The organism is Streptomyces sp. NPDC015220 (assembly GCF_043079345.1).
GTDB lineage: Bacteria > Actinomycetota > Actinomycetes > Streptomycetales > Streptomycetaceae > Streptomyces.
The window spans coordinates 1-55,986 of record NZ_JBIBUK010000036.1 but is presented as its reverse complement, the minus strand read 5'-3'; the positions used below and the strand labels follow the sequence as shown (position 1 = coordinate 55,986).

The window sequence follows — 55,986 nt, the reverse complement described above, 5'->3', positions numbered from 1 at the left end:
CGCCACTGCCCTGGGAGCAGTTCGGAGCGGGTCAGGGTGCGGCGGGTGGGCGCCACCCGGTCGTCGCCGGGGTGGACTAGCTGGACGAGCAGGGCGCGGGCGGCCAGGCGCTCCTCCTCGGTCAGGGCACCGCTCCAGATCTGCTCCGCGTGGGTGACCAGCGCGTCGTTGACTCGACCCAGGGACTCGTAAGCGGCGTGCCCGATGACGCCTCGCTGCTGACGCTCCCAGAGTTTGGTGAGGGTGAACTCCAACAACGGCAACCGGCCTGGATCGCTTCCGAGATCCCCCAGAATCCGTTCCACCAGACCCGGTTCGTAGCGGACGCCGGTGTGGTCCAGCGGACGCTCGACGGCAGCGCGCAGCTCCTCGTCCGACATCGCGCCCACGGTGAACAGCCGCTCGCCGCCGAACAGCGGAGCGAGCCCCGGGTGGTTGAGGGCCGGCGTGAGGAAGTCAGCGCGCAGGGTCGTCGCGACCTGCAGCCTGGAGCCGGGGCGCAGAGCATCGCCGAGTGCGGCCGCCAGTGCGTCCAGCTCTGCCTTGTCCGTACCGATGAGCGCCTCTTCGAACTGGTCGGCGACCACCAGCAGCCTGTCCCTGCCCTGGCGGGCGAGCAGCCGGTCGACGACCTCGGGCATCCGGCCCTCGCGCAGCAGGTCCGTCAGTCCCGGCAGCTCGTTGAGACGCGCGGTCTCGGTCAGGCCTGGTTCCAGACGCGGCAGCAGTGCCAGGGCCAGGGCGGCGAGCGGACTCCGGCCGAGCTGCCCGGGCCGGAAGAGCACGATCTCCCGGTCCCGCCGGGTGCGCAGCCCGGGCAGCGCTCCGGCATGCAGCAAGGAGGATTTCCCGCATCCGGACGGGCCGACCAGGCTGATCGCCGGTGCGTAGCCGAGCAGGTCGACGATGCGTCGGGCCGGCTCCTCGCGGCCGTGGAACAGCCGGGTGTCGCGCTCCTGGAAGGGTTCCAAGGCCCGGAAGGGGCAGGCCGGCAGTGCCGTATCGCCCAGGGCCACCGAATTCTCGCGCAACGTCTGCGTCGGGATGAGGTAGGCCGTGCGGACGTCCGGCCTGCCGTCCGCGGCGACGACCATGCCGACCACACCGCCCTCGGCCACGTCCCAGACCGGTGCGCCGGAGAAGCCGGTCTGCACGTGGTGCTCGCTGGACGGATCGGTGTCGTACTGCAGCCAGCCGGCACCGGTCCGTCCGCGCAGCCAGCCAACGCTCCAGGCGCCGTCGTCGTAGGCGGCAGGAAAGCCGAAGGTGCGCACCCGACGATCCGGACCGGCCACGTCCTCCACCAACCGGGCCACCGTCGCCTTGACGGGCGGGTCGGTGAGCAGTCGCAGGACGGCGACGTCACCGGACCCGTCGCCCCGGACCGGGGTCCACGACCCGATCCGCACCTCTGTCCGCCGACCGGGCTCCGCCAGGGGGAAATCAATCCATAAGCGTCCGGCGGGCGGCTCCGTGAGCATGTCGGACGGTGCGCCCATCGCTCTGGCCACCACATGGGCACAGGTGATCACTTCACGGTAGCCGGTGAGGAACCCGGCCCCCTCCGGTCTGCCGTCCGCGTTGAGGATTCTCACCACCGCCGCGTCACTCGGCGCAGCACCGCCCTGCTTCATGATGTCCCCCGATCATCCGATCAACAGCTCGGCCGCCACCGAGTGGTTGACGGGACCAGTGTGACTTCCGCCATCCGGCACGGCAATCACTTACGACGCCACGGGCGGAAAGCGGACAGCACTGTCCGGAACTCCCGATGGACGGCGGGCAGTGCCTACACCAGGACGGCGGGGACGGCGTCCTCGGCCGTCCGGTCCCCGTCCAACAGAGCGGCGACCATGCCTACGTGCTGGTCGGGGAGCTGGCCGGAGCGGTGCCGGTGGCGGACCTCGGCCAGCCAGGAGCCGATCTTGAGGACGTCGCCGTCGACGCGGATCGTCTCGTGGGCGGCAAGATCGCGGCCTTCCCGGTGCAGGAAGAGCTCCAGGGGCTGGACGGCTGCGCGAAGGCGCGGTGGGCGGGGGCGAGCGGCCTGTGGGGCTGTCAGCATGGCAGAGGGCCGGGCGTGCGGGCACTGGGCCGGTGGGATGTCCCACGGGACGGGAATTCAGCGCCGAGTGATGTCCGCGCCGTGAGAACGGTCAGCAGAGCGCCCGGACGCGTACCCGCGTAGCCGCGCGGCGTGGCTCGGTCGAAACCATGCACGGAAGCGGCAAGCGGCCGACCGCGCACACTCGCGGGACGAAACAGCCCAGCTCGGGTGCCGTTCGGCTCGCGTACCGCTGATTGGTGGCATCCTGCTCGGCTGTAGCGCGGGCCGGCAGCATCGACAGCCGACTTCGAGGAGTCTCCATGGCGAAGCGAGGACGTGCGTCACGACGGCAGCGCGCTGCGGGCGAGCTGCCCGCCGGGCTGCGGCCTCTAGCCGGCTCGCCGCCGGGAGGCCGCCGCAGCGCTCGCAGGCGGCAGCCGTGCGGGCCGCTGTGCGCGGTGCCGGCCAGGCGCGGCGGCGGACCTCGTCGGGCTGCGAGCAGGTGCCGGCAGCGAGCAGGCGGCGGGCGACGGCCATGAGCACGTCCGCTCAGGGCCGCCGGAGGCCGGGGTGGTGCGGCTCGAAACGGGTTCGGGCAGTCGGCCGGTAATCGGGTTGAGCTGGTGCCGGTGAGCGGAAGAGACTTGCGCGGTGATCATGGAGCTGTCCCCCCGTAGTCTGACCTGGGACGAGGTGGATCCGGCCCGTCATCCGTTCGACAGCGGGTCGGCGGCGCGGGTGGTGAGGTCGCTCGGGCCGGCCGGGCGGGTGCCGCGGCGCCCCGACGTTGCGCCGGGTGACCTGACGACCCTCAACGAGTGGGGCTGGGAGGAGGCCGGACCCTGGGCCGACGCCATGACGTGCGCCCTGGCCGAGCACTACGGCCGTTGGGTCATCGGCTGGCGGTGGGCGCACGACGAGGGGGATTTCGACGGAGGGCCCGTCGGCAGCTGGTCCCGCGCCCGGTACTCGGTCACCACTGCTGACGAGACCCTGGACCGTGTGACCGCGGCGCTGTGCGAGTGGCGCGAGTGGCTGGAGAGTCTGGCCGCATGGTTCGACGCCTACCCACTGGACGTGGCCGGCATCGACGACCAGCGGATCCTGTGGGACCGCACCGCCCGCAACCTGATCCTGCACGTCACCGACCGCACCGGCTGCGGCAGCGCCTGGTACGGACACTGCCACCAGGTCCTCGCGTGGTTCCTCAACAGCCGGGGCGTCGCGGACGACGAGGCCTGGCACCTGGTGGAGCATGCGGTCGGCGGCCGGTTCAAGAGCTGGACCGGCCCCGACCCGGTCCTGGTCGAGGACATCGCCGAACGGCTCGCAGGCTCCGTCCACCCGGACACGGCCGCCCAGGCCGCCGAACCGCCGCTGCCCGACCACCTGGAACGCTGGCTCGCGGTGCGGGAAACCGTGCCGTGGCACAAGGCCCGGAACAGCAGCGGGGAAGGACCGGTGACGCCGGTCCGTGACGGAGCGACGCAGGAGATCCGCACCTTCGACGCCGTCCTCGACCCGGCCCGCGGACAGGGCCTGCTCACCGCCCTTCAGCTGATGCGGGCCGACGCCACGCGCGGCGCCCGGCTCGACTTCGGTCTGCTCCAGAGCTGGCAGCGGCACGTCCTGGCCACGCCCGGGCCGCCGCCGTTCCGTAGCCTGCCCGCCTTCGCCAAGGGCGGCCTGGAACGGTACGGCATCGGCCCCGACACCCGCGCCCGCCTCGATGTCTGCCTCGCCCACAGCACGCAGGACGCCGCCCGGCGCCTGCCGCTGACCGTCCGGGCCGCGCGCGCCTTCCTCGACGTCTGCTTCTTCCACCCCTTCGACGACGGCAACGCCCGCTCCGCCCTCCTCACCTGCCTCTTCGTCCTGGCCCGGGAAGGCGTCGCACTCGACAACGTGCGACTGCTTCGCCGGGTCTCCTTCCAGGCCGACGAACCACGGGACGCACTGACCCTCGCCGGGCACCTCGACCTGGCCCTGAGCGAGACCCGGCGAAGTGCCGCCGAATCGGCCTGCTGGGACCGGGCGCACCGTCGGCTCGCCGACTGAGCGGGCAGAGCCACGCGGGGGCTCGCGTGGAAAGCACTGGGCCATGACCTGGACGCTGCCGGAGCCCATGCTCGCCCCCACCCACGCCGGATGCGGCGCTGCCCGAGAACTGGGCGGCGGAGCCGAGATGGGACGGTTCTCCAAACACCTCAGATCTGTCTCATCGGACGGGCTGGCGTGTGATGGCCCTCCCCCAAGCGCTGGTCGTTCGAACGGTGATGCGTCTGCTGTCCTTCGTGACAAGCGACCGGATGTACATGTCGCACGTCATCCGTCGAATCGGCTCCACTCGATGTCAGCGCTCAGCAAGGGCTGCAAACGCTGCCGTGTGTAACGCGACCCATACGTCGATCCCGTGGTCTGCACCTCCGTCCGATGCGGACATGACGAGTCCGGGTGCTACGTAGAAGCGGGTCGGAACCGGCCGTCGTCGCCTGCCCGACGTGGCCGGTGCCCAGGTACAGCAACTCCTTTCCGACGCGGACCACCAGGTGGATGGGCAGCGCCCTCTCGTCCGCGCCCGCTCCTCCTCGTCGGCCCACGAGGCGGTCCATCACCGGTGCCGATGCTGGGCCCACCAGGCGGACCTCCTCGGCGTTCCACACGCAACTCCGGTCCAGCCAGTCGCCCGCCTCCGTGATGACTACAGTCCCCGACGGGCCTATCGCGACGGTCGCCCCGCCGACCGTGAAGCGCTCCACGGTGGCTGTGCTCCCCACCAGCGTGCCGATCTGCGCCTCATCCGCGAGCACTGCGGGAGACATCGCCGGACCTTGATCTGTCATGGCGGCATTCTCGCTGTTGATCCCGTGCGCCATCAGGGCGGCTGGAGCAGTTCGCCCCGTAACAGCGAGCAGGCCACAACGGATGCGCCCGCCGACGGTTGGAGACGGGGCAGCAGATGGAGGCGTGCAGGCGAGGACTGCTCCGCCGACCGGGCGCAGGCCGCGCCCCGGGGCCGCATCCCCAAAGACCTACATCCGCCTGGCCGATGACACGAGCCTGCCTCTCGCGCTGCAAGACCGGCTGATCCGCGAGGGCGACGAGCTGACGCCGGACAACCCGTTCGACGCCCGCACCCTGGCGGGCAGCCACCTGAAGTGGCTGGCCGACCCGGTGCCGACCGCCCGCATCCTGGGCGAACTCGCCACGCCCCCGTCCCCGTCCGCTCCGGCGTGACCGGACTGGCGTCAGCCGCGGAGAGCAGGACGATTCGCGGCCGTCATGTGGCCGGTGACTGGGTTCTCCCCTTGGGCCGCAACCCTGGGCTCGCGACCTGGTCATTGCGCTGCGAGAGCTGTCCGGCGTGAAAGTGGCCGGCATGCCGGGCTTCGGCAGGACCATGCTCGCTGTGTACCGAACCCCGCTCAACATGGCGAAGCGTCAGCGATCGGGGCAGTCGACTACGTCGAAGCCCGCCCTGACCGAAGAGGGCGCGACAGCCAGCGACTTCCGGTTCGCGCTCCCTCCAGATGTCGCCGTGGGTTGTCCGTTGATGCGTTGCCGGACCATCCGGTTGGTTTCGGCTGCACTCTTCGAGATGCACGACGAATCGATCGCCTTGCCTCGCCGCCCCCGAAGGGGATATGGGTGATATCTACCATAAACTCTCTTTAGTTCGTGAGCGCTACCCAACGCACCGAGATGCAACCGCCAGTTGATCGCCAACACCATGACGGGGGACACTACTTGGCGGATGTGTGTCCCCGACCCAGTGGCACTCGCTTCGGTATCCTCCCGTGCAGGTCGTCAGAGGCCATTTACCCAAGGATCAATGGGCAGTTGACCTCAGGGTTTCGTGGTAGCGTCCTGGTTCGGAGGGACAGTGCAACCTGAAAGGGAAATCGTGAACACGGAGAAGATCGCCGCTCGCCGCCTCTCGCTGGAAGAGGTGACGAAGCTCGGCGTGAAGGACAGGCTCTTCATTTCCGCCGACACGGCAGAACTCAAGCTTCCCGACTGCTATGTCCCTGCTTTTCTGACCAAGCCCGGTGAGGATTTCGAGGGCGGCTCGATCACGGCGAGAACCGTATTCCAGGAAGAGGTCTCCTGCCTTCCCGACGACGAGAATGAAGCCGGCGTCTACCTGGCCGATGAGAACGGCTCGGTGACCATCGAGGTCCTCCAGTCCGCCGGTGTCGTGCTGGACCTGGCACTTTTCGTCCCTGGCGGGGACAAGGGGGCCCTCACGGCCCTTTACGCTGCGGCCCGGCAGGCCTTCGGCGCCGACGTCGTGCAGATCTGGCGTCAACGCCTCAAGGAGGTTCCCGACGTGAAGGTCGACATCTTCGAAGAGCAGATTCCCCGGGGGCGCAAGGGGAACGACAGCCCCAAGCGTGACCGTCGCGCGATCGACACCTACCCCACCCGTGCGGACTTCATCGAGTTCTCCGCGGGGTGGAAGCCGGTCGTCGAGATTCACAGGCCGATCGTTGACGACACCCCGACCATCTGAGCTCGACGCTCAACCTTGATCTTTCGCGAGGGCCCGCCGACGGAGTCGGTGGGCCCGTTCGCTTTCCGGAGCTGAGGGTGGGCAGGACGGCGGCCCGGTTGCCGCGTCGGGTGGGCGCCGGGTTCCACTGGCGACTGGCCGGTGAGTGCGACATGGGGGAAGGCGGCGGTGTACTCGTGCTGCTGCGACGCACCTCAGTTCCTGATGAGAGGCTCGTAGGGGCAACCCTCCGGCGTGAGGATGAGCACGAAGTCCTTGCCCACCCGAACGGCCACCTCCCGCAAGCGGGCCAAGGCATCGGCCGCGTCCGGAAGGTCGAGGCCAAGGGCTGCGGCGGCACGGTCTCTCCGGGCGACGAGGTCCGGCATGTCCTCCAGGTATTCGGCCGCGAGCTCGCGACTTTCCTCGTCTGTGAACGCTTGGCAGTCGCGCCACCACGGAGCGACCAGCAGCAGCCGCAGGAGTTCGGGCAGGCCGATCGCGACCAGAGCGGCGCCCCCTTCGGAGTCGGCATAGAGGATAGGACGTTCTTCGCCGCCTTCACCGCAGAAGAAGAACGTTCCCCCGGCACCGTCGCCGGCGAACCCCTCAAGCGCGGCACCCGAGGCGAGGTGAACTTCCTCGACATGGTCGCCTCGGTTTAGGTCGAAGTCACCCGGCCAAGCAAGGAAACGGGAAGCTTCGTCCTGCTCGCGGACGGCATTGATCAACGATTCCATGGGCCGCAGCCTACGGCCCGCTGGTTGACAAGGATCATTGGGAATCAGTCACACCGGTCCCTCAGACAGGTTCTGGAAGCGGACCGAGGTGCTCGATGACACGCTCACGCAGAAGGAGGTACTCCTTCCAGCGTCGGGGCAGCGGGCCCGGTGGGCGCTCGACGTCACGGGCAGCCGTGACGGTCTGTCCGCGCTGGAACTGCTCGCGTGTCAGGTCGAGTTGCCAACCGCTGGGCAGCCTGTTCCACCAGTGGAAACCATGCTGGGTCCCGTCAAGGTGCACTTCACCGACCATGAGGACGCCGCCGAAGATGTCGTTGACGATCAAGGCAGTGATGTCGCAGTGTCCCCAGGCCGGGTTGTGCGACTGCCAGTCGGCCCGGTCGTCGGGCGAGCAGGTGTCGGCGGCCCAGCTGGCTCGCAGGGCCTTGTCGAGATCGAGCAGGTTCCACGGAATCATGCCGCCAGCATCGCAGCCACCACTGACACCGGCCCCGCCGAACAGGGGGCGAACAGTCACACCGGACGGGGAGATCAACTGTGGGCTTCGCCGTCTCACGGATCCGCGCGGAGATCCCGGAACAGTCCATGAGGTCGACGGTGTTGCAGACGTGCATGGCGATGACGACGACACCGCCGTCCGTCACCTTCTACGACAGCATCGGCGACGTCATCCGGGCGGACGCAGGGCAACGGCTGCTTCACCTCATCGTGGGACCGGGCACATAGCTGGACCCATGGTGACCGCACCGCAGTTCATCAGGGCCGGCAGAACGGCCGGACGCTGAGCAGTTCGGTCCTCAGCACCGGCGTGCCGTCGACAGGCGCCGGGTCCTGCGTAGTTGGCTCGATTCCGCCGCCAGCGACCTTGTCGAGCGTCTTCAGGCCGGCGGTACCGACCGTGCCGAACACCGTGTAGTTCGGTCGCAGCGCGGAGTCGCCGTAGACGACGAAGAACTGTGAACCGTTCGTGTTCGGCCCGGCGTTGGCCATCGCCAGCAGACCGCGCCCGTAAAGGCGACGGACGCCGGTCGGATCGCTCGGTGCCGGCGGCAGGTCCACCGGCAGCTCGTCCTTGTACTCGTACCCCGGCCCACCCTCGCCAGTGCCGGTCGGGTCGCCACACTGCAGGACCTTCAGCGTCGGATACGCCGTCAGCCGATGGCACACCGTACGGTCGTAGAACCGGTGCCGCGCCAGGTGCAGGAAGCTCTGGACCGTGCACGGCGCCTTCGCCCGGTCCAGACGCAGCGGAAGCGGGCCCTGGCTGGTCGGGACGGCCATGTCGACCGTGCCGTGGCTGGGGGTGTGCCGCGGATCGGGCGGCAGGGGAACCGGTCGCGCCGCCGGCTCGTTCGGTGTCTGGGTGTACTGGCAAGGACCGTGCGTGATGCGCGGCGGGGCATCGGAAGCGGAGGCGGTGGTGCTGCCCGCGGACACGACCAACGCTGCCGCCGCCAAGGCGGTCATGAGAGCTCGGTTCATCCTGCACACCCTCCAAAAGATCGTCAGACTCCGGAGCGGTCGCAGTCTAAAGCGCGGCCCGGCGGACGAGTACCCGTCCGCAAGCCACATCCGCTCCCAGCCTTGCGCCCGGCCCGCGGACCGCTTCGCTCGGACGCGGCACAGCATCGGTCGACCGATCGGGGCATCCACCCGGTGCACGACAGACGCTTCCCGAACCCGGTCGAGCCCTCCCCGGTAACGGGACCGCTACCTGCCCCGCACTTCCAAGGTGAGGGGCTCTGGTTGGGGACGAGCGCTGCCCGTATCATCCGCGCCGGAGGCTCCCGGCCGGAGGGGAAACACCAGATGGGACGAAGGAAGCTTCTGCGGGGCCTGACCCTCGCCGTGGCAGCGGTCCTGCCCCTGTGCGGGTCCTCGGTGGGGCAGGCGGTGCAGTCCGCGACCACCGCGGTCGCGGTCTGCGGGGGGCACACGAGCGCACAGCCCACGCTCGGCCGTGACTGGTGGTGGGAGAACGGCACGGTCTGAGGCCGCTCTCGGAGAAGCGGAGCCCCGGGTGCTGCCGCGGCGGCGCCCGGAGCTCCTGCGAGGCCTCGGCCACGGCGCCACCGCCATGCTCTTCGAATGCACCGTGTGCGGCACCCGCCTCCCAGAGACGGGTGTCCCCGCTCGACACCAGATAGCCAGAGCACGGATCGTCCACGCTCGGGTAGGGCGTCGCGCAGCCCAGGACCGTGAGGTGGACGCGGACAGCGGGACGCTCGGCCCGCTGCCCGCGTCATGTGCGGCTGGATGACGTCGATGCGATCTCGATCTCGCGACCTCACGCCGATCGCAGTGAGGACCTGCTCACCGCCTGCCACGGTGCCCTGTACGCGGACATTCCCCTCGCAGCACCGATCCTTCTCCACGGCTCCGACCTGGGCACACGGTGGGACCTGTCAGGGACGCTTGTCGGGATGGACGAGGTCGGCGAGTTCGCTCCCGTCGCTGAAACCCGGGGCGAGTCGGGCGAGGGTGCGGAGTCGGATCGCGTAGGCGTGACGTTGGGTGTCCGTGCCGTGCTCGGCGATGGCCTGGGCGAGCCGGCGGGCTTGGTCGGTATCGCCGTCGGCTGCGGCGATCACGGTGGCGAAGAAGGCCCCGGTGGTGTCGGTGAGCAGGTCCGGGTGGGCGTGCAGGATGTGACGCAGACGCGGGAGGGCGGCCTGATCGATGGCGGTGAAGGCCTGTTCGGCGGCGACATCCCGCTCCGTGACGATCTCGTAGACCTGATGGGGAGGGAGGTCGTCGGTGAGCTGGAGGATCGCGAGATGCAGGCGTGCGGGGGGCGCTTCTGCTGTGGCGAGCAGCGCCCGGGCTTCGGGGGTGCGCAGCTTGCCGCTGTGCTCGTCGAAGAAGCTCTTGGAGTCCGCCCAGGTGGGAGTCGCAATCCACTCCAGAAGCAGTTGGCGAACGTCGTGGTCGTGCCTTCCGCGGTCCAGGACGGTGTCGATACCGTCGGTGTCGACCTGGCCGAGGATGCTGGTGAGGCTGCCGATGGCCGGGCTCTCGGGGAAGAGGGCATCAGCCAGTTCCAAGTGATGACGGAAGCCCGGCTGCCGGAGCCGGTCGGCATGCGCGCGTAGGAAGGTTTCGGCGCTTGGCCAGTCGGCGGCCTGAACCCACTGGTTGAGAAGTGCCACCACGTCGTCGGGCAGCGGGGCGACGGCCCAGTCGGGAAGCCGCGGATCTTGGATGCCGAGGCTCGCTGCGGTCACCCGGACCTGTTGCCGCGCCCGGCCCAGCAGAGATGGGCTGCCGCCTGCGCAGGCCAGCGCCGCCCGCACGAGTTGGTCGGCTGCAGGAGCAACGGCAATGTGTGCCGCGAGGTACATGGCGTAGTGGGCGCGAAGTTCCGCCTGGGCGAGTGGCATGAGTTCCAGGTCGGTGATGGCCCCCTCCCAGGCAGCAAAGGTGACCTCAGTCTTGCTCTGCTGGTCGGAAAGGTTGTGCAGGGACGTGGCGAGGTTGGGGAGGTAGGCGGCCGGGCTGGCCTTTGCGAGGGTGCGGTAGTGGTCCACGGCTTCGGTGACCGAAGCCAGTGCCGCCTGCCGGTCCCCGGCCTCGCTCTGCTGGACGGAGAGGTTGTTCAGGGACGTGGCGAGGTTGGGAAGGTAGGCGGCCGGGCTGGCCTTTGCGAGGGTGCGGCGGATCTCGACGGCTTCGGTGATCGAAGCCAGTGCCGCCTGCCGGTCCCCGACCTCGCCTTGCCGGTTGGAGAGGTTGTTCAAGGACATGGCGAGGTCGGGGAGGTAGGCGGCCGGACTGGCCTTCACGAGGGCTCGGTAGTGGTCCACGGCTTCGGTGACCGAAACCAGCGCCGCCTGCCGGTCACCAGCCTCGCTCTGCTGGACGGAAAGGTTGTTCAAGGACATGGCGAGGTCGGGAAGGTAGGCGGCCGGACCGGCCTTCACGAGAGTGCGGTAGTGGTCCACGGCCTCGGTGACCGAAGCCAGTGCCGCCTGCCGGTCACCAGCCTCGCTCTGCTGGACGGAGAGGTTGTTCAAGGAGCCGGCCAGGACCGGGAGGTAGGCGGCCGGACCGGCCTTCACGAGGGCGCGGCGGATCTCGACGGCTTCGGTGACCGAAGCCAGTGCCGCCTGCCGGTCCCCGACCGCACCCTGCTGGACGGAGAGGTTGTTCAAGGACATGGCGAGGTCGGGGAGGTAGGCGGCCGGACTCGCCTTCACGAGGGCGCGGCGGATCTCGACGGCTTCGGTGACCGAAGCCAGTGCCGCCTGCCGGTCCCCGACCGCACCCTGCTGGACGGAGAGGTTGTTCAAGGAGCCGGCCAAATCGGGGAGGTAGGCGGCCGGACTCGCCTTCACGAGGGCGCGGCGGATCTCGACGGCTTCGGTGACCGAAGCCAGTGCCGCCTGCCGGTCCCCGACCGCACCCTGCTGGTTGGAGAGGTTGTTCAAGGACATGGCCAGGTTGGGGAGGTAGGCGGCCGGACTGGCCTGCGCGAGGGCGCGGTAGTGGTCGACGGCCTCGGTGACCGAAGCCAGTGCCGCGTACTGCTCCCCGGCCTCACCCTGCTGGTTGGAGAGGTTGTTCAAGGACATGGCCAGGTCGGGAAGGTAGGCGGCCGGACTGGCCTTCACGAGGGTGCGGTAGTGGTCCACGGCCTCGGTGACCGAAGCCAGTGCCGCCTGCCGGTCCCCCACCGCACCCTGCTGGTTGGAGAGGTTGTTCAAGGAGCCGGCGAGGTCGGGAAGGTAGACGGCCGGACTGGCCTTCACGAGGGTGCGGTAGTGATCCACGGCCTCGGTGACCGAAGCCAGTGCCGCCTGCCGGTCCCCCACCGCACCCTGCTGGTTGGAGAGGTTGTTCAAGGAGCCGGCGAGGTCGGAAAGGTAGACGGCCGGACTGGCCTTCACGAGGGTGCGGTAGTGATCCACGGCCTCGGTGACCGAAGCCAGTGCCGCCTGCCGGTCCCCGGCCTCACCTTGCCGGTTGGAGAGGTTGTTCAAGGAGCCGGCCAGGTAGGGGAGGTAGACGGCCGGGTTCGCCCCCGCCAGGGTGCGGCAGATTTCGACGGCTTCGGTGATCGAAGCCAGTGCCGTCTGCCGGTCCCCGGTCTCACCCTGATGGATGGAGAGGTTGTTCAAGGACATGGCCAGGTTGGGGAGGTAGACGGTCGGGTCGGCCTCTACGAGGGTGCGGTAGTGGTCGACGGCTTCGGTGATCGAAGCCAGTGCCGCCTGCCGGTCCCCGGTCGCGCCCTGCTGGACGGAGAGGTTGTTCAAGGAGCTGGCCAGGTCGGGGAGATAGGCGGCCGGATTCGCCCCCGCCAGGGTGCGGCGGATCTCGACGGCTTCGGTGACCGAAGCCAGTGCCGCCTGCCGGTCCCCGGTCTCACCCTGATGGATGGAGAGGTTGTTCAAGGACATGGCCAGGTCGGGGAGGTAGACGGTCGGGCCGGCCTGCGCGAGGGCGCGGTAGTGGTCGACGGCCTCGGTGACCGAAGCCAGTGCCGCCTGCCGATCCCCGACCTCGCCCTGCTCGACGGAGAGGTTGTTCAAGGAGCTGGCCAGATGGGGGAGGTAGACGGCCGGGTCGGCCTGCGCGAGGGCGCGGTAGTGGTCGACGGCCTCGGCGACCGAAGCCAGTGCCGCCTGCCGGTCCCCGGCGGCAGAGTAGCGATTGCCGGTACGTAGAAGCTGGTCCGCAAGCTTGGCCGGCTGCGTGGTGTGATCGGACCGCAGAAGTGACAGGCGTCGAAGGTCCGTGTGCAGGCCGAGCTGAGGCAGGCCGATCGCGGTGTAGGGGATGGCCCTGGAGAGGTCGTCGAGCCAGGGCACTGCCGGGTCGTCGATGAGCTGTCCGAGGGCGGCCAGCGCGGTGCCGCCCTGTTCCGCGGCGACTTGGAGGACAGGCTCCCAGCGGTCTGCTCCGGCGCTGACCCAGGCCGCCAGCATGCGTGCAGCGCTGCCGGGCGCAGCTGCAGCGGCGCGGTTGAGCTGACGCAGGGCGGCCAGGAGGCGGTCGTCCTCGAGGCCGTCCAGGATGCTGGGAAGCAGGTCCTCGTCGTCGCGGAGTTCATGGAGAGTCAGGTGGTCGGCGATGGGGTCCGGGCGTAGGACGAGGGGCTCGCCGGGTCCGGGTTGCAAGCAGGTGGTCAGGGTGGTGCGGATGGTCTCGCGCCATTGTGGATCGTCGCGAAGATCATCCACGGTGCGTAGTGCGGCGTGGACTTCTTTGCGGGTGGTGGGCGCGCGCAGGATGAGGCTGGTGACGGACCGGTTGAGGACCTCGAGAGGAGCGTCCGCGTCTTTGGGCAGGCCGGCGATTCGGTTGTACGTCTGGGCCCAGTAGGCGCGTTCGTGGCTGAGGACCTCCTCGTAGAGGTCCTCGCGTGTGGTGGGGCGCCGACCGGGGCTGCGGGCGACGAGCAGGGCCAGCAGGATGTGGTCCAGGGTGGTCCAGTCTGCGGGTGCAGCCCGCTCAGCGGCCTCAAGGTCGAGGTCGGCGTCGGGGCCGTGATGGAAGGCGCGCGCAGCGCGGCGGAAGATGGCGGCGCCGGCGGGGTGTTCGGGCGGCAGGTGCAATAGGGCGCCCTCGCGGACCAGGTGCCCGTCACGTTCCCACGCTTTGCGTAGCTTGGTGAGCCACTGGCCGTTGATGGCACGCGCAGTCAGGATGACGACGGCGGGCGCGGCACCGCGCTCCATGCGACGTTTGAGGATGGCCAGCAGGTGCTCTGCGTCGGCGGTGCGGGCGTCTGCGTAGTCCAGAACGATGAGGGTGGGGGAGACGACGGTGCCCAGCCAGTCCCGCCCGGTGGTGTGTTCGCGCAGGTAGCCGGTGTACCAGCCCTCGCGGGTGGCCAGTTGGTGGGCCAGTTCCAGGGCGAGGCGGGTCTTGCCCGCCCCGCCGGCGCCGTGGATGACGGTGACTCCGGTGTGGGGTCCGGCGGCCACGGTCTTGCACCAGTCGGTGAGAATGGTGAGCTCGTCACGGCCCTGGAAGGGCACCACTGCATGCTCGGCGCGCAGCATCTGCAGAGGTCGGTGTACCTGCGGGTCCAGTTCCACGTACGGCGGGCGCAGTGGTTGGTCTTCGGGCCGGTGGGCCGGGGTGTGGGTGTCGCGCTGGCGCCAGGCGCGGCCGACGTCGACGGCCAGGCGCCAGGTCCATTCGCGCGCGTAGCGGGCTCCGGCGCGTGCGGCTTGGGCGAAGGTGGCGCTCGTGCCGAGGATGGGCGAGGAGGGCAGGGCGTGCGCGACGCCGACGGGGTCCAGCAGCAGCAGCGGGCGCGGCCCGTCAACGTCGGTCTGGACCAGTTCTTCCCAGCCGTCGGGGCGGCTGGTCCATACGTCGGCGTCCGGCACCCGGATGTCTTCGAGAACGTCGGGGTCGATGGTGTCGATCCACACGCCGAGCAGGGCATGGGCGGCGCGGCCTGCTTCAGGCGCATCGAGGAGGAGAACGAGGGGGTGCAGGCCGGAGTGGAGGCAGGCGCCGGCCAGGGCCAGGGCGAGGTCGAGGCAGGTGGCGTGCTTGGGGCACCACAGGACCTCGCCGGGCTGGCGGATGACCTGGCGGCCGGGGTCGTCGGAGGGCGCCTCGTGGGAGTAGGTGATCCCGGCACCGGCCAGTGCCTCATAGACCCCCCGAACCTGCTCGATCCGGCTGTCGGCCGGGGGACCGGGCAGCGGGAGCAGGGCAGCGACCTCGTCGGGCAGCACGTACTTGGCCAGTGCAGTCGTCTCGCCCTCGAGGGACCAGCGGGGCCAGGAACCGGCAGCGTTCATGGGGCCACCACCGCGATGGTGTCGGAAGCGGACAGGTCACCGACTCCGGGCACGGCCCGCGCGCTCACCCGCATGTCGTACAGGCCGGGCTCCTGACCGGGCAGTTCGGTGAGGTAGCTGCCCCGCTCCTCGTCCCACTCCAGCCGCACTTCCGCGACCGGGGCCCGCGGACCTTGCACCGGGCGCAGGGTGGCCCAGACGGCGAGCGCAGCCGGGTCGGTGGTGGCGTCCTGCGGCAGACTGTCACCACGCAATCGCACCTCCAGAGGGATGGCGGAACCCTGGATGTGGAGTTCCTCCACATCCAGGCCGAGTGCGGCCTGGCGTTCCTCGCCCCGGGCCGCGGTCAGCCTTTGCCGTTCCTCATAGACCTGTACCAGGCCGGAGACCCAGTCGGCGGAGACGATGGAGCCATGGCGGTCGCGGGCGCGCCAACCGAAGGTGTCGTGGCCGTCCATCTCCACCGGCACGGCCGAAATCGCCGGCACGGTGCCGTCGCCGTGGTCCTTCTCCCAGCCTGCCAGGTCCAGCCAGCCCGGCAGCTCCTTGTTGATTTCCAGCTTGCGGCCGTCCCACACGGCCGAGCCCTTGGTGGTGTGGCTCCAGCCCAGCCGAGGTACTACCTGAGGTTCGGCACCACTGCGAGGTATCGCCTGCCAGGCCTGCTCGATCTCCTCGTGCAGCGCGAAGCCCTTTTCCGCCAGCGGACGCAGGTCGTCCAGAGGCAGGTCGTGGGGGTAGAGGGGAGCCGTGGCTGCGGTGTCCCAGATCATCGGGTAGCGGGGCAGCAGCTCGGCCACCGACGGCCACTGGCGCAGCAGATCGCTCACCGCGTCCAGCCGGGCCCCGGCCAACCGTACGCCATTGGCCAGTACTTCCAGCGCCTTCGGGGCGCCGCGGTGGGGCGTGCCCAGTGTGATCAGGGACCGGCACAGCGGCCAGCCCTCCAGCGGGCCCAGCCAGTACCGGGCGACCAGACCACCCATCGAGTGGGCCACCACTACGATCCGCCCCATCTGCTCGGACGGGGCGAGATCTTTCAACCGGTCATGGGCGTCGGCCGCAAGCAGTTCCGCGGCATGCCGGACACCCAGGCGGAAGTCGTAGGGAAAGAGCACCACGTTCGCGGCCGGGTCCCGCCGATCGGGGTGCCCGGTGTCGATGACCGTACCGGGCAGGGCCTGGAGGTTCGCCACCAGCCGTTCGTAGCCGGGGACCACGGTCCAGCCCGGCAGCAGCCGCTTGGAGTGAATGAGTCCGGTCGCCCGCAGCGGCTCGTCCACCGTCAGCCGACGCGGCTTCGCCAGCAGACCGGCGATGTCGCCGAAGCCTGCATCCCACACCACCTTGGCAGGCTTCCCACCCTCTTCAGGCCGTTCCAGCACGCTGCCGCCGATTCCGGGCAGTACGTACACCAGATGTTTGCGCCCCATCCCCGTTCCCCTCCCCCGCACTGCGCGCCTGAGCGTCGTCTTCTGGCCGCCCGCCCGCACCGGGCATCAGGCACGTGCCGCGGTTCTCCCTTCTACCAGTAACCGACGGGCGGTAGTGGGGAGTTCCCGGAGTCTCGCGTCCCACAGCCACATGACGGGCGCCTGGGACGGGGCCTCGATCAGCTTCGCGTTCACCGCGACGGTGGTGTCTGCGCGTCGGTGGTACCGGTTGACGTGGATGAGCCGGGCCCGGTGAGCGCCTCGTAGCTCGGGTTCACCACGGGGGCCAGGCCGATGTCGCACGCCTGGGAGACGAGCGGCGCGACCACCGGGGTCTGGCAGCATGCGGGACGACGGCCGGCGTGTACTCGCTGCGCGGGTCCGCCGTGGCGGAAGCGATCGACCGGGCCGTGATCCGGCCGACTTGCTCACGGTTGCGAGGCTCGAACGACAGGTGTTCCGTAGCTTCGGGGCTGCCATGGATGGCGAGCACCGCATCGACGTCCTCGACTGTTTCAGCGCCCCCGAAATCCTCGGAGCGCGGAACCCCACGTCCTCCGTGATCGACTCGACGTAGTCGAGGAGCAGTTCCTTGAAGCCCTGGTACTCGGCGCTGTCCAGGTCGTACCGGGCCAGCACCTGGCCGAGGTAGGCGTAGAGGTCCCGGACGGAGTCCGCGAACTCGGTGAACTGCACGAACAGCGCGCTGACCCTCTCCAGCCCATCCTGCGGCTCGATACCGCCGGGCGCGGTCACGGCCTCGGCCAGCTCCCGCAGCCCGCGCTCGACCAGTGCGAGCAGTTCGTTGCTCACCTCGCGGGCGGCGTCGGCCGCGGCCAGGACGCCGTCGGCGTCCCGCTGGATCCGTTCGCCCAGTTTCGACAGCTGGTAGCGCGCACGGGACCGCTGGTATTCGCTGATGCTGGACGCCTTCACGGTGTGGCTGCTGCGCAGCAGGTTGCCCCACCGCACCAGCTGTTCCAGCCGGACCGTGAAGGCGTCGGCATCGAGCCCGGCGGCTGGGCCGCCGGCTGGCGCAGCTCCGCCAGGACGTCCGGCACAGCCAAGTCCGCCAGGAGTGTTCCGCTGAAGACCCGCGTGATCGCGACGTGTTCCAGCCGCTCCGGTGCGCTGAGGTAGGTGTACGCGTCCAGCCGCCGTCGCGTCGCGCTGTGGACATCCTGCGCTGCGGCGTCGTGCGCTGCGCCGGGTGCGGGTGCCTCCATGCCCGCGAGACTACGCAGCGCATCCAGCCGCCGCTGGTGCGTGGCCGAAAATGCCATTCGGGGCCCGCTTCGGGACGCTGAGGCAGTTCACCGTCGCCAATCGCCCTTCAGTCCGCGATTCCGCGACTGGCCTCTGCTCCAGTCCCACTTCGCGATCTGGTTCGATGACCGTGCAAGGTCGACGGCCTGGGGTGTTGTGGATGTGGGGCGGGATGGACGAGCGCGCGGTGGTCCTGAACGGGCCGGCGCAGGGCATCCGTAACTTGAAACGCTCCGGGATTGGTGGAGGCTTCACGCGTTGACTCCAGCCTCCGGTTGGGCTGGTGTTGAGCGTGGACGTGGCGCGCGCCCGCCGCACGCCGCGCCCTGGGTGTCAGGGGCGGTGGGGCAGGGCGCGGGCGAGTGAGTCGAGGGATGCCAGGGCGTCGGGGCCGGCGGGGGCGAGGACGACGCTGGTCGCTCCCGCCGCGTGGCGGGCGCCGATCGCCGCGCGGGCCTGGCCGGGGGTGCCCGCGATGCTCAGCTCACGGATCCAGGCGGCGGGCATGGTCCGGGCGAACGTGCGGCCGTCGGGGCAGGCGGCGCGGTGTGCGCGCAGCTCGGCGGCGAAGGGCAGGGGGTCGATGTGCGCGGCCCAGTCCGGCTCGCCGATCGCCTCCAGCCCGGCGCGGACGCGGGCGAGGGCGGCTTCCTCGTCGTCGTCGACGGCCGCGGCGTCGTAGGTGACGATCTCCGGGTGCCTCGCCGTGGGGGCGGGGCCCAGGTGGTGCAGGGAGGCGGTGACGTAGGCGGGGGCGGCGGGTTCGGCCAGGAGGAGCCCGTCGGCGACCTCGCCCGCGGCTTGCTGTGATCGAGGGCCGCGCACGCCCAGGACGACCGGCGGGATGGCCTCGGCGGCGGGGGTCTCGGTGAGGACGACTCCTTCGCAGCGCACATAGCGGCCGTTCGCGGGGCCGGGCTCGCCCCGCAGGAGCCGGCGCAGCGCGGTAGTGTACTCCTTGAGGAGTGTCAGGGGGCTGGCGGGCCAGTTTCCGGCCTGGCGCATCCAGTCGGGCATGCCGTGGCCGATGCCGGCGATGAGCCGGCCGGGGTGGAGCTGGGCGAGGGTGGCCAGTTCCATCGCGGTGAAGCACACGTTGCGTGCGCCGGCGGGCAGGATGCCGATGCCGACGGTGATGTCCGTGGTGCTGGCCAGGACGGAGGCGGCCTGGGCGATGCCGCCGCGCCAGCCGAGGTCCTCCACCGCCCAGATCTGCTCGAAGCCCAGTTCTTCGGCTCGCCGCGCATACGGCAGCACGTCACGGGCGGGGAGATCGCGGGGCAGCAGGACACCGACGCGGCCGCGGGCGGGCTGGGTGTGGGGCTCGGGCATCAGGGCTCCTTCGGGAACGGCGGGGGTTTTGCCTCCCGGTCCTTGACGGGCCGGGGAGCTTGTGCGGCACGGGGGTCAGGGGCCGTGCCGCACAAGCGGTCAGTGGCTGCCGGCTGCCAACTCGCTCCGGCGGGTGTGCTCGGCTCCGGTGCGCAGGACGCGGGCGCCCGCAGCGGTGGTCGCACACAGCAGGGTCAGCAGGACGAAGGCGTGGTCGAGGGCGACGAGGCGGGTCAGCCAGCCGATGACGGCGGGGCCGGCGAGCATGCCGACGTAACCGAGTCCGGCCACGCGGGAGACGTTGGCGCCGGCGGCGGCGGGGTCGGCGTGGCCGGCCGCGCTGAACAGCTGCGGGACACAGCCCGACAGGCCCAGCCCGAACAGTGCCCAGCCGGTGAACGCGGCCCACATCCACGGGCCGAGGGCCACGAGTGTGATGCCGACGGCGGCCGTGGCCGCGCCGTGGCCCAGGATCGCCATGGAGCCGAACCGGGCGACGAGGCGGTCCGCGAGCAGTCGGCCGAGGGTCATGGCCGCGGCGAAGGTGCCGTACGCGAAGGCCGCCGTGCCGGCCCGCGCCCCGAGGACGTCCTTCAGGTGCAGTGCGCTCCAGTCGTTGGCGGCGCCCTCGCACAGCATGACCATCAACGCCAGGACGGCCAGCAGCCGGACACGCCCCCTGGCGCCGCGCTGCTCGACGGCAGGTGACGGCTCCGTCTCCGCCAGGGATCCGGAGTCGGCGCCGGGGCTTTCGGCGGCGGGGATGGCAGGCAGCAGGGCACGCGCCGAGGCCAGGGCGATCACGACGCCCACGGCTCCCATGGTGGCCATGCCCGCGGCCGGGTTCAGGGCCGCGCTCGCCGCGCCCGCTCCGACGAGCGAGGCGAGGACACCGCCGACGGAGAACGTGGCGTGGAAGCCGGACATGACGGGCCGGCCGTACGCCTTCTCCACGTGCACGGCGTGGGCGTTCATGCTCACGTCCAGGCAGCCGTTGCAGAACCCGAAGACCAGCAGTGCACCGGCCAGCGTCCACGGATCCCGGGCGAGACCGGGCAGGATCAGGGAAGCGCCGCACAGGATGCCGCTGGCGGGGACCACGACGCGGGAGCCGAGGCGGTCGGTCAGGGGGCCGGCCACCTGCATTCCGATGAAGGCTCCGAGCCCGAGCAGCACCAGCAGGCCGCCGAGGGTGGCGTGGCTGATGCCCACACGGTCCTCGATCGCGGGGATGTGCACCACCCAGGCGCCCATCAGGGTGCCGCACAAGACGAAGTACACATAGGTCGCCACACGGGCGGCTCGAAGCGAACGTTCCATGCCACTCACCGTAACGAACATTTGTCATGTTCGAAAGTCGACTCTATGAACAAACTAGTTGTTTGTTTTCTGGTGGTGTTCAATCGCGGTATGAGCAACACAGACCGGCACGGACTGATCGCCAAGGCCGTCAGGGACTCCGGCGGCGCCACGGTCCAAGAGCTCGCCGAACTGACCGGCGCCTCGGAGATGACCATCCGGCGCGACCTCGACACCCTCGCCGCCCAGGGCGTCCTCGAACGCGTCCGCGGCGGGGCGCGCACCCTGCTGCTCCGGGGCGAGGAGCCCCCCTTCGCGCTGCGCGCCCACGAGGCGGTCGACGCCAAACGCCGGATCGCGGCCGAGGTCTCCGCGCTCATCGCCGACGGCGAGAGCGTCCTGCTGGACAGCGGCACCACCTGCCTGGAGGTCGCCCGGCTCCTGCGCGAGCGGCCCGTCACCGTGATGCCGCTGTCCCTCCAGGCCATCCACCTGCTCGGCGAGACACCCGGCACGGCCACGCTGGTCGTGCCCGGGGGGCAGCCCCGCGCCGCCGAGGGAGCCCTCACCGGCCCCCTCGCCCTCGCCTCGCTGGCCGCTCTGCGCTTCGACACCGCCGTCATCGGCTGCTGCGGGCTGAGCGCGGCCGACGGACTGACCGCCTACGACCTCGACGACGCCGCGGTGAAGAAAGCGAGCATCGCCTCCGCCCGCCGCACCATCGTCGCCACCGACGGCGCCAAACTCGGCCGCACCGCCTATGCCTACGTCGGCCCCGCCACCCTCCTGCACACCCTCGTCACCGACACCACCGCACCCGCCGAAGAGGTCACCGCACTCCAAGGCACCGGCACCATCGTCAAGATCACCTGACTCCGGAACACGGCGGCATTCCGCAGGTTCTGACAGCCGGAACTACCGGCAGGGCCCCCGGGCTCCTGGTGGCGGTCGACCAGGCGCGCGATGCCGATCACGGCTCCGGTGGTCGTACGTGCACGAGCTGTCGCGGCGGCCCGCACCGACCGCGCGTCGATGATCCGGTGCCCGCCCGGTAGAACTTCTCGGCCCGGAAGGTCCACACCGCAAGGGTGCGGCGTATCGGGAGCTGCTTACGGCAGCGTCTTCGGGCACCTGGACGCGCCTGGACCCGGGAGGGGCGAGTGCGTGCCGGATCGCCAGGCGCGCGCGTCGCTCGGTGTCGAGGCCATGGCGCATGTTCTGTCCCTCGGTGCGGGCACGGGCGCCGGTGGTCCTCGGGGCGGCGGCCTGGACACCAGGGTTTCGCCCGGTCGAGCGATGGCGGGAGGCCTCCGTGGCGCGGGCCCCGGGCCCGCGCCACGGCGGCCAGGCGGCTTACTGCGCCTGGTGGGCGGCGGCGACGTCCAGGACCCAGGTGACCCCGAATTGGTCGGTGAGCATGCCGAAACCCGCGCTCCACGCCGAGGCAGCCAGGGGCTCGACGATCGAGGAGCCTGCGGACAGCTTCTCCCAGTACGCCTCGACCTCCTTGAAGGTCTCCCCACGCACTGAGACGAAGAACGGCTGCGTCGTGATGGTGGTGCCGTTCTCCCGGCGGGTCGAGCCCGCGTCGCCAGCCGGGCCACGGGAGGGACCAGGGATGTCATAGGCCATGACGCGGAACCCCTCGGCGGCCTCGACCTGGCCGAAGACCACCGCGTCGGCCCCCGGGAGGTCCTTCGGCATGCCGAGGTCGCCGTAGGTGGCGATGGTGACCTCTCCACCGAACACGCTCCGGTAGAACTCCAGGGCCGCGCGGGCCTCGCCGCGGAAGTTGAGGTGGGGGGTCGTCTTGATGCTCACTGTTGCTCCTTGCGCACAGGGTGTCCGGGCTCGTCCCGGCACCACCGACTCTGGCAGCCGTATAGGACAGGTTTTGTCCCAGACCCGCGTTACGGTCGAGAACATGGCGACGACCACTTCCCGGCTGCTCAATCTGCTGTCGCTGCTGCAGACCAGGCGCGACTGGCCGGGCACCGTGCTGGCCGAACGACTGGCCATCAGCCGCCGCACGGTGCGGCGGGACATCGACCGGCTGCGCGAGATGGGCTACCGCATCCAGGCGACCATGGGGCCGGACGGCGGCTACCGGCTCGACGCCGGCTCGGAACTGCCCCCTCTGCTGTTCGACGACGAGCAGGTGGTCGCCCTGACCGTCGCCCTGCAAGCCGCCACCGTGATCGGAGCGGGTCTCGAGGACGCGGCCCTTCAGGCGCTGACCACCGTCCGCCAGGTCATGCCCGCACGCCTGCGGCACCGGGTCGACCAGCTCGAGTTCACCGCCGTCCCCCGCCCCGGCGACGGACCCCCCTCCCCCGTTTCCCCTCAGGTGCTCGTCGCCCTCTCCAGTGCCGTCCGCGCCCGCGAAGTGCTCCGGTTCGACTACGCCTCTCACCGGCCGGACAGCGACGCGCCCGGGGCACCGCGCCGAGCCGAGCCTCACCACCTGGTGACGTCCCACGGCCGCTGGTACTTGGTGGCCTGGGACCTCGGGCACGAGGACTGGCGCGTCTTCCGCGCCGACCGCATCTCCCCGCGCACCCCGACCGGGCCTCGCTTCGCTCCACGGGAGATTCCCGGCGGCAGCGTCCAGGACTATGTCTCGGCGCGGTTCAAAGGTTCCGACCAGGCCGAAACCTGGCCCTGTGTGGGCACCGTCATCCTCCACCGGCCCGCCGACGCCGTTATGCCGTTCGCCGGCGACGGCACTGTGGAAGCCCTCGGCCCCCGCCGGTGCCGCTACACCGTCGGATCATGGTCCTGGATCGCTCTGGCCTCCTCTCTCAACCGCTTCGACACCGCCATCACGGTCATCAGCCCACCGCAACTCACCGAAGCGTTCGCCGAACTCGCGGCCCGCAACACGGCAACGGCAACCGGCCGGCCGTGAGGGACGGCGCGACCCGGCAGGGTGGGCGAGACGCGAACTTCGCCCGCACGCTCGGAGGCCTCGGCCATGAAGGCGTGGCCCGAGGTCGGCGCGGTTGTCCCGGTGATGCGCCGTCGGTGGAACCCCCTTCCACCGCCCGAACGGCCTTGCCGTTGCCTCGGACCACACCCGCCCGACACGCCTCACCACGCCCGATCAGGGCTATTCTCACGGGAGTCGATGTTCCCAGCTTCGGGAGGACGACCTGTGGCAGCCGTGCACGTGACCCTGTGGGACGACCGCGATCGGGGCGGAGGAGGCCGGACCCCGACATCTCCGAGGGCCCCGGCGGCCACTGCCGCCCCCGCCCTCTTCATCCACAACATCTTCACTTGGGGCAGCGGCTCCACGTACGGATTCGCCGGGCAGCGGCCCCTAGCCGACAGCCGGCGGCTGCTCCTGATGGACCGCCGGGGTTACGGCGACCGCCCGGACACCGCACCGACTTCGACGTCGACGCCGAGGACGTCGTGGAGGTCCTCGGCGACGGGGCCTGCGCCGTGGGACTCGGCGGCGCCCACCTCGTGGGACACGGCAACGGCGCCGTCGCCGCGCTCATCGCCGCCGCGCGCCGACCCGACCTCGTCCGCTCCCTCACCCTCATCCAGCCGTCCGCCTTCACCGCCGCCGCGGACCACCCAGTCGTTGCCGGCCTCCTCGACCGGGTGCGCGACGGTGCCCCGGGCATCCCGGACAGCGTCACACCGGGGCAGTATCTACGGGCGTCCACCGAGGGGTTGAGGATGGCCATGCCCGAGCCCACGACGCGCCGGCTTCGTGCCGTGAGTGGGCGTCGGCGCCGTCGCCCGGCACGTCGCCGAGCTCGATCCCGCGTCACGTCGCCGGACGTGACCAGGGCGGACAGCGACGCAGCGGTCGTCGCGCCCGCCCCGGGCACGCACGTCGCCGTCTACGCGGCGGCGGTGAGCTCGGCGCGGCCGAACAGCAGGGCGTAGCCGGTGGGGAGCTGGTGCAGGATGCGGGTGATCAGGTCGGGTCCGGCGTAGGCGGCGACGGCGGAGAGGACGGAGCCGGTGTCCCAGCGGGTGGTGGCCAAGGAGGCGTCGGTGCGGGCGGCGAGGTCCTTGACGAAGGCCGAGCCGGTCAGCGGCTTGGTGTCGGGGATCTGCGCGGTCAGCACGCGTGCGGCATCCAGGGGCAGGCGGCCGGCCAGATCGACGCGTTCGTCGCCGGTCAGCTGGCGACCCAGTCCGGCAAGAACCAGACGGACGACTTCGTCAGCCTTCTCGCGGGTGGGGTAGGCGCCCTCGTAACGGACCTTCTCCAGCATCTGCTCGTATGCCGTCCCGTACGGCTGCCGGGACGGTGCCTGCCGGTCGGAGATCACTGGGGTGGTTGCCTTTCTTGCTGTGGCCGGTGTCCGGGCACCGGCGTGCGGGACGATCAGGTGGGCTGGGGGCGGCCGAAGAGCAGCTCGTAGCCAGCCGGGAGCTGGAGCAGGATCTGACCCAGCAGGTCCTCGCCGACGGCGTCGGCGACCGTGGACAGCACAGCGCTGACGTCCCAGGCCGCGGTCTGCTCGGTGGCGCCCTCGATCCACGCGGCGGTTGCGCGGACGAACCGCTCCGGGGGCAGCGGCTCGGCGCTCTGCAGCGGGTTGAGCAGGATCAAGGCGAACGCCTCGGGCAGGCGCGCCGCCAGCTGGGCGCGGACGTCGCCGACCAGATGCGCGCCGAGCAGGGCGAGCACCACTCGGGCCGCGCGCTCGGCTTCCTCCGGAGTGCCGTACTGGCCGCGTTCGGTCACGTGGACGAGGAACGCTTCGCGTCGCAGAGTCATCTCGGCCGCCACCCCTTCTTGTCCTTCGGACTGCCCAGGGGGTGCGGAGGGCGGGATCGGGGGGAGATCAGGTGCCCGTCCTCCGCACCCGTCCGGCCGGTGTCAGCCGGAGATCTCCTTGTGGCCGGATCCGACGCCGATGGAGATCTTGCGGGGCTTGGCGCGCTCGGCGATCGGAATGCGCAGGGTGAGCACGCCCGCGTCGTAGTCCGCCCGGATGTGCTCGGTGTCGAGGGTGTCGGCGAGCACGATCTGGCGGGAGAAGACGCCCAGCGGCCGCTCGGACAGCTCCATCTGCACGTCGTCGGCCTTCGCCACGGGCCGGCGCTCGGCCTTGACGGTGAGCATGTTCCGCTCGACGTCGATGTCGATCGCGTCCGCGGGGACGCCGGGCAGGTCGAAGGCCACCACGTACTCGTCGCCCTCGCGGTAGGCGTCCATCGGCATCGCCGACGGACGGGACCAGGTGCCCGGGCCCATCAGCTGCTGCGCCAGCCGGTCCAGCTCACGGAAGGGGTCGGTGCGCATCAACATCGTGAAACACCTCCAACAGATTCAGGCAGTTGCTGCCAATGCGCCTCTCTGACTCCGTTGTAGCATGTCATCCAATGGATGACAAACACGATGTCGTCCAGGTGATGACAATCTGAGGATGGTGCCGTGACCACAGCCGACCAACCGCCCACGACCAGCACGAACGCCTGCAGCCCGGTGTCATTCCTCGCCGCGGCTGCGGCCCTCAACGCCATAGACGACGCCCTGCGCGACGCCCAGCGGGAGTTTCCGGACACGCCCGAAGGTCCCGGTCCCGGTCCGGAGCAGGCGCTGGCCTCCCTGATGCTGCTGCGGCGGGTGCGCGAGCAGCTCGCCGGTTGGGAGACCGGCCTGATCGAAACGGCCCGGGACGCGGGAGCCAGCTGGGCGGACCTCGCTCATCCCCTTGGCGTCGCCAGCCGCCAGGCCGCCGAGCGCCGCTATCTGCGCGGCCGTCCCGGCCCGGCCGGGACCACCGGCGAGCAACGCGTGACGGCCACCCGCCAGGCCCGGGCCGCCGAACGGACCACCGCCACCTGGGCCCGCGCCAACGCCGCTGACCTGCGCCGCCTCGCCGGCCAGATCACCGCCCTCACCGACCTTCCCGCGGCCGCCCGCCGCCCGCTCGGTGAGCTCCACGCGGCCCTCGCCCACGACGACCCCGCCGACCTCATCGCCCCCCTGACCGCTGCCCGCCCCCACCTGGCCGCCGCCCACCCCGATCTCGCCGCCCGGCTTGACACCCTCACACCCCCCTGAACCCACCCGTTGTCCCAAGGAATCGCGCGAGATCCCCCCGGCGTCGCGTGACACAACTGCGCGCTTCTCCAGACGAGGAGCTGGTGAGCAAGGATCGTTCTGTCTTCCTCCGGGCTGCCCGGTCCATCACGTGGGGTGATGCTCCAGGCTGAATCGGTGACCGCGGGATCAGCGAACGCCCCGCCGGGGCACCTGGCACCGTCGCGCGCGAGTCATGCCGACGATCAAGGAGCGGGCGGTGCGCACCGTTTTCTGAGCGAGGAACAGCACAGGCGCCTCAGGCTACGGGTACATACGCCCCACCCTGCTGTCCGACTTTGCGGCCGAACACCTGGTGGTCGGCCGGCTCCAGAGCGAGCTGCTCGGCAACGTAGGCGTCCGTGACGGCCAGGTCTTCCGCACCTGCGCCACGCGCCGCGGGTGCAGCCCTGATCAGGGGAAGGGCCGCACCCGCCTTCTGCGGAAGGCCACGGCGGCCATGCGGTCAGGAGGTGGTGGGGTGGTCGGTGGTAGGAGCGGTGGTGGCGGTGGCCTCGAGGTTGGCCTGGAGGGCTTGGACCTTGGCGGTGGCGTAGGCGTGGGAGTCGGAACCGAGGATCTGGCGCAAGGGGCCTCCGCCGGTGACGACGCGGTCGATGATGGCGGCGGCGCCCTTGACGGGCCTTCGACGGACAACCGGCCCTCGTCCTCGGCCGGCGCACCGACATCCTCGCGGCCAATCGCATGGCCCGTGCCCTGTTCACCGACTTCGATCAACTGCCGCGCCACGAGCGCAACTACGCGCGTTGGATGTTCCTCGACGACCACGCCCGCGCCCTGTTCGTGGACTGGGAGGACCAGGCCCGCGCCGCGGTCGAGAGTCTTCGCCTCGAAGTCGGCCGCGACCGCCACGACCAGGCCACCACCGCCCTCGTCGAGGAACTGCGCGGCCACAGTCGTAACTTGTGGCTTTTCGTTGGGTGGTTCGTTGGTCTGGCATGAGCGGGTTGGATGGGCAGCGGGTTGTGTCGGCAGCCAAGTTCGAGGCGATTCTGCCGCACCTCGACGAACGGCAGCGTCGCCTGCTGATAGGGGCGGAGGCCCAGTCCCTCGGCCACGGCGGGATCAGAGCGGTCGCCCGTGCCGCCGGTGTCCGTGAGGCCACTGTGTCTGCCGGAGTGCGGGAACTCGACTGCGGAGAGGCCCCGTTGGGACGCATCCGCCGGCCCGGTGCCGGCCGCAAACGCGTCGTGGACCAAAACCCAGCCGTGCGGGAGGCACTGCTCACACTGGTCGAGCCCGACGTCCGCGGAGATCCCATGTCGCCGCTGCGTGCGGCCATCGGCAACTTCCCCAGGCGCCGGGGCGGGACACCGGCTTCGGACACGGACATGGATATCGTGCCCCGACGCCGTTCGATTGGCCGCCGCTTCCCTGGAACTGTTCCCTCAGGGGCGGAAAGTGCGGCGGTAGGTGTCGGGTGGGACGCCGACGGTGCGCTGGAAGTGGCGGCGCAGGGTGGTGGCGGTACCCATTCCGGCGGCCTCGGCGACGGTGTCGATGGTGGCGTCGGTGGTCTCCAGCAGTTCCTGGGCGCGGCGGATGCGTTGGGTGTGGAGCCACTGCAGGGGTGTGGTGCCGGTGAGGTGCTTGAAGTGGCGGGCCAGGTGGCGTGAGCTCAGGCCGGCCTGGCGGGCGAGGTCCTCGACGGTGAGGGGCTGGTCGAGGCGTTGGAGGGCCCAGGGGAAGAGCTCGCCGAGGGGGTGGTTGCCCGGCTCGGGGAGGGGGGTGGCGATGAACTGGGCCTGGCCGCCGTCGCGGTGCGGGGGGATGACCAGGCGGCGGGCGATCTTGTTCGCGTTGGCCGAGCCGTGGTCGAGGCGGACCAGGTGCAGGCACAGGTCCATGGCGGCGGCCTTGCCCGCCGAGGTGAGGACATCGCCGTTGTCGACGTAGAGGACGTCCGGATCGATGGTGGCCGCCGGGTGTCGCCGGGCCAGTTCCGTGGTGTGGGCCCAGTGCGTGGTGGCGCGCCTGCCGTCGAGCAGGCCGGCGGCACCCAGGACGAAGGCGCCCGTGCACAGCGAGGCCACCCGGGCGCCTGCCGTGTGGGCCGCGCGCAGGGCGTCGAGCAGTTCCGTCGGAGGTTCGCGGTCGGTGTCGGCCCAGCCGGGAACGAGCACGGTGTCCGCCTGCGGGAGGCGGTCGAGTCCGTGGTCGGGCTCCAGGTGGAAGCGGTTGACGCGCACCGGGCCGGGCCCGCAGAGGGCGAAGTCGTACCAGGGGTCCACGAGGTGAGTCAGGTCGGCTCCGAAGATCTCCAGGGCTACGGAGAGTTCGTAGTGGAGCATGCCCTCGGTGATGGCCACTGCGAAGCGATGCATGTCCGAAAGTGTATGGGGCATGTCGTTTCCGACGATCGTGCTGGGTCCTGTCGGAGGGACAGGATGTGGGTGTCAGGCCGTCGGCGGATCGCCGTCGCAGCGGACGATCGAGTACACGGGAGAGTCTCATGGAGTCAGGCCGGCTGGTGGCGGTGTTCGGCGCGTACGGTCACACCGGACGGTTCGTGGTCGCGGAGCTCGCCGCGCGCGGGTTCCTTCCGGTGCTGTCCGGACGCAACGCGCGGGCGCTGGGCGAACTGGCCGACGGACACGGGCTGGAGGCCCGGGTGGCGTCGGTCGACGACCCGGCCTCGCTGGATCGGGCCCTGGCCGGTGCGGTGGCGGTCATCAACTGTGCCGGTCCGTTCGCTTCGACCACCGGCCCGGTGATCGAAGCCGCGCTCCGGGCCAGGATTCCGTACCTGGACGTGGCCGCCGAACTCGAGGCCAACCTCGACACCTTCGCGCACTTCCGGGAGCGGGCCCGGGACGCGGGAGCGGTGATCGTCCCGGCCATGGCCTTCTTCGGCGGCCTCGGCGACCTGCTGGCCACCGCGGCGATGGGCGACTGGACCTCGGCCGACGAGGCCCACATCGCCTACGCGCTCAGCAACTGGCACCCCACCGCCGGTACCCGGCTGTCGGGCGCGGTCTCCCGCGAGCGGCGCGGCGACTTCCGCCTGCGCTACCGCGGCGGACAGTGGGAGCAGCGCACCGATGCCGCGCCCACTGCGGAGTGGACCTTCCCGGAGCCGGTGGGGCGCCGGTCCGTGATCGCGGAGTTCACCATGGCGGACGTCGTGACCGTCCCCCAGCACCTGGCCATTCCCGACGTGACCACCTACATGAGCGCCGAGGCGGCCCGCGACGTCGCCGCCCCTGACACACCGGCCCCGACCGCCGCCGACGCGAGCGGACGCTCCGACCAGACCTTCCTCGTCGACGTCGTCGTCCGCTCTGGTGGCGCCGAACGCCGGGCCACAGCCACCGGCCAGGACATCTACGCCATCACCGCGCCCCTCGTCGTGGAAGCCCTCGACCGCGTCCTCACCGGCCGCTCCAAGGCCGTCGGCGTCACCCCTGCCGGCGAAACCTTCGACGCCCCTGACTTCCTGCGCGCGCTCGCCCCCCGTATCGCGTTCGACCTGCACCCCCAGGAGCAGACCGCCTGACCCGAGTTGTCCGCCCAGCCGTCGGGCGCGCGTCCTTGGCGAACCGTGACCACATGCACGTCGACGACCTCGTTCGACCCTCTCACCGTCACGAGCGCGCCGCCGCCGCGCGCCGTTCGTGCACCGCTGGGACGTCCGGCCGGGTGTACGGTCAGCCGCCCTGGCCGGCGCTGCCCACCGGGCCGACCGTCACCTGGGAGGCGGTGCCGTCCGTGACGGGCAGCGTGGCGGCGCCGGGCCACTTGAGGGTGACCGTCCTGGTCTCGTTCGGCGGCGTCACCAGCAGCCCCGTGACGCGGACACCGGAGCCGCCCGAGTCGTTGGACGGGTAGTGGATGCCGAAGGCGATCGACTGCCCGTTCTTCAGGACCGACGAGGTGGCGTTCTCGCCCGTGCGCTTCGCGGACAGGGAGCCCTCCTTGAGCTTCAGGTCGACGCCCGCGTACCCCGAGATCGTGCAGTCCCGGCCGCCGTGGTTCTTCATCGTCACCGCGACGGTGCGGTCGGGGTCACCGTCGATGGTGCTGTCCACCGCCGTGATCTCCAGCTCGTCGGTACGGCACACGGCGGCCTTGCCGGTCCCGCCTGCCGCGCCGGACCCGCTACCCGCGGCCGCGCCCTGCGCCGAGGAGCCCTTGCCCGCTGAGCCGTTCCCGGCGGAGCCGGCGCCGTCGGAGTCCTGCGCGCCGCCGCCCCGACCGGAGCCGCTGCCCGCTCCCGTACCGCCGTCAGGGGAAGAAGCGGTGGCCGCGGCCGACGGGTCGCCCTGTCCCGTCGTGCCGCCGTCGTCATTCTGGCAGGCGGTGAGCGAGAGGCTCGCGGCGACGGCCAGAGCGGCGAGGGTGAGCTTGCGAACGCGCATCGTTTTTCCTCGGATCAGTTGTGGGGACCGGCCGCTCGGTACCGCCCCGCACGTCTCCGCACGAGTCGGCGGGAGTCGGTACCGGCGAGCGTTTCTGACCAACAGGACTGGTGAGTCACGGCGAGCCGTTCCCCCGACCACTCGCTGATACACCCCTGTTACACGCGCGCCGTGGCACACCGCACACCACCTCCGGCCGCGTCCCTCCCCGCCCGTCGGAGACCGGCGCCCGCTGGGACAGACCCGTGACCCGGTGGATCTTGACCGGTGTCTCCAGCACGGCAGCCACGTCCAGCGTCTGCCCGGCACGGGCGGCCAGGCGCGGGACCGATATATGCGCTGCTCCGAGCCGAGACCTCGCCCGGGGACGATCCTGCTCGCCGTTTGCGTTCGGTGACAGCGGTCCTGCCGGCAGCCCGAGTCAGACGATGGGCGCACAACCAGGCCACCGAACAGCGCGAACACCGGGCGTCGGCAGACCCGTGCCTCGCGCTCGACCGCCTCGTCCTCCTTACAACCGGTCCCCCCTGCTGGGTGGTTCCGGAGGATGCGGCCCGCCGCCGTCCTTGATGTCCTGCTCACAGGTTCGTCCGTGGTAGGACTGGTCATTGGGAATCAACAGCATTCCCGCGACCTGCTCAGGGTGTTCGACGGCCATCCAGTCGTCGCCCGTGTGGGGGTCGTCGGCCGGCCCGAACGCCTGGGAGGAATAGATCGTCCGACACCCCAACACCACGCGCCCCTTGTCGACCGCGCAGGCATCCACTGCGTGGTCGCGTGTCTGGGATATCTCGTCGACGCCGTCGAAGTGGAAGCGGAAATGGACCTGGTCGGCTTCGGAGGGCACTTGCGGATGAGGCTCGAGGCGCCAGTCAACGACCTCGGCGGTGACGCCGAGAGGCCGCCCCGACGTGTCCTCGACCTGAACCCTCACACCGGCCTCACCACGCTTCGCCGTCGTGTCGGTGCAGTCCCAGGGGGAAGAGCAGCCGGACAGGGCGAGAATCACCAGAGCCAACGGGGCACCGGCAAGTACCCGTGCGGTGAGCACCAAGACGACCTCCGGTCAACGTGGGGCGGAGCAGTGTATCCCGGGGCATGACAGCTTCGGGTAGCAGCGACGTGCGCCTGGGGCAGCGAACCCTCGCCTTCAGCACCATCGCATCAGCCTCATCGACCACCGCCGGCTCACCATATGGAACGACCTGTATTCCAGTCGGAGAACCGTGTTCGGACTGGAGTACTCAGCCTGGTACGCGAAGGGATCCCGGAAGGACGGTGGACCGATGACGTCCGAGCAGGAGAGGCCCCATCATCTGGCGCCCGCCCATCCGGATGGAGGCTGGGGCGCCCGGCACCCGCTCCTGACCGCCCGTCCGCTCGGCACGAGTCTTGAGCAGTGTGACGAGGACGCGTTCCCTGTCACACTGCGTAGCCTTGTGCTGCGCGGGGAGCGAAAGGATTCAGAGGGTGTCCGGCGCCGGGCCGTCCGTACCGGCCTACTCCGGCTCCTGACCGCCGTCACAAGCTTCGGCCCGGACGATCTCGTCCTCGACGAGGACCTGTGTCCCGAGTGCGGTCGCGCCCACGACTTCAGCGCCTGCGGTCCCGTCGGCGCACGCGAGCACTTCGCCGTACTCGTGCACGGGCGACACGCTCTGTACGCAGTGAGCCGCTTCCCCGTGGGGCTCGCCGCCGCGCTGCCCGACCGCAGCGGACCGAGTGCTGTCTCGCGGGCCCGCAAGGAGGCCCGTCTGGCGGCGCACGGCCAGGCCGTCGCGAGAGGGCGCTGTGCACGGCCGCGGGACGGCTCGGTGGAGTACGGGGTGCGCTACGTCGAGGCATCGCTCGATGCCGAAGCCGTCGTGTCGGTGGTCTGCGAGCTGCCTCACGCGCCGAGTTGACGCGGAAACGCCGCCGGCTGCACATCAGCAGGCGCCCGACGGACGGGCGACCTTCCCCGAACCGCTCGTGCTGTGCCGGGGCCCGGTCAGACAGGTCGGGCCTGAGCCACCGCTGGGGCAGACGGTTGAGGGCGGGTGCGCAGCCGCACGGTCAGCGCGCTCACACAGCCGGCGAGGATGCCGAAGACGAGTGCCGCGGACACGCCTGATCCCGTGGAGACGTAGTAGAGCAGTGGCCCGGCTGTGGAGCCCTGGTAGGAGAGCAGCGAGGTCCAGATTTCGCTCACCTCGACACCGAGGGTGGTGGCGGCGACGGCGCCGAGCGCGTAGGCGGGGTAGGTCACGCGGTCGAGCAGGACGGGCAGCAGCCGCAGCCCCCACCAGACCAGGACGAGCAGTGCCACATCGCCGAGCCGGTACAGCAGCCAGTGCCCGAAGGCGGAGCCGGTGGGCATGGTCCAGGCGCTGAGCTGGATCCACTGCCGCAGCAGGTCACCGGGCTCGGACAGCCGTCCTCCGCCCCCGAACGCGGTCTGGATGTGTCCGGCGACCCGGTCGTTGGAGAGCACGATGAGGGCGAAGGCGACCACGGCGGTGCCCAGGGTCGCGGCGAGCCGTGTGGTGGCCGTGGTCGGCACGGTCGGGCGTGTTTCTGACGTCGCCTCGCGCCGCAGAAGCGTCATGAGACCTGTGGTCGCCGCTGCGGCCACCAGACGCATTGTCAGGGTCCACTCCGAGAGAACAGCCTCAGGATGGATTCCTCCAGGAGACGGCGACAGTCGAAGAGGGGAGCCCACCAGCACCGAGGGCCTGTCAGCAGTGGGTCGCCGAGCGAGAAGAGCAGTTCCGGCGGCGCTGACCAGTCTCAGCGGAACGCGGCGACATTGCGGGCGGCCCAGTCGGCAAAGGGGCGCGGGACGCGGCCGAGGATCCGCTGGACGTCCGGGCTGACGCGCAGTTCGGCCGGGCTGGGGGAACCGAGGATGTCCAGAGTGTCGTCGGCGAGCTCCGCCGGCATGCTCCGGGTCATGGCGGCCTTGGCCTCGCCGCGGCTGAGCTCGTGGAACCTCACTGGCGAGCCCAGCGCGACGGCGATGGCCGCCGCCTGCTGGCGCGGAGTGATCACCTCCGGGCCTGTCAGCTCGTACGCGCCGCCGGTGTGCCGGTCGTCCAGCAGGCAGGCCGCCGCGACCGCGGCGATGTCCGCCGGGTCGATCACCGGCACCCCGACGTCGCCGAAGGGCGCGGCGACGACCCGTTGCGTACGAACGGACTCGGCCCACCACAGGGCATTGGAGGCGAAGCCGCCCGGCCGCAGGATGGCCCACTCCAGGCCGGACTCCCGCAGGGTGTCCTCCAGCGCGCGCATCGCGATCCGCGTCGTGCCGAAGGGCCTGGTCACCACGCCGAGCGTGGAGAGCAGGACGACCCGGCGGACCCCGCCGGCCGCGGCTTCGCCGATGATGTCGGCAGGGCGGGCACCAGTGGCGTGCAGGTCGCCGGAGAGCAGCAGGCAGCGCCTTCGCCCCGGCCAGCGCGGGCTTCAGACCGGCCAGGTCGGCCAGGTCGGCCGCCACCTGGCGGACGCCGTCCGGCACCGCCGCCGTGTGCCGTGACACCGCTGTCACCTGCTGGCCCGCCTCGGCCAGCGCCCGCGTCAACGGCCGCCCGATGTTTCCGGTGGCCCCGGTCACCACGATCATGATCAGCTCCTTGTCGGATGTCCTCTGTGGCCTTCACGCTAGGTGGGCAACTAACTTTTGGTAAGGACATACCTCAAGGTAAGCTCATGACATGGTGGGAGGCGTGCAGCACAGACAGGCCGAGGCCGAGGAGCGGTATGACGTGTTTCACACTGACTGCCCCGCGCGCGATGTGGTCGACCACGTGACCAGCAGGTGGGGCGTCTGGGTGCTGATCTCCTTGCGGAGCAATGACCTACGGTTCTACGAGCTGCGCGAGAGCATCCGGGGCATCAGCGAGAAGATGCTCGCCCAGACCCTGCGCGTGCTGGTCCGGGACGGCCTGGTCTGGCGGGAGGTCGAGCCGACGACGCCGCCCCAGGTCACCTACGGGCTGACCGAGTTCGGCCGGGACGTCGGCGAGCCGCTGACGGAGCTGTTCGACCGCATCACACAGCGGCTGCCGCCGCGCAGCGCGGAATAGCCTGGTAGCGGCTGGTGTACATCCGCGACGCGATGGACGACCTGTTGAGCCAGTCTTCGCCCTGATCCCAGGGTAGCGATACAAGATCCGGCCGGCCGAGCTGACGGTCGGCAAGGTGTCCGGCTCACGCTGGTAGTCGTCACCGCCCACGCGGCCTGGCGGGCCCACGCGGCTCGGCTGCCGCCGAGCGGGGCCGCCAGGCCGCCGCGCCGCCCACCCGCGGCAGCCCCGGGCGCTCCTCGACGAGGCGCTGCCCGGCCATCCTCCGGTGCGGCCGTCGGACGAGGGCTGGGAGGAACTGCACCGCACGGACCTCGTAACCCGGATGCTGAAGTGTCCCGCGCCCGAGGAACTGCTGAGGAGGTCCCTACGGCGCCGACACTCCTTGGCCGCCGTGAAGCAGCAGATGGCCGGGGCCTGGAACCGGCAAGGGGAGACCCGATGACTCGGGTCTCCCCTGTCAGGGCGGCAGAACCTCGGAGCCCTTTCTACGAGGTTGATCGTTCTCGCCTGTCGGCGATCCTGCGGAAGACGTATTCCACGAGCAGAGCGACGAGCCCACAGCCCAGCCCCCAGGCGATGACCATGGCCAGTCCTGATGGACTCTCGAAATTCACCTTGTTCGGAGCGAAGGGGAGAGTCAGCACAAGCAGTACGACTCCGATGATCACCGCTCGCATGGATGCAGGGCCTGGAGGTGGTAGAGGCCGGTGGGGTCCTGGTAGTGGCCGCCGAATCGGTAGGGCTGGTCGACCGGCTCGCCGGACTGGGCGAGGAGACGGACGCCGCGGGGGCTGTAGGTGTAGGTGTCGACCTTGTTGCCGTCCACGTCGGCCAGGCCGATCACCGAGCCGATCGCGCCGGTGAGGTAGTAGTAGGCGCCCGGGTAGGTGGTCGTGGTGCGGACGTCGTTGTCGTCGTACTCGTACGCCGTCACCGCGCCCTGCGGGTCCTTCAGCTCGGTGAGCTTGTTGACCTCGTTCCAGGTGTAGTCGGTTCTGCCGGCCGGGTCCTGGTAGTAGTCGACGTTGCCGGCCGCCGTGTAGGCGAGCAGGGTCTGCGAGCCGTCCTGGAGGTGGCGGACCGTCTCGCGCCGAAGCGGGTCGAACTCGTATTTCGTGGTGCCCGTGCCGTCCGTGCGCTGGACGAGGTTGCCGTCGCCGTCGTACCAGTACTCGACCTTCACCGTGTTCGGCGAGGTGACGGTGCGGATCCGGTCCAGGTCGTCGTAGGTGTAACTGACTTTCACGCCGCGGGCGTCGGTGACGCTCGTGGGGCGGCCGAGGTCGTCGTAGGCGTAGGTCGTCCTTCCGAGCGGCGCCGGGGCCTTGGTCCACTCCAGGTTGCCCTTGGCGTCGTAGTGGAAGTCCGTCTGAACCGTCTTCGACGACGTCATCTTCGTCTTCCGGGCGCAGCGCTGGCCTTCGAAGCCGCCGCAGGTCGGGGTGGCGGGGTTGTACTCGTAGGAGACGCTGCCGCCGCCGGTGCCGGTCTGAGCGACGGATGTGGTGTTGCCGGCGGTGTCGTAGGTGAAGGACGTCTTCTCGCCGTCGGCGTTGGTGGATTCCGTCGGCACGTCCCCGCCGGCGATGGTCTGCCAGCTGTTGACGGTCTCGGGTCCCGGCTGGGTGGCCGACTGCCCGGGGAGGGTGACGGTCCGCAGGTTGTTGCGGTCGTCGAAGCCGTAGTCGGTGACGTTGCCCGGGGTGGTGCCCGAGCCCATCGCGTCGGTGGCGGTGTCGATGTTGTGGTTGGCGTCGTACTTCGTGGACCGCTTGCGCTGAAGGTGGTCCGTCACGTCGGTGACCTGGCCATCACTGTCGTGGTCGTACTTCGTCGCGTGCAGCTCCGGGTCCTTGGCCGTCGTGGTGCCGGCCGCGGTCGCCGAGTCGCTGGTGTAGGCGTACGTCCAGGTCGGGCCCGTGCTGCCGGAGGCGTCGAATGCGGTGGCGCGCAGCATGGAGGTGACGCGGTCGACGTCGTCGTAGGTGAAGGCGGTGACGCGGCCCTCGGCGGTGGTGATCTTGTTGACGCGGCCGGAGGTGTCGTAGCCGAAGGTGACCGTCTTGCCCTCGGTGTCGGTGGTGGTGGCCAGGTTGCCGTCCGCGTCGAGGTCGTACACCGCGGTGCGGCCGGTGCCGTCCTTGGCCTGCCACTGCGACGGGTAGGTCTTGTAGAGGTCGATCCACCGTCCCGAGCGGGGCTCGGTGAGCTTGAAGCCCTTGTTCTCGCCGTTCTCGTCGTGCTGGGCGACGGTGACGCTGCCGTGGTTGCGGTCGGTGACCTCGGTCAGGCAGCCACCCGCGTCGTAGGTCTCCTTCGACCCCGACTTCCACTTCGTCAGGGTGTAGGTGCCGTCGGAGTTCTTCTTCAGGTCCTGCGAGTAGCCCTTCGGAGTGGTGAAGGAGCCGTCGCTGTTCTTCTTGAAGCGGACCGTCGCTCCGGAGGCGTCGTAGAAGACCACCTCTCCGCCGGAGACGGACAGATAGCGCTCGTACTGCTGCCACCAGCGCTGCGACACGCGGCCCCAGGGAGCGTCCAGGGAGTTGTACGTCCGCGCCAGCCGCAGGCGCTGTCCGACGCCGGCGGTGTCGAAGTCCGTCGCCGTCAGCATCAGGTTGCCGGTCGAGTAATCGATCTTCGCGGTGAGCGCGTCCGTGATCGCGAAGCTGGTGTAGCGGTGCCAGGGCACGTCCCCCTGCCCCTCCGGCACCAGGTTCAGTACCGACGCACCTGCCGCGATCCCGCTTTTCGCTGTCTTGCCGGACCCGGCGTTCTTGACGTGTATCCGCTGTTCGCGCAGCCACGGCACGTACACCTCGTCCGTCGGGTGCCTCGACGGCTTCGACTTCACCGGCCGGTTCGCGCCGGCCTTCACCGCCGGCATCGTGAAGCGGGGGCTGTTCCCGCCCCACGCCGACACGGGCTTGCCGTCGGCGTCGGCTGCGAACGCCGTCGCGGTCGGCAGGACGGCGGCGACCAGCGCCGCCACCGTCACCACCGCCACGGCCGATCCTGATCTCTTCCGGGCACGCCGAAGAGACGTGCCGAAGGCACGCGAGTGCATGGATTTCCCCCCACAGGAAGACAGACCCCGGCAACCCGAGCGGCTACCAGGCCCGCACACGTTGTCACAGGATTCACACAAAGATTCGCGCTGTTCCCGACGATCCCCTTCGCATACGGGCCGGAATCCGCCCCTCCTCTTCGAGGTGACAAACATGTAGAAGTACGGAGAAGGTTCGCGCCGTTGGGCACGCCCGGAGGGTGACGTGATCATCCAGGGCCTGATATGAACGGCTGAAAACCGAGGGCTCCCCGTGAGGCACCCGACAAGGTGATCGTGGCGATCGGGTCCCGCAGCTCGTCGGCGTCGGCGTGATCGAGTTCACCGAAGACCTACACGACGGGACCGGCTGCGCTGTCGCGGGTGGTGGTCCTCAGCGGGCTCACAATCTGTTCCTCGTGTGCGGGTCGGTGGCCGGGATGCCCAGGGCGAGGAGCGCGGTGTCGTCGTCGAGGCCGGCCGGGAAGCTGTCCAGCAGGCTTGTCAGGGCCTGGATGACGTCGTGGGGCGGATCGCCGGCGTGGCCTGTGGCGAAGGTGAGGAGGGCGTCGTCACCGTACAGGCTTGTGCGGTCCTTACCGGTGCGGGCTTCGGTGAGGCCGTCGGTGTAGAGCAGGAGGGTGTCCCCCGGGTCGAGGACGGTGGTGGCGGTGGCGAAGGGTGCCGCGGGCAGGACGCCGACGAGGAGGCCGCCGGGAGTGGGCAGGAAGTCGGCCGTGCCCTCGCCGCGCAGGACCAGAGCCGGCGGGTGGCCGCCGGAGGCCAGGTGGACGGCGACCTGCCCGGTCACGGCGTCGAGTTCGAGCGTGCCGAAGATCGCGGTGCAGTAGCGCGGGTCGCCGCTGCCGGCGTAGCGCTCGTGAAGCACTGTGTTCAGCGTGGTGAGGGCGGAAACAGGGTCGGCCTGGTGCATGGCGGCGGCGCGCAGCGTGTAGCGGGCCAGTGAGGTGAGTGCGGCAGCCTGCGGTCCCTTGCCGCACACGTCCCCGAGGAAGAACCCGGAGCGTTTGCCGTCGATGGGGAAGACGTCGTAGAAGTCGCCGCCCAGTCGGTCCGGGGAGGCGGTGTGGTAGTAGGCGGCCGTCTCCACGCCGGCCAGTTTCGGGAGGATGTCGGGCAGCAGAGACTGCTGGAGCACCGCGAGGGCTTCCTGGAGCCGGCCACGGTCCGCCTCCGCCTGCTTGCGTGCCTCCTCGGCCTGCTTGCGCGCCTCCTCCGCCGCCTTCCGGCCGCGCAGGAGCTCCTCCTCGTAGGCCCGGCGGTCCCGCGCGTCGAAGACGGTGGTGCGGATCAGCAAGGACTCGCCCATGCTGCCGCGCTTGACCACGGAAGAGACCAGCACCGGAATCCGGCCGCCGCCGGCCTGCTTGATCTCCAGGGCGATCCCGCTGATCTCGCCCTGCATCCGCAGCAGCGGCGCGAAATGTGTCTCGTGATACAGCTTGCTGCCCACGGTCAGCAGGTCGGTGAACCGCATCCGGCCCACCACCGCCGTACGGTCCAGGCCGAGCCAGTGCAGCAGGGTCGTGTTGATCTTGGCGATGGTGCCGTCCATCAGCGTGGACAGATATCCGCACGGAGCGCTGTCGTACAGGTCCTCGGCGCTGTCCTCCAGCAGTGCGGCGAACGCCGCGCTCGCGAGTTCGGCGCCGTCGGCGTCCTGCGGGTCCGGCTGCTGGTCGGCGCGGCACATCATCGCAGGCCCGCCAGGAAGGTCCTGATCGCCTCGTTGGTCGCTTCGGGCGAGGACAGGTGCGGGCAGTGCCCGGTGGCATCCAGGGTGACCAAGGTGGAGCCGTCGATCGCCTGGTGGACGAAAGCGCCGACCTCGCGGGGGGCGATGACGTCCTGGTTGCACTCCAGCACCAGCGTCGGCACCCGCACACTCTTGAGATCGTCCCTCGAATCCGACAGGAACGTGGTCCGGGCGAAGACGCGCGCCATATCGGGATCGGTGGCGCAGAAACTGTTCCTCAGTTCCTCACCCAGCTCGGGCCGTTCGGCGTTCCCCATGATCACCGGGGCCATGGCCGCCGACCAACCCAGGTAGTTCGACTCCAGCGAGGCGAGCAGCTCGTCGATGTCCCCGGCGCTGAACCCGCCCCGGTAGCCGTCGTCGTCGATGTAGCGAGGGGAGGGAGCGACCATCACCAGCGCGCCGATCCGCTCCGGAGCCATGCCGGCGGCCAGGACCCCGATCATCGCGCTGACCGAGTGCCCCACGAACACCGCGTCGCGCAGGTCCAGCGCCTCGCAGACCTCGACCGCGTCCCGCGCATACCCCTCCAGGGAGGAGTACCGCTCCTCGGAGAACGCGGACGGTTGCGACCGGCCCGAACCGACGTAGTCGAACAGCACCACACGGTAGTCCTCGGCCAACGCAGGAACCGTCAAGCGCCACATGTTCTGGTCACAGCCGAAGCCATGCGCCAGCACCACCACAGGCCCCTGAGGGTTGCCGGCAACGGTCACGTTGTTCCTGCGGGCAATGTCCATGCCCACAGTCTCTCAATCGGCGGCCCGCGGCCTCGACACGCCTCTGAATCTCCGCCACCATGCCGCAAACGTTCACGCAGCCCGCACCGGGTTTGCCGTACCAGCGCCGGTCCGAGCGACGGGGCCGCTCGGGGCTCCCGGTGCGTCCGGCGGCCCACAACAGGGTGGACGAGGTCGGCGGCGAGCGCGCGGTGCGTCCGCGTGCCGCAGCGGTGCGGCGGGATCATCCCGGACGACGAGTGTCCCGCGCACGGGCACCGCGTGAGCCGGCGGTGACGTGGCCCACCGAGGATGGCCCGCGCTGCCGGCAGCTCCAGGCAAGACTCCCGACGGCGCCCCGTTCGCGGAAGAGCGCGGGTGCCAATGCACGCCGGCGTGGCCCGGCTTGGAGACGACGGCGAACGGGTACGCGCTCCCGGCTCAGCCGTCCAGCCACTACAGCGTTCTCACGAACCCCGAGGCCGGTCCATTCGTCGCGCGCTGCACCGGTTGTCACGCTCGCTATCCCCACCCTTGGGTGATCCCGCAGGGCGCGCCGATGCCTTTCGCCTGGGCTCGTGAGACTCCGCCGACCGCGTGAGCGCCGAGCAGGCTCAGTCTGGGAAGAATCGCACTCGCGGCTGGGGAAACCGGGAGAAGACCGCGCGTGCTCCCTGCGTGCCCGATCGGACGGCCGTGAACGGGGAACCGCGGGAAACGTCTTCGAGTCGCCCAGAGACTCGCAGGGCGACTCGAAGACGTACCGGCGGGCCAGGCCCGCTACCGACGTCGCCGTGTACGCGGTGGACGGCCGTGAGAGCTGAGTCGGTGTCCGCCTGTCGAGCCGGCCCGTCAGATGACCTTCTTCTCCTCGGTGACCATCACGGCCACTGAGTCCATGTCGATGAAGCGTGCTTCGTCGGGGTTGACCAGCGTCCGGTAGTTCTCGGAGGCGAAGAAGGCGTCGTGGTCATCCCAGTCCTCGAACCAGATTTCCGTCAGGCCGTCGTAGGCCCGGGGCGGGTAGTTCTCGGCGGGGACCGGGTGGGACACGGTGTACTTGCGCACGTAGCATTCCGCCTCCGGGATGGAGGTGAACAGCGGCGCGTGCCGGTCCCGGTGATGCTCGACGAAACGCTCGTACGACATACCCTCGACGCGGTTGATCATGAAGATGAGCTTCAGCATGGAGTTAACCTAAAAGCTCACATCAATGTCAGGGGCAAGTGGGTCAGGAGCATGGGGGAGTTCGGCATGCGGATCGGTGACCTGTCCGCCCGGACGGGAGCCAGCCGTCGGTCGCTGCGCTACTACGAGGAGCGGGGCCTGCTCGTCAGCTCCCGCTCGCCCAGCGGGCAGCGCCACTACGAGGACGAGCACGTCCAGCGGGTGCGCCTCGTGCAGGCGTTTCTGGCGGCGGGCATGTCCAGTGGCACCATCGCCGAGATGGTGCCCTGCATGGCCGAGCCGAATGAGGACCGGGCGCGGCAGGCTCTGGAGATCATGGGCCGCGAGCGGGCCCGGCTGTCTGAGGCCATCGACGGTCTCGCCGCCGCCAGGGACGCGCTGGACCATCTCATCGAGGACAACCACGCGTACCTGGCAGGGGCGGCGGAGGACGATTCGTGATCTGGGGACGTTCGGATCAGCGCGCGGACCAGAGGAGATGCCCGCGACGTGGAGCCCGGCCAGATGGATGGTCGCGGTCTTCTCGGAGCGGGTGGCGATGCCGCGCCACTGCTTCAGGCGGTTGACGCACCGCTCGTCGGTGTTGCGCTGTTTGTGGGCCCCGCGGTCGCAGGCGGGCGGTCTGGCGCCGACTGGTCCGCGCCGGGTCCGGTTGGACCGCTGGTCGGCCCGTTCAGGGATCACCGCGCGGATGCGGCGTCTGCGCAGGTGGTCGCGGATCTCACGGGACGAGTACGCCTTGTCGGCCAGGCTCTCGACGAACCGCCATCACCGTGACGAGCCGGAGTCGATGTAGTCGCGCGGCAACCGTGTCCGGGGTCGGCAGCCGCCGGGCGGCGTTGGGGTGTCAGGTCTCCCGGTGCCGGCTCAGAACAGTGCCTGGTCCTCGCCGCTGGTGTCCGCGATGACTGGCCGGAATTGGGCGGGGAGGCCGTCCAACCGGTCAGGACCGGCTGCGGCGGCCACGGCAGGGGCCGTCTCGGCCAGCCAGACGCGGAACCGTTCTGCGGCTTCGCGGTAGGGGACGCGCGCCAGGACACGGTGCTCGCCGGAGGGGCAGCGGTCGACGGTGACGGTGAGCAGGCAGGAACGGGGCGCGTTCTGGCTGCCCGTCCAGGACACGCGCAGGAGACCGCAGGGCTTGCGCCCGCGGGGGGCAGGGTGGGTCGGGCGCAGTGACCGGCAGGCTGTGTGGGCGGTCCACGCGGCGAGGTGCGGCAGGGGCAGGGTGGTGCGTGCGCGGCAGCCGGGGCAGCGGTGCCAGTGGCGGAGCCAGTCGTGGGTGTCGGTGTGGAAGAGGCGTGTGTAGTGGTTCGCCACGCGGATGTCGTTGCCGTACAGGTGGTCGGGGCGTTCTTGTGTGTTGCAGGACTGGCAGAGGGGGGCGCGGACGTAGCCGTGTTCGTGGCAGTGGTCGAGAACGGTGGCGGGTGCGGTGCGGCAGACGGCGCACGCCCACCCGGCGACCCTGCGGGAGGTGCCGGGCTCTCTGCTGAGCTGCGAGTACAGCCGGCCTTCCAGCTCTTTGCCGTACGGGCGCAGTGAGGCGGTGGGGCCCTGGGGGCTCGTCGTCTGTCGGCCGTCGGCGTCTGGGGCCTGCCGGGGGTGGGAGGGCGGCTCGGTGACGGCTGTGCTCGCCGGGCGGGTCCGCGCGGCCTGCACCCACTGTTTTTCGGCGTGCTCGGCCGTGTCGAGCAGCCTGACCACGGCGCGCGGCAGCCACCACGAGCGCTGCGTCCCGGTGGACGTTCGCTCCACGAGTATCTGCCGCCAGTCGATTCCCGCCAGATGGTACGGCCGGCCCGCTTCACGACGTGCTGTCCGCTCGGGGCCGAAGGGCTCCCCCCGTTCCCCCGCGATGCGCCGGCGCCAGCGCAGCGGCGTTCGCTCGTCGCACTCCGGCCTCGACGCACCACGGAACGGACCGATGCGGACCAGGTCCCGCCGGTCCATCCGAATCGCGTTCAGTTCCGCGGCCGCCCGGCGTATCTCAGCCTCCACAACGCTCCACCGACCGCTGTCCGCCCTCACCGTCGCCACCACACGGCCGCCGAGCAGGACGTACCCCGCCCGGGCACGGGCAGGAAAGCAGGTGAGCGCCCCCGAAGCCGTCGGCACAGCACTGCCGGCCGTCAGATCGACCCACAAAGCGTCCGCGGCGCCCAGGGAGATCAGGCCGTCCGCGCGACCGGGCATGACACGCTCTGACATGCCGACAGGCTAACGCCCCGCACATCTGCACCGGGCCTTGACCCAAGGCCCGACGGGACGCCCGTGTGACTTGCGCAGGGTCGGCGGCAACCGGCTTGCGACGTCGGCCGGCGCGGACTTCCGTAGCTCGGCACCCACGGCCTGCCGGCCGAGTCGCCGGAGCCGCCGACGGTGTGGGTCGCTCGTCCGGAGCGGCGGGCGGGCGGTGCCCTCGACGGCAAAAAGACTCCCCGGGCGCCGAACCTCCACCATGCATCGCGCATCTTCAAAAGCGTAGGCGCGCACTGACCTCGTGCGCCGATTCGTACGCGAGGGGAACCGAGAACTCATGAAGAGGAACCTGGCCGCCGTGGCCCTTCTGGCCGTCGCCGCCGCTGCCGCTACCGCCGTCCCTGCCTCGGCCGCATCCGCCAAGGCCCAGCCGACCCGCTGCCACACCGCCGACCTGAAGGCCGGCTTCGCCATGGGGGACGACGCGAGGCCGGAGATGGGGCAGGCCAAGAAGCAGACCCAGGCGTACATCTGGTTCACCAACCAGAGCAAGCGCACCTGCACCCTGTCCGGCTTCGCCGGTGTCGACATGATCGGCACTCAGAAGACCGACGGCACCTGGTCGCTGGTGCGGTCCGCCAAGAAGCCCGTGAAGATGACCCTGAAGCACGGGGACACGGTGGACTTCAGCATCACCCTGCTCCCGGTGGCCAGGACCACGCCCCAGAAGGAGAAGTTCGTTCCGGGGAGGTTCCTGGTGACCCCGCCGAACGAGACGGAGCACTTCACCCTCAAGTGGCCGTTCGGCGGCCAGATCCTCAAGCAGGACGGCGCCACCCACCCGGCCACCTACCTCAATCCGGTCGGGCTGTGACCGACTGGACGACCTCTGCGGAGTCGTCCGCTCACCGGCACCCTCCGTCACCGCGGCGGTCGCCCAGCGGCTCTCGCTGAACCGCGGAGGGGAAACGACGTCTCAGCTCGGTGTTCAGGCCGCCGTCACCGCTGCGCGGTGGGGCGTACCACGATTTCGTCGACGTCGACCTGGTCCGGCTGGGTGACGGCGTAGGCGGTGGTGCCCGCGATCGCCGTGGGATCCAGTGCCATGGCGTCGCGGCGGGCGGCGGCGCGGCGCGAACATCGTGTCGAGCGGTTCGAGTCGTTCGGCGGCGGCGAGCAGCAACCGGGGAGCCCGCTTGCTGCGGCGCAGCACGTCGGCCGCCCGCCATCCGCCGAACGCGCCGGCGGATGGCGGAATCGCACGCGTGCGCCGAACTCGATCCAGCCCGCCTCCGCGGCGGGTGCCCCGCGTCCGGCGCGATACCGAGTGATCCAGAACCACGATTCACCCGACGTCGACAGTGTGGGCCCGTTCGGCTGCAGCGGGCTCCTCCCAGGGGGCTGGCAAGAGCGGCGCCACTCGCTCCCGCAGGTCGTCGGGGACGAGATCAAGTCGCACCTGGACAGGTTGCCGACCAAGATCAGCAAGTACAACACCCGCGGCTCGACTCTCTGGAACGATCAGTAGAAGGCCCGACACGCGGTCGAGTGCGGGATCAACCGGCTCAAGCACAACCAGGCGGTTGCCACGCGGTTCGACAAACTCTCGGTCCGCTTCTAAACCATCGTCCTGGTCGCCGCGATCAGCGAATGGTCATGACGAGCCTGATCTGTCGGTTGCAGATGCCATGCTGACCGCGACCGGGGTGGGCGTGGCGAGGGAGATCATTTGACAGTTCTAGCGGGTCAGCGTCTCGAAGCCGACGTCTTCGCAGTACTTCACAACACGCTCCTCCGCCTCGGAGTCACCGTTGTTCATCGCCGCCGCCGTCGCCTCCGCCAAGGTGCGGCCGCCGCCGACCGTCTCATCCCGGAGCGGTCGCACCGCGAGAAGGGCGTCCCGAGCGCTGGCCTCGGCCTCGTTGTACCCTGACGAATCCGGCGTGCCCGCGCCCGCCGCGTTCCGCGCCTTCTGCCACGTTCCAAGCTGCGTGCAGTAGTTCTCCCGCTGCTTGGTCAGCCGCTGAGCATCTTGCCCCTTGGACGAGGAGCACCCTGCCGCCACCGCCACCAGAGCAAGGGCTGGGAGTACTGCCTTGAGTATGCGCACCACATTGCCCCCGGCTGGAAGTTCGACCGCTCGACGCTGTCACCTGCAACTCTCGCAGCAGGATACTCGCGTGGGACACCTCAACTGCCGCAGTGATCGCTCAGGGGCGCGCATCGGGTCACCATCGTGTGGCGGGATAGAGCGCAGACCGCCCTCGGACTGGCCGCCGGCCTCGCGGCCCGTGGTCATCGTCCGCGGCGGGAGCGGTGCGCCCCGACTCTGCCCACCCGGACCGCCGCCCGCATTCCGCACGAGCCCCACGCCGGGTAGCGTCGACCGGCGCGACATGAACAGCACTGAGGCGTCCGGAGTCCCGCGATCGCCTCACCGGTGTCCGTGAGGTCCACGCCGACGAAGCCTACGGCTCCCGCGCCAACCGCTCCTACTCACGCGGACGCCGATCGGTCGCACCATCCCCGAGAAGGCCGACCGGGTCCGCAACCGCAAGAAGCGCGGCTTCCACGGCGGACGACCACCGGAGTACGACGAGGACGACACCGGACAACGCCCCGCGCTGGAGTGCGGCACCAACTCGCTGGAGGCCCACCGGGCGGTGGCGCCGGCGCGGGCAGGGCAGCCGTTCAGAAGCGGAACACGAAGTCACTGCCGACCGAAGCCTCGCAGTCGTTGCCGTAGGTCTTGGTGAAGTACACCGGCTGCAGGCGCCAGTTGCCCGTCACGGTGACGGTGACGGGCATCCAGACTCCTCCGCAGCCGCCGCCCGAGGCACGCGGGAGCTTGTCGAACTGCCCGTTGACGGCGATGAGTACGGTGCAGGCGTCCTCGGGCGTGGGGTGGGTCCCGCCGGTGGGCTCGCACTGAAGGGTGACCTGTTTGTTCAGACTGCCGGTCCAACTCGTGCCGGTCTTGGCAATGGTCAGATTCGTCCAGGAGGAGGGATCAGCCGACACTGCGGACGGCGCGGAGACCGAGCCGGCCGCCGCGGCCGGGACGACGGACGCGGCTGTGGCTGCGAGGCCCGCGGCCAGGGCAACTCCGAGTCTCTTTCTCATTGTTCCTCCGATCACCCCTACCGGTGTGCCATTGAGGTCCATTGAAGCGCGCGGTGGGCGGCGCCGGACAAGTGCAACGTCGGCCACCTTCGGGCCGCCGCCGGACCGGTGGGGGCGGGCGCCCGCACGGGCACCGAAGCGGCCCTGCCGCGGTCCCGGATCGCGGACGGCAGGGCCTTCACCGAGCGGTGCTGATCCACGCTCCCCTCCCCGGCCGCATACGCGGAGCGGATCCCGGTGATCATCTTCGCGATTGCAGCAAGGACGGCGCGTCGGCCTTCCTCGTCCTTCCCGCCGTCGTCCAGGAGAAGGCGGCCACGGCGAGCTTCGACTTCACCGCCGGGCGGCTGGTGACGACCGCTCCTCGCTGGACGGTGGCCACCGTGCGGCTCCCGGTGTCGTGGGACGTCGACGGCTCGGTGACGTGCCACCGGCCCGGAGGTGACTCGTGGGGCCGGTCCGGAAGCCTGGGCGGAATCGAGCCCGACGAGACGAACACGTCCGTGGAGACGCCGGCGGACTGCACCTCCGTGGAGCTGGATGCGGACGTGAAGGCCTACTACCCGGGGAGGAAAAGCCCCTTCACCCACCTCGTGCAGACCTTCACCGCGCCGAGCTCGGCCCGCTGAGCCCTGATCACCCGCGGCGGGGACGGACCGTACGTCGCACACCGGCCCCCGCCCCGGACCGTGGCGCGGGTTCGGCCAACCGTGGGGACGCGGGCAACGACTCGGCGTATCCGCGTCCCACCACATGGCGAATGCCTGACGCATGCACGACACTCGGGCGCCTGAAGCCGGACGCGACCAACCTCGGACACACCCGCACCGACAGCGCCCGGACGACCGACCCGGCCACCGCGTAGACCAAGCGGCCGCCCGGCCTACGGCCGGACGACCCCTCAGCACGGTCTTCATGCGCCTTCTAGCCGGCCGTCGCCTCGTTCGCTGCCGGTATGACCACGAGACGCAGGTTCTCCTCGTCGTTGTGCCCGCTGATCGCGAACAGGCGGGTTCCGTCAGGAGTCCATGCGAGGCCGTGGGGCCGCAGGTATCCGGCGTCGTAACCGGTGGCGGGGGCGAGGGACACCGTGCGGTAGGGGGAGTCGGCACCGGCCCGGTACAGGTACACGTCCGGGTCGGGCTCGATGCTCTCCACCCCGGCTGCGACGTCGCCGCGCGAGGAGACCGCGACGGCGTCGGGGTACGACGTGCTGGGATACGTGTGGCCCTCGGTCAGGTCCGGCAGCCGGAACGACGGGTGGTGGTACGGCGCCCCGGACGCGGTCAGCAGCGTCTTGCCGTCCGGCGTGATGGCCAGGTCGCTGAAGTTGGATGCGCCGCCGGGACCACTCACCGTCGTGCGCAGCACGGGACTCCCCCCGGAGACGTCGTACACCGAGAGCTGGGTCGGAGAGGTGTTCTCGTCCCCGGCGACGAGCGTACCCGGCGCTGCCGACGAGGTGACCAGGAGCGGCGCGCCGCTGAAGTCGCCCTCGGGTATGAGCCCCAGACGCACCTGCGGGGTGGAGGTGCCGAGTGTGAGCGAGCCGATGCTCGCCTCCCACTGCTCTCCGTACCCGAAGAACAGTGTCCGGCCGCTCAACGCCGCGTGGCGCGGCGCGGTGCCGGCACCGGTGGCGTAGCGTGCGCGCTGCTGGGCGGTACCGGTGTCGATGACACTGATGGCGTCGCCGAGCACCAGCGGCGCGTACAGCGTGCGGGAGTCGGCGGACAGCTCCAGGTCGCACACGCCCGGCAGGTTCTTGATCGTGCGGACCAGACGGCCCTGGTAGTCGGCCACCAGGACGCTGCCCGTGGTGTAGTCGGAGATGAACACCTGCTTGTGCAGCGGGTCCACGGCGAGATCGCAGTGGTAGGCGATCGGCAATGCGGTGCCCTCGTCCGCCGGCGCGGCCTGCGTCGCGGGCGCGGCGCCGAGCGACAGGCCCAGCAGGGCCGCGAGCGTCAGCATCAAGCGGGCACGGGGAAGTCGTCCTCGCATCGGTGTCCCTTCGGCGACGGGCGGCGTCCCTGGTCAGGCGCCGGCCCGTGTCACGGTCCATGGCCGCCTCGGAATACCCCCGGTTCGTCCGCGTACTCCCCGCCCGTTCCGATCACCACAAGGGATATCGACTGTTCCGCTTTTGCCGCGGGGGCCGCTGTCCGCCGAGTGAATCATGTCCGGCACTTCGGCGATCGGTCCTTCTCGAGTTGGAAGCACATGGCGGATGTTCACGGGTTGGTCCCTTCCGCCACTGGCCCCATGGGTGCCGAGCCCTGCGTCATCGCGTCGGACAGCACGCGTCAGCCAGGGACCCGGACGGCCTCGTTCTGCTCCACGCGCGTGCTGCTCTCCAGGAAGGAGGCGTCCCGGAACGCCCTCAGGGCCTTCGCTCCGGTGACGCCCAGCTTCTTCATCACCTCGTTCTTCACCAGGCCCGTGCCGCGTAGTTCGGCGCAGCGCCGCGCGAGGTCCAGCCGCTCTGGGAGGCTGCCCGGGTCTTCGTAGAAGACCGCGTCCTGCAGCAGCTCCTTCACCGAGTCGACGGAGCGGCCCATGACGCGTGCAATCTGCGCCCTCGCCATTCCGGACCGCTTGTGCCGAAGAGCCTCCGCCGCCGCGAGGCGCCTCTCGTTCTGCAGGTCCTCGTTGCGATTGAGCATGGCTCCCGCCTCCTTGCGGGCCCGGTACAGGACGCCTTCGGCCTGTTTGGGCGTCAGGCCGAGCTCCGCGGCGATGTCCCGGACCGGCAGACCCTCACCGTGCAGCCGGAGTGCCTTCTCGGCGTGTTCCCGGCGCAGCAGACGCGTCCCCTCCCGCTCCTGCTGCTTGCGCCGCCTGACCTCGTCCTTGAAGCCGCGAAGGAGGTCCGCTTTCAGGGACCGGGCGAAACGGAGACGGTCCCGCTCCTCCCGGATGTCCTCCCGGACGAAGTAGCCGTACCAGAAGGGCATCCGTTCACCCAGACCACCGTCGCCCTTCCCGCCCCACCGGAACATGGGGTACTGCTCGCGCTTGCGCAGCAGCACCTTCAGAACGGACTCGTCAGGGGTGTAGCCGCCGTCCTCCCGCATCAGCAGCCGCTGCCGCTCGGTCAGCCCGTCCGCCGCCGCTTCCCAATCGGTCCGCAGTCCGGCGGTCACCGCCAGGGCCAGGAGGGTCGCCCAGTCCCACTTGGGCACGGTGAGACCGAACCGGGCATCACCGCCGCCCTCCCAGACGTTGACTTCCGCACGGACGTACAGAGCGAAGCCGGCCGCGTTCCACGCCCGTACGACGTCATGCCACATCCTCGCGGCGCTCGCGGGCAGGTAACCGGCCCGCCGCCCGTCCACGTCGTAGGCCACCGCCCGGGCGTCCCAGGGATTGTACGGCTCGGGCACGAGCTCGGCCTCGATCCTCTGACCGGCCTGAAGCCTGACGAGCGACGCCTGGTGGTGGTACGTCCCGGAGGCGTAGTACTCCCCGTCCGGTCGGCCGTAGTCGTCCAGCAGGATGCGGCCTTCGGGCCTGACGTACTCCCCGGGTCCACGTGTGTGGCTTCCCACAACGCCCCTCCCCTTGCCCATGTCGCACACCGCTTCGGGAACAGGCCACACCGATCCCCGGCGCTGCCCGGTGGGGTCGCGTGGATCTCGTCGCACCGCCTCCGACCTGCAGCTATCTGAACGATCATATGCCTGATACCTGTCTTTTCAGCCATCTCCACCCGCGAGCAGCGGCGGACAGCGGCTCCTGCGCGTCCCGGCGCGGCCGGCCCGCCACGGCACAACGGCCGGCACACGCGGATCCACGGAGCTTCCGCCGGCTGGAACACACATCTCGAAAGACTGGTGTGACCGGCGCTCGGGGTGCTCACGCTGGTCGTCGGCAGCAGTCCGAGCAGAAGAACGTCTGTCTGGCCGAGCGCGGAATCCGGCATCGTCGCGTTCGGGGTATGAACAGCCGGCCACCACTCGTTCGAGTGGCGGGCGCGATTCGCTCTCCGGAAATGATCACACCGGCACGACCATGTTTATGACAACCCGTCAGAGAACACTGCCGCGGAAGGCGGAACTTCCATGCCGGTCAACGGATTCCCGGAGAACCCGTTCGCTCTCAGCCCCGACCACGTCGCCATGCTGGAGGCGATCCGCGTGGCGCTGCTCGACCCGTCGCCGCGCCGGATCGGCATGCTCGACCAGTGGGGTCTTGCCGACACCTTCGAGGTGCAGGCGGAGATCGCGGACTACCGTGAGTTCCCCATCGTCATGTCGGACGGGACCCGGATCGACGCCGGGCTGAGCATGCCACGCGGCCTCGCTCCGGGGCAGACCTGCCCTGCCATCGTCATGCCCGCCCCGCTGAACGACTTCGGCCGACTGGCGTACTTCGGCACGATCCCGCGCTGGACGCTCGGCGGCTACGCCGTCCTGACCTACAGCCAGCGCGGCCTGGCTCGCTCCGAGGGCGAGATCCAGGTCGCCGGGCCCCAGGACGTCGCCGACGGCGTCGAGATCCTCAACTGGCTCGACGCGCTGGAAGGCGTCGACGAGGACCGGATCGGTTGTTTCGGCGCCTCCTACGGCGCCGGGACCAGCCTGCTGCTGGCCGCGGAGGACTCCCGTGTCAAGGCCGTCGCCGGCGCCAGCGCATGGGGCGACCTGTTCACCTCGCTCTTCGAGAACGGCACCCGGCACATCAAGGCGTTCGAGGCGCTCGTGGCCCTGTTCCACGAGGAGCGCTGCTCGGCAGAGTTCCAGGAGATCATCAAGAAGATCCGCGACAACGTCATCGACGACGAGGTCAAGGAGTTCGCCCGCCTCCGCTCGCCGATGCAGCACCTGAAGACCTACAACGACCGCAAGCTGCCGGTCCTGATGACCACCTACTGGCACGAGACGATCTTCTCCGTGCCCGCCGTCGTCGACCTCTTCACCGAGCTGCGGGGCCCCAAATCGCTGCTGGTGCAGATCGGCGACCACGGCAACGGCGAGATGCCCGGCCTGTTCGGCGCCATCTCCAAGCCCACCGAGATGACCTACCGCTGGATGGACCATCACCTCGGCGGCAGGGCCGGCGACGGCGCGGAGCCGCAGTACGGCATCCGCTCGGAGTACATGCACAACCTCCTGTCCGACCTCACCCACCCCGACTGGGCGGGCTACGCTCTGCCGATGCAGCGCTTCCACCTCGGCGCCGTGCCGGCCGGGCAGCAGGACGCGCCCATGGCGCAGGGCCGGCCGCAGGCCGGCTGGACCCGCTCCGTGCAGGCCGCCGGTCCGGACACCGGGGTCGTCGTCGCCCCCAAGCTCATCAAGACCGGTCTGACGGAGCGTGTCGGGCTGCCCCACGTCTACAAGACCGCCGACATCAAACGCGATGTCGCCGCCGTCTGGACGACCGCGCCGCTGGAGCAGCCCATGCGCGTCCAGGGCGACCTGGAGGCCAGGGTCACCGTGAAGCCGCAGACGAAGAACGCCACCTTCATCGCCTACCTGCTGGACTGCGACCCCGCCACCGGCCGGGCCGCCATCATCACCCACGCCCCCTACACACTCACCGACCAGCAGGCCGCCACAGTGACGTTCCGCCTCCAGCCCGCCCACTACGTCCTCGCCAAGGGCCGCCAGCTGCAGCTCATCATCGACAGCTACGACCCGTTCTTCGCGGACGACGACACCGTTCCCTCCGCCCTCGAGATCACCTCCCCCGAGGACAACGAGTCCTACATCGACATCCCCCTCGCCCCCCTGCCGTAACACCCACCCGCCCCGCGGGGACCCACGCCCACCAGTCGGGCCCGGTCCGGACGATTCCCGCGGCGCGCGGTGACAGGTCGGCGAGGGAGGCCGCTCAGTCCTGGTCACGGGCGTGGAGGACGACCTCGTGTCCCTCGTCGAGGAGGGTGCTGGCCGCTGCGCCGCCGATTCCGTCGGTGGAGCCGGTGATGAAGACGCGCGACACGGTCGGCTCCTGCCTCGGAACGCCGCCGGACCGAGCCGTCAGGCGATGCCGCCGTTGGCGAAGAGGACCTGGCCGTTGACCCAGCGGCCCGGCCCGGCCAGGAAGGCGACGGTCTCGGCGATGTCCTCGGGCGTGCCCAGGCGTTCCAGGGGAGCCTGCGCCGCCAGCCTCTCCACCGTCGCCTCGTCCTTGCCGTCGAGGAAGAGGGGGGTGGCCGTCGGGCCGGGCGCCACCGCGTTGACCGTGACGTCGCGCCCGCGGAGCTCGCGGGCCAGGACGAGCGTCATGGCCTCGACGGCCCCCTTGCTCGCGGCGTAGGCGGCGTAGCCCGGAGCGGCGAGCCGGGTGACGGAGGTGGAGAAGGTGACGATGGCGCCACCGGCCCGGACCCGGCGTGCGGCCTGCTGGGCGACGACGAAGGTGCCGCGGATGTTGGTGCGGTGCATGCGGTCCAGGGCGTCCAGGTCGAACTCGGCGACGGGCCCGAGGGTCATCACGCCGGCGGTGTGCACGACGACGTCGAGCCCGCCGAACGCCTTCTCCACCGTGTCGAACGCCTGGCCCATGGCGGTCTCGTCGGCGACGTCTCCCCGGACGGCGACGGCCCGCCCGCCGCGCCTTTCGATCGCGGCGACAACCTCCTGCGCGGCGGCGGAGTTGCCGGCGTAGTGGACGCCGACCGCCGTCCCGGCCGCGGCCAGCCGCTCTGCGACGGCGCGGCCGATGCCGCCGGACGCTCCGGTGACCAGCGAGACACGTGTGGGCTCGGGCATGGGACTCCCCCTCGTGAGGTGACAGGCTCAATAATGAACGCTGCGTCCATATAATCAGATTGTGGACGGCGCGTCCATATGTCAGAGTCGGTGCGCGACCAATCAACGGCAGGAGGCACCACGGTGCGGGATCGGGCGGAAGGGGCGCCGGACGCGCCGGCACGGCGCGGACGGGGGCGGCGGCCCGCGGACGAGGTGCGCGCCGACGTGCTCGCCGCCGCCGGGGCGCTTCTGCTGCGCGACGGCATGGCGGCCTTCACCATCGAGCGGGTGGCGCAGGAGGCCGCGGTCAGCAAGACGACCCTCTACAAGTGGTGGTCCTCCCGGGGGACACTCGCGCTCGACGGCTACTTCCACGCCGTGGAGTCCACCCTCGCCTTCCCCGACACCGGTGACATCGAGGCCGATCTGACGGCACAGGTGCGCGCGTTCGTCCGGCTGCTCACCGAGACGCCGGCCGGCCGGGTCGTCGCCGAGCTCGTCGGCCAGGCGCAGACCGACCCCGACCTGTCCGCCGCCCTCCGGGATCGCTACTCCGCGCCCCGGCGCGAGCTCGCCGTGCAGGCCATGAGGCAGGCCCTCGCGCGGGGCCAGCTGCGCGCCGGCACCGACCCCCAGGTGCTGGTCGACCAGCTCTGGGGCGCCTGCTACCACCGCCTGCTGCTCCCCGGCCAGCCGCTCACCGAGGACTTCGCGGCCCAACTGGTCCGCAATGTCCTGCACGGCGTCGCAGCCGGCTGAGCCGAACCCGGCGGCCGGTCCGGCAGCGGAGCTCAGCGGGCGGCAGCAGCACCGAAGGATCGCCCCAGTCGGACCGTGCCCCAGCCCGGCGCGGTGATCGCCCCAGTCGGGCCGTGCCCAGCCCGGCGCGGTGATCGCCCCAGTCGGGCCGTGCCCAGCCCGGCGCGGTGATCGCCCCAGTCGGGCCGTGCCCAGCCCGGCGCGGTCGAGACGCGTTCGTCGGCGAGCTCCTCGCATCACCCTTTCAAGACACGTTCGGCAAGGGCGAGTTGGCCTCGCTCGGCACGCACCTGTACCGGTGGAACCGAGTGGCCGGTCCGAGTCCGTTGTGCGCCCTGTTCACCCGGTCGGCAGCCCGTCGGGCGCTGACACGCCACTCAATCGTTCACCGCCCGACGCTCGTCGAGGCGTTGGTGAGCGCCGATCACGCCCGGGGAACGCTGCGGGACCCGAAGCGTTCCCCGGGGCTCCGGCGCGCACCGCGCACCGCGCACCGCGCACCGCGCACCGAGAAGCCCGGACCACCAGGTACACCAGGGTGATGGCCAGCGCACCGCCCCGCCATGGCCGACGCCCCGGGCCACCCGGCAAGGGAACCGGTTGCGAGCATGTGGCCGGGCACGCTGTCGGCGATGCGGCTGAGCACGGAGCGGTCTTCGGATCTCGATGACGTCGATCTTCATCGTCGGAGGCGAAGCATCAGTCCGGCCTGAGTCGCCGTACTCATCTTCCCCGCCTGCCGGCGCTCAGTCCGGTCGCTCCGCAGCGGCCCCGCTCACGATCTCGCCCGGATCAGTGGAGCCGAGGAAGTCCATGCGCCTCTGCCACCTCGCCGCTGTGACGAGGTGGAAGAGCGCGGGAGGACTCCGCTTGAGCGGTCGGACGGCGACTGCCGGCCGCCCGCGCGTGGTGCGCGGCCGGCCGGCAGTCGCCGGTGGACGGTTCGGATCACACCGTGAGCCTGACCGCTTCGATCCACAAGTCGTTGTCGTGGGTGCCGACGTAGGTGAAGTCGAACCCGGTGCCGGGGTCGTCGCACGCCAGGCCGATCCAGGTGTCGTTGTGGACGTAGGAGTTCTGGCAGACGGTGCCGGCGCCACCGTCGACGTTGATGGTGAATCCCAGCATGTGCGGGGCGTCCTTCTCGGTACTGCCGACGTAGTTGTCGACGCCGTCGGTGGCACTCGCCCACGGGTCGGGGAAGTGTCCCTCGCCATTGGTCGACGCGGGGTCGTAGACGTAGGCGGCGCTGGACGTGCCCTTGGTTCCGGACACGGCGATGTTGACGGCCGTGGTCGGCTTCCCCGAGCCCTCCTCGCCCGCTGTTTCGCCGTCGCACACGGCGTCGGACCAGCCCTGGTCCGCCACATAGATCCGGTAGCAGATGTGCCGCTTGCCCGGTTCCTCCGCGGCCATTTGCTGGACGGCGGTCGCCGCGGTCTTCTCCGGAGCCTTGGTCTCCTTCTCCTCGGAACCACCACCCCCCGCCGCGGCTCCGTCTCCGTCTCCGTTTCCGCCTCCGGCTCCGTCCCCGTCTCCGCCGGCCTGCTGTGGCTCGGTCGCGGCCGGGGGTGCCGGGACGTCGG

Annotated in this window: 45 protein-coding genes and 8 pseudogenes (1 of these 53 only partly in view); 19 read left to right on the top strand and 34 right to left on the bottom strand. The window is 70.4% G+C overall.

Annotated features, from left to right (window positions below):
• A protein-coding gene (locus tag ACF061_RS37305; protein ID WP_392271462.1) for a trypsin-like peptidase domain-containing protein crosses the window boundary here: on the bottom strand, positions 1 to 1,595 show its 5' portion. The gene continues 1,969 nt to the left of window position 1, outside the view; 1,595 of the gene's 3,564 nt are visible here — the first part of the coding sequence; its start codon is at positions 1,593 to 1,595; its stop codon lies off the left edge, out of view.
• 194 nt (positions 1,596 to 1,789) lie between these two features.
• Positions 1,790 to 2,065: a hypothetical protein gene (locus tag ACF061_RS37300; protein WP_392271461.1), complete on the bottom strand. Its 276-nt coding sequence runs from the start codon at positions 2,063 to 2,065 to the stop codon at positions 1,790 to 1,792.
• 639 nt (positions 2,066 to 2,704) lie between these two features.
• Between ACF061_RS37300 and ACF061_RS37295 the strand changes: the two genes are divergently transcribed.
• The 3 genes and pseudogenes from ACF061_RS37295 (at position 2,705) to ACF061_RS37285 (ending at position 6,560) form a co-directional block, all read left to right on the top strand.
• A complete protein-coding gene (locus ACF061_RS37295; protein ID WP_392271468.1) occupies positions 2,705 to 4,105 on the top strand; it encodes a cell filamentation protein Fic in 1,401 nt (466 codons plus the stop codon).
• Between the two features lie 926 nt (positions 4,106 to 5,031).
• Positions 5,032 to 5,284 (top strand): annotated as a pseudogene (locus ACF061_RS37290) (alpha/beta hydrolase); the annotation flags it as partial.
• Between the two features lie 667 nt (positions 5,285 to 5,951).
• A complete protein-coding gene (locus tag ACF061_RS37285) occupies positions 5,952 to 6,560 on the top strand; it encodes a hypothetical protein (protein ID WP_392271460.1) in 609 nt (202 codons plus the stop codon).
• 194 nt (positions 6,561 to 6,754) lie between these two features.
• Here ACF061_RS37285 and ACF061_RS37280 read toward each other — a convergent pair whose 3' ends face one another.
• Positions 6,755 to 7,279 (bottom strand): hypothetical protein, encoded by a 525-nt coding sequence (locus ACF061_RS37280; RefSeq protein WP_392271459.1) that lies wholly within the window; start codon positions 7,277 to 7,279, stop codon positions 6,755 to 6,757.
• Between the two features lie 61 nt (positions 7,280 to 7,340).
• On the bottom strand, positions 7,341 to 7,739 hold the full coding sequence (locus tag ACF061_RS37275; RefSeq protein WP_392271458.1) for a hypothetical protein: 399 nt from the start codon (positions 7,737 to 7,739) through the stop codon (positions 7,341 to 7,343).
• 128 nt (positions 7,740 to 7,867) lie between these two features.
• Between ACF061_RS37275 and ACF061_RS37270 the strand changes: the two genes are divergently transcribed.
• Positions 7,868 to 8,008, top strand: a complete 141-nt coding sequence (locus ACF061_RS37270) for a hypothetical protein (RefSeq protein ID WP_392271457.1) — start codon at positions 7,868 to 7,870, stop codon at positions 8,006 to 8,008.
• A 30-nt stretch (positions 8,009 to 8,038) separates the two neighbouring features.
• Here the strand turns inward: ACF061_RS37270 and ACF061_RS37265 are convergent, their stop codons facing one another.
• Positions 8,039 to 8,749, bottom strand: a complete 711-nt coding sequence (locus ACF061_RS37265) for a peptidylprolyl isomerase (protein ID WP_392271467.1) — start codon at positions 8,747 to 8,749, stop codon at positions 8,039 to 8,041.
• Between the two features lie 342 nt (positions 8,750 to 9,091).
• On the opposite strand from ACF061_RS37265, the gene ACF061_RS37260 reads away from it, so the two are divergent.
• Positions 9,092 to 9,274: a hypothetical protein gene (locus ACF061_RS37260; protein ID WP_392271456.1), complete on the top strand. Its 183-nt coding sequence runs from the start codon at positions 9,092 to 9,094 to the stop codon at positions 9,272 to 9,274.
• A 413-nt stretch (positions 9,275 to 9,687) separates the two neighbouring features.
• On the opposite strand, the gene ACF061_RS37255 is transcribed toward ACF061_RS37260, so the two are convergent.
• From ACF061_RS37255 to ACF061_RS37225, 7 genes and pseudogenes are all read right to left on the bottom strand, one after another.
• Complete coding sequence (locus ACF061_RS37255) at positions 9,688 to 15,045, bottom strand: hypothetical protein (protein ID WP_392271455.1); 5,358 nt, start codon at positions 15,043 to 15,045, stop codon at positions 9,688 to 9,690.
• A complete protein-coding gene (locus ACF061_RS37250) occupies positions 15,042 to 16,478 on the bottom strand; it encodes an esterase/lipase family protein (protein WP_392271454.1) in 1,437 nt (478 codons plus the stop codon). Before ACF061_RS37250 ends, ACF061_RS37255 begins: the two co-directional genes overlap by 4 nt.
• 141 nt (positions 16,479 to 16,619) lie before the next feature.
• Positions 16,620 to 16,813: pseudogene (locus ACF061_RS37245) on the bottom strand (Tn3 family transposase); the annotation flags it as partial.
• Positions 16,814 to 17,036: 223 nt separating this feature from the next.
• Positions 17,037 to 17,450, bottom strand: a pseudogene (locus ACF061_RS37240) (DUF2397 family protein); the annotation flags it as partial.
• On the bottom strand, positions 17,411 to 17,704 hold the full coding sequence (locus tag ACF061_RS37235; RefSeq protein ID WP_392271453.1) for a hypothetical protein: 294 nt from the start codon (positions 17,702 to 17,704) through the stop codon (positions 17,411 to 17,413). The pseudogene ACF061_RS37240 and the gene ACF061_RS37235, both read right to left, overlap by 40 nt.
• 373 nt (positions 17,705 to 18,077) lie before the next feature.
• Positions 18,078 to 19,076 (bottom strand): LLM class flavin-dependent oxidoreductase, encoded by a 999-nt coding sequence (locus ACF061_RS37230; RefSeq protein ID WP_392271452.1) that lies wholly within the window; start codon positions 19,074 to 19,076, stop codon positions 18,078 to 18,080.
• Positions 19,077 to 19,175: 99 nt separating this feature from the next.
• A complete protein-coding gene (locus ACF061_RS37225; RefSeq protein ID WP_392271451.1) occupies positions 19,176 to 20,396 on the bottom strand; it encodes an MFS transporter in 1,221 nt (406 codons plus the stop codon).
• Positions 20,397 to 20,486: 90 nt separating this feature from the next.
• On the opposite strand from ACF061_RS37225, the gene ACF061_RS37220 reads away from it, so the two are divergent.
• A complete protein-coding gene (locus ACF061_RS37220) occupies positions 20,487 to 21,248 on the top strand; it encodes a DeoR/GlpR family DNA-binding transcription regulator (protein ID WP_392271450.1) in 762 nt (253 codons plus the stop codon).
• Positions 21,249 to 21,728: 480 nt separating this feature from the next.
• Here the strand turns inward: ACF061_RS37220 and ACF061_RS37215 are convergent, their stop codons facing one another.
• Positions 21,729 to 22,196, bottom strand: a complete 468-nt coding sequence (locus tag ACF061_RS37215) for a VOC family protein (RefSeq protein WP_392271449.1) — start codon at positions 22,194 to 22,196, stop codon at positions 21,729 to 21,731.
• Between the two features lie 103 nt (positions 22,197 to 22,299).
• Between ACF061_RS37215 and ACF061_RS37210 the strand changes: the two genes are divergently transcribed.
• Complete coding sequence (locus ACF061_RS37210; RefSeq protein WP_392271448.1) at positions 22,300 to 23,283, top strand: helix-turn-helix transcriptional regulator; 984 nt, start codon at positions 22,300 to 22,302, stop codon at positions 23,281 to 23,283.
• 949 nt (positions 23,284 to 24,232) lie between these two features.
• Here ACF061_RS37210 and ACF061_RS37205 read toward each other — a convergent pair.
• The 3 genes from ACF061_RS37205 to ACF061_RS37195 all read right to left on the bottom strand — a co-directional run bounded on the left by ACF061_RS37205 (position 24,233) and on the right by ACF061_RS37195 (position 25,656).
• Complete coding sequence (locus ACF061_RS37205; RefSeq protein WP_392271447.1) at positions 24,233 to 24,670, bottom strand: DUF2267 domain-containing protein; 438 nt, start codon at positions 24,668 to 24,670, stop codon at positions 24,233 to 24,235.
• A gap of 56 nt (positions 24,671 to 24,726) precedes the next feature.
• Positions 24,727 to 25,122, bottom strand: a complete 396-nt coding sequence (locus ACF061_RS37200; RefSeq protein WP_392271446.1) for a DUF2267 domain-containing protein — start codon at positions 25,120 to 25,122, stop codon at positions 24,727 to 24,729.
• A gap of 102 nt (positions 25,123 to 25,224) precedes the next feature.
• Positions 25,225 to 25,656 carry an Hsp20/alpha crystallin family protein gene (locus ACF061_RS37195; protein ID WP_392271445.1) on the bottom strand — a complete coding sequence of 144 codons (432 nt, stop codon included), beginning with the start codon at positions 25,654 to 25,656 and terminating at the stop codon, positions 25,225 to 25,227.
• A gap of 126 nt (positions 25,657 to 25,782) precedes the next feature.
• Between ACF061_RS37195 and ACF061_RS37190 the strand changes: the two genes are divergently transcribed.
• A complete protein-coding gene (locus ACF061_RS37190) occupies positions 25,783 to 26,415 on the top strand; it encodes a type III effector protein (RefSeq protein ID WP_392271444.1) in 633 nt (210 codons plus the stop codon).
• 484 nt (positions 26,416 to 26,899) lie between these two features.
• Here the strand turns inward: ACF061_RS37190 and ACF061_RS37185 are convergent, their stop codons facing one another.
• Entirely contained in the window at positions 26,900 to 27,022 is a 123-nt protein-coding gene (locus ACF061_RS37185) for a hypothetical protein (protein WP_392271443.1), read from the bottom strand.
• Between the two features lie 53 nt (positions 27,023 to 27,075).
• On the opposite strand from ACF061_RS37185, the pseudogene ACF061_RS37180 reads away from it, so the two are divergent.
• A pseudogene (locus ACF061_RS37180) lies at positions 27,076 to 27,354 on the top strand (transcriptional regulator); the annotation flags it as partial.
• 38 nt (positions 27,355 to 27,392) lie between these two features.
• A pseudogene (locus ACF061_RS37175) lies at positions 27,393 to 27,728 on the top strand (ISAzo13 family transposase); the annotation flags it as partial.
• Between the two features lie 114 nt (positions 27,729 to 27,842).
• On the opposite strand, the gene ACF061_RS37170 reads toward ACF061_RS37175, so the two are convergent.
• Positions 27,843 to 28,778 (bottom strand): helix-turn-helix domain-containing protein, encoded by a 936-nt coding sequence (locus ACF061_RS37170; protein WP_392271442.1) that lies wholly within the window; start codon positions 28,776 to 28,778, stop codon positions 27,843 to 27,845.
• Positions 28,779 to 28,906: 128 nt separating this feature from the next.
• Here ACF061_RS37170 and ACF061_RS37165 point away from each other — a divergent pair, with 128 nt between their 5' ends.
• On the top strand, positions 28,907 to 29,950 hold the full coding sequence (locus ACF061_RS37165) for a saccharopine dehydrogenase family protein (protein ID WP_392271441.1): 1,044 nt from the start codon (positions 28,907 to 28,909) through the stop codon (positions 29,948 to 29,950).
• Positions 29,951 to 30,101: 151 nt separating this feature from the next.
• Here the strand turns inward: ACF061_RS37165 and ACF061_RS37160 are convergent, their stop codons facing one another.
• Positions 30,102 to 30,812 carry a DUF4232 domain-containing protein gene (locus tag ACF061_RS37160; RefSeq protein WP_392271440.1) on the bottom strand — a complete coding sequence of 237 codons (711 nt, stop codon included), beginning with the start codon at positions 30,810 to 30,812 and terminating at the stop codon, positions 30,102 to 30,104.
• Positions 30,813 to 31,323: 511 nt separating this feature from the next.
• Positions 31,324 to 31,863 (bottom strand): hypothetical protein, encoded by a 540-nt coding sequence (locus ACF061_RS37155; protein ID WP_392271466.1) that lies wholly within the window; start codon positions 31,861 to 31,863, stop codon positions 31,324 to 31,326.
• A 235-nt stretch (positions 31,864 to 32,098) separates the two neighbouring features.
• On the opposite strand from ACF061_RS37155, the gene ACF061_RS37150 reads away from it, so the two are divergent.
• On the top strand, positions 32,099 to 32,716 hold the full coding sequence (locus tag ACF061_RS37150; RefSeq protein WP_392271439.1) for a hypothetical protein: 618 nt from the start codon (positions 32,099 to 32,101) through the stop codon (positions 32,714 to 32,716).
• An 86-nt stretch (positions 32,717 to 32,802) separates the two neighbouring features.
• On the opposite strand, the gene ACF061_RS37145 is transcribed toward ACF061_RS37150, so the two are convergent.
• Together ACF061_RS37145 and ACF061_RS37140 are read right to left on the bottom strand one after the other, a co-directional pair.
• On the bottom strand, positions 32,803 to 33,354 hold the full coding sequence (locus tag ACF061_RS37145) for a hypothetical protein (protein WP_392271438.1): 552 nt from the start codon (positions 33,352 to 33,354) through the stop codon (positions 32,803 to 32,805).
• Between the two features lie 227 nt (positions 33,355 to 33,581).
• Positions 33,582 to 34,419, bottom strand: a pseudogene (locus tag ACF061_RS37140) (SDR family oxidoreductase).
• Between the two features lie 91 nt (positions 34,420 to 34,510).
• Here ACF061_RS37140 and ACF061_RS37135 point away from each other — a divergent pair.
• A complete protein-coding gene (locus tag ACF061_RS37135) occupies positions 34,511 to 34,882 on the top strand; it encodes a winged helix-turn-helix transcriptional regulator (RefSeq protein WP_392271437.1) in 372 nt (123 codons plus the stop codon).
• A gap of 667 nt (positions 34,883 to 35,549) precedes the next feature.
• On the opposite strand, the gene ACF061_RS37130 is transcribed toward ACF061_RS37135, so the two are convergent.
• The 4 genes from ACF061_RS37130 to ACF061_RS37115 form a co-directional block, all read right to left on the bottom strand.
• Complete coding sequence (locus ACF061_RS37130) at positions 35,550 to 37,769, bottom strand: DUF6531 domain-containing protein (RefSeq protein ID WP_392271465.1); 2,220 nt, start codon at positions 37,767 to 37,769, stop codon at positions 35,550 to 35,552.
• A 562-nt stretch (positions 37,770 to 38,331) separates the two neighbouring features.
• Positions 38,332 to 39,642, bottom strand: a complete 1,311-nt coding sequence (locus ACF061_RS37125; protein WP_392271464.1) for a PP2C family protein-serine/threonine phosphatase — start codon at positions 39,640 to 39,642, stop codon at positions 38,332 to 38,334.
• On the bottom strand, positions 39,642 to 40,445 hold the full coding sequence (locus ACF061_RS37120) for an alpha/beta fold hydrolase (protein ID WP_392271436.1): 804 nt from the start codon (positions 40,443 to 40,445) through the stop codon (positions 39,642 to 39,644). Before ACF061_RS37120 ends, ACF061_RS37125 begins: the two co-directional genes overlap by 1 nt.
• A gap of 831 nt (positions 40,446 to 41,276) precedes the next feature.
• A complete protein-coding gene (locus ACF061_RS37115; protein ID WP_392271435.1) occupies positions 41,277 to 41,612 on the bottom strand; it encodes an EthD domain-containing protein in 336 nt (111 codons plus the stop codon).
• Positions 41,613 to 41,678: 66 nt separating this feature from the next.
• On the opposite strand from ACF061_RS37115, the gene ACF061_RS37110 reads away from it, so the two are divergent.
• A complete protein-coding gene (locus tag ACF061_RS37110) occupies positions 41,679 to 42,053 on the top strand; it encodes a MerR family transcriptional regulator (RefSeq protein ID WP_392271434.1) in 375 nt (124 codons plus the stop codon).
• Between the two features lie 36 nt (positions 42,054 to 42,089).
• Here ACF061_RS37110 and ACF061_RS37105 read toward each other — a convergent pair.
• Together ACF061_RS37105 and ACF061_RS37100 are read right to left on the bottom strand one after the other, a co-directional pair.
• Positions 42,090 to 42,362, bottom strand: a pseudogene (locus ACF061_RS37105) (transposase); the annotation flags it as partial.
• Between the two features lie 117 nt (positions 42,363 to 42,479).
• Positions 42,480 to 43,823: an endonuclease domain-containing protein gene (locus tag ACF061_RS37100; protein WP_392271433.1), complete on the bottom strand. Its 1,344-nt coding sequence runs from the start codon at positions 43,821 to 43,823 to the stop codon at positions 42,480 to 42,482.
• Positions 43,824 to 44,151: 328 nt separating this feature from the next.
• Between ACF061_RS37100 and ACF061_RS37095 the strand changes: the two genes are divergently transcribed.
• Together ACF061_RS37095 and ACF061_RS37090 are read left to right on the top strand one after the other, a co-directional pair.
• Positions 44,152 to 44,688, top strand: coding sequence for a DUF4232 domain-containing protein (locus tag ACF061_RS37095; RefSeq protein WP_392271432.1), 537 nt, complete (start codon positions 44,152 to 44,154; stop codon positions 44,686 to 44,688).
• Between the two features lie 231 nt (positions 44,689 to 44,919).
• Positions 44,920 to 45,342, top strand: coding sequence for a hypothetical protein (locus ACF061_RS37090; protein WP_392271431.1), 423 nt, complete (start codon positions 44,920 to 44,922; stop codon positions 45,340 to 45,342).
• 210 nt (positions 45,343 to 45,552) lie between these two features.
• Here ACF061_RS37090 and ACF061_RS37085 read toward each other — a convergent pair whose 3' ends face one another.
• Both ACF061_RS37085 and ACF061_RS37080 read right to left on the bottom strand, forming a co-directional pair.
• Positions 45,553 to 45,924 carry a hypothetical protein gene (locus ACF061_RS37085; protein WP_392271430.1) on the bottom strand — a complete coding sequence of 124 codons (372 nt, stop codon included), beginning with the start codon at positions 45,922 to 45,924 and terminating at the stop codon, positions 45,553 to 45,555.
• Positions 45,925 to 46,505: 581 nt separating this feature from the next.
• The gene (locus ACF061_RS37080) at positions 46,506 to 46,937 is read right to left on the bottom strand and encodes an SSI family serine proteinase inhibitor (RefSeq protein WP_392271429.1); all 432 of its coding nucleotides are present in this window, start codon (positions 46,935 to 46,937) and stop codon (positions 46,506 to 46,508) included.
• Positions 46,938 to 47,125: 188 nt separating this feature from the next.
• On the opposite strand from ACF061_RS37080, the gene ACF061_RS37075 reads away from it, so the two are divergent.
• Positions 47,126 to 47,566: a hypothetical protein gene (locus tag ACF061_RS37075; protein WP_392271428.1), complete on the top strand. Its 441-nt coding sequence runs from the start codon at positions 47,126 to 47,128 to the stop codon at positions 47,564 to 47,566.
• A 295-nt stretch (positions 47,567 to 47,861) separates the two neighbouring features.
• Here the strand turns inward: ACF061_RS37075 and ACF061_RS37070 are convergent, their stop codons facing one another.
• Both ACF061_RS37070 and ACF061_RS37065 read right to left on the bottom strand, forming a co-directional pair.
• Positions 47,862 to 48,941 carry a YncE family protein gene (locus ACF061_RS37070; protein WP_392271427.1) on the bottom strand — a complete coding sequence of 360 codons (1,080 nt, stop codon included), beginning with the start codon at positions 48,939 to 48,941 and terminating at the stop codon, positions 47,862 to 47,864.
• Positions 48,942 to 49,243: 302 nt separating this feature from the next.
• Complete coding sequence (locus tag ACF061_RS37065) at positions 49,244 to 50,488, bottom strand: hypothetical protein (protein WP_392271426.1); 1,245 nt, start codon at positions 50,486 to 50,488, stop codon at positions 49,244 to 49,246.
• Positions 50,489 to 51,001: 513 nt separating this feature from the next.
• On the opposite strand from ACF061_RS37065, the gene ACF061_RS37060 reads away from it, so the two are divergent.
• Complete coding sequence (locus tag ACF061_RS37060) at positions 51,002 to 52,681, top strand: CocE/NonD family hydrolase (protein WP_392271425.1); 1,680 nt, start codon at positions 51,002 to 51,004, stop codon at positions 52,679 to 52,681.
• 243 nt (positions 52,682 to 52,924) lie between these two features.
• Here ACF061_RS37060 and ACF061_RS37055 read toward each other — a convergent pair whose 3' ends face one another.
• Positions 52,925 to 53,659 (bottom strand): SDR family oxidoreductase, encoded by a 735-nt coding sequence (locus ACF061_RS37055; protein WP_392271424.1) that lies wholly within the window; start codon positions 53,657 to 53,659, stop codon positions 52,925 to 52,927.
• A gap of 123 nt (positions 53,660 to 53,782) precedes the next feature.
• Between ACF061_RS37055 and ACF061_RS37050 the strand changes: the two genes are divergently transcribed.
• Positions 53,783 to 54,400: a TetR-like C-terminal domain-containing protein gene (locus tag ACF061_RS37050; RefSeq protein ID WP_392271423.1), complete on the top strand. Its 618-nt coding sequence runs from the start codon at positions 53,783 to 53,785 to the stop codon at positions 54,398 to 54,400.
• 948 nt (positions 54,401 to 55,348) lie between these two features.
• Here the strand turns inward: ACF061_RS37050 and ACF061_RS37045 are convergent.
• Positions 55,349 to 55,986 (bottom strand): annotated as a pseudogene (locus tag ACF061_RS37045) (hydrolase); the annotation flags it as partial.

What these genes read in the sequence shown, in the direction of transcription:
- ACF061_RS37250 (WP_392271454.1), bottom strand. Translation starts at nt 16,478, where the DNA reads ATGGGGCGCAAACATCTGGTGTACGTACTGCCCGGAATCGGCGGCAGC.
- ACF061_RS37255 (WP_392271455.1), bottom strand. Translation starts at nt 15,045, where the DNA reads ATGAACGCTGCCGGTTCCTGGCCCCGCTGGTCCCTCGAGGGCGAGACG.
- ACF061_RS37135 (WP_392271437.1), top strand. Translation starts at nt 34,511, where the DNA reads ATGGTGGGAGGCGTGCAGCACAGACAGGCCGAGGCCGAGGAGCGGTAT.
- ACF061_RS37055 (WP_392271424.1), bottom strand. Translation starts at nt 53,659, where the DNA reads ATGCCCGAGCCCACACGTGTCTCGCTGGTCACCGGAGCGTCCGGCGGC.
- ACF061_RS37220 (WP_392271450.1), top strand. Translation starts at nt 20,487, where the DNA reads ATGAGCAACACAGACCGGCACGGACTGATCGCCAAGGCCGTCAGGGAC.
- ACF061_RS37200 (WP_392271446.1), bottom strand. Translation starts at nt 25,122, where the DNA reads ATGACTCTGCGACGCGAAGCGTTCCTCGTCCACGTGACCGAACGCGGC.
- ACF061_RS37120 (WP_392271436.1), bottom strand. Translation starts at nt 40,445, where the DNA reads ATGGACATTGCCCGCAGGAACAACGTGACCGTTGCCGGCAACCCTCAG.
- ACF061_RS37150 (WP_392271439.1), top strand. Translation starts at nt 32,099, where the DNA reads ATGACGTCCGAGCAGGAGAGGCCCCATCATCTGGCGCCCGCCCATCCG.
- ACF061_RS37235 (WP_392271453.1), bottom strand. Translation starts at nt 17,704, where the DNA reads ATGGAGGCACCCGCACCCGGCGCAGCGCACGACGCCGCAGCGCAGGAT.
- ACF061_RS37230 (WP_392271452.1), bottom strand. Translation starts at nt 19,076, where the DNA reads ATGCCCGAGCCCCACACCCAGCCCGCCCGCGGCCGCGTCGGTGTCCTG.
- ACF061_RS37295 (WP_392271468.1), top strand. Translation starts at nt 2,705, where the DNA reads ATGGAGCTGTCCCCCCGTAGTCTGACCTGGGACGAGGTGGATCCGGCC.
- ACF061_RS37160 (WP_392271440.1), bottom strand. Translation starts at nt 30,812, where the DNA reads ATGCGCGTTCGCAAGCTCACCCTCGCCGCTCTGGCCGTCGCCGCGAGC.
- ACF061_RS37080 (WP_392271429.1), bottom strand. Translation starts at nt 46,937, where the DNA reads ATGAGAAAGAGACTCGGAGTTGCCCTGGCCGCGGGCCTCGCAGCCACA.
- ACF061_RS37170 (WP_392271442.1), bottom strand. Translation starts at nt 28,778, where the DNA reads ATGCATCGCTTCGCAGTGGCCATCACCGAGGGCATGCTCCACTACGAA.
- ACF061_RS37095 (WP_392271432.1), top strand. Translation starts at nt 44,152, where the DNA reads ATGAAGAGGAACCTGGCCGCCGTGGCCCTTCTGGCCGTCGCCGCCGCT.
- ACF061_RS37265 (WP_392271467.1), bottom strand. Translation starts at nt 8,749, where the DNA reads ATGACCGCCTTGGCGGCGGCAGCGTTGGTCGTGTCCGCGGGCAGCACC.
- ACF061_RS37070 (WP_392271427.1), bottom strand. Translation starts at nt 48,941, where the DNA reads ATGCGAGGACGACTTCCCCGTGCCCGCTTGATGCTGACGCTCGCGGCC.
- ACF061_RS37130 (WP_392271465.1), bottom strand. Translation starts at nt 37,769, where the DNA reads ATGCCGGCGGTGAAGGCCGGCGCGAACCGGCCGGTGAAGTCGAAGCCG.
- ACF061_RS37165 (WP_392271441.1), top strand. Translation starts at nt 28,907, where the DNA reads ATGGAGTCAGGCCGGCTGGTGGCGGTGTTCGGCGCGTACGGTCACACC.
- ACF061_RS37275 (WP_392271458.1), bottom strand. Translation starts at nt 7,739, where the DNA reads ATGATTCCGTGGAACCTGCTCGATCTCGACAAGGCCCTGCGAGCCAGC.
- ACF061_RS37210 (WP_392271448.1), top strand. Translation starts at nt 22,300, where the DNA reads ATGGCGACGACCACTTCCCGGCTGCTCAATCTGCTGTCGCTGCTGCAG.
- ACF061_RS37100 (WP_392271433.1), bottom strand. Translation starts at nt 43,823, where the DNA reads ATGTCAGAGCGTGTCATGCCCGGTCGCGCGGACGGCCTGATCTCCCTG.
- ACF061_RS37110 (WP_392271434.1), top strand. Translation starts at nt 41,679, where the DNA reads ATGCGGATCGGTGACCTGTCCGCCCGGACGGGAGCCAGCCGTCGGTCG.
- ACF061_RS37280 (WP_392271459.1), bottom strand. Translation starts at nt 7,279, where the DNA reads ATGGAATCGTTGATCAATGCCGTCCGCGAGCAGGACGAAGCTTCCCGT.
- ACF061_RS37270 (WP_392271457.1), top strand. Translation starts at nt 7,868, where the DNA reads ATGAGGTCGACGGTGTTGCAGACGTGCATGGCGATGACGACGACACCG.
- ACF061_RS37260 (WP_392271456.1), top strand. Translation starts at nt 9,092, where the DNA reads ATGGGACGAAGGAAGCTTCTGCGGGGCCTGACCCTCGCCGTGGCAGCG.
- ACF061_RS37225 (WP_392271451.1), bottom strand. Translation starts at nt 20,396, where the DNA reads ATGGAACGTTCGCTTCGAGCCGCCCGTGTGGCGACCTATGTGTACTTC.
- ACF061_RS37195 (WP_392271445.1), bottom strand. Translation starts at nt 25,656, where the DNA reads ATGTTGATGCGCACCGACCCCTTCCGTGAGCTGGACCGGCTGGCGCAG.
- ACF061_RS37125 (WP_392271464.1), bottom strand. Translation starts at nt 39,642, where the DNA reads ATGTGCCGCGCCGACCAGCAGCCGGACCCGCAGGACGCCGACGGCGCC.
- ACF061_RS37060 (WP_392271425.1), top strand. Translation starts at nt 51,002, where the DNA reads ATGCCGGTCAACGGATTCCCGGAGAACCCGTTCGCTCTCAGCCCCGAC.
- ACF061_RS37090 (WP_392271431.1), top strand. Translation starts at nt 44,920, where the DNA reads ATGGCGTCGCGGCGGGCGGCGGCGCGGCGCGAACATCGTGTCGAGCGG.
- ACF061_RS37115 (WP_392271435.1), bottom strand. Translation starts at nt 41,612, where the DNA reads ATGCTGAAGCTCATCTTCATGATCAACCGCGTCGAGGGTATGTCGTAC.
- ACF061_RS37300 (WP_392271461.1), bottom strand. Translation starts at nt 2,065, where the DNA reads ATGCTGACAGCCCCACAGGCCGCTCGCCCCCGCCCACCGCGCCTTCGC.